This window comes from Streptomyces sp. NPDC019890, from assembly GCF_044903445.1.
In the GTDB taxonomy this organism is placed as follows: domain Bacteria; phylum Actinomycetota; class Actinomycetes; order Streptomycetales; family Streptomycetaceae; genus Streptomyces.
This window is the reverse complement of the sequence record NZ_JBJDQK010000003.1, coordinates 597,789-654,135: the sequence shown is the minus strand read 5'-3', so window position 1 is coordinate 654,135 and position 56,347 is coordinate 597,789. Positions and strand designations below refer to the sequence as shown.

Below are 56,347 nucleotides of genomic sequence, written 5' to 3'. Positions count from 1 at the left end.
GGCGACGGTGCCGAGGACGAGGGAGACCGGCCCGTAGAGGGTTGCAGGGCTGTCGGTCGCTCCGGTGGCCATGTCGGTTCCTTGCTGTTGGGCGTCGGCGTCGTCCGACGCGCAGGTAAGGGCAGCCTGGACAACTCATCATGGCACTTTCTGCGCATGCCGCGGATGTTCACGGAGCGTACGGACGTCTCTGAGATCAACCTCACGCGCGGGCGTGGTGCTGGAGATGGGCACATCCAGGACGTCCGGAACTCAGTTGAGCATCGCCCGCGCTGCCCGCGCCCTCTCCTTGATGACGTCCGCCGTCGCCGGGTCCACCGCGGCCACCACCTCCGCGTACGCGTCGAGCTCTGCCGCACCCGTCAGGAACTCCCCGCGCTGTACGAGCAGCTGTGCCCGCTCGTACCGCAGCCGCGCGGGATGCGAGGGCAGCAGCAACGACAGGTCGAGCGCCCACAGCGCGACCTCCGACTGTTCCGGCCGGGCCGCCGCCCATGCGCGGATGTTGTTCAGAATGCGCAGTACGAGGTCGAGCGGATCCGCCGGGGTCAGCATCGACGGGTCCAGCGGCGCCCCCGTCGCCCCCGCGACCAGTAGGTCCGCGTCGGAGCCCGTCAGCAGTCGGCCGCCGTCGAAGGGGTCGACGAGGACCTGCTCGTCCGGAGTGGCCGGGTCGCCGAAGCCGACCACGAAATGGCCGGGCAGGGCGACTCCGTACACGGGTGCGCCCGCCCGGCGCGCCACCTCGATCCACACCACCGAGAGCAGGATGGGCAGGCCACGGCGGCGCCGCAGCACCTCGTGCAGCAGCGACGACTCAAGACGCTGATAGTCGCCCGGGCTGCCCCTGAAGTCGCAACGACCGCCGAGCAGGTCGGCCAGGGCCGTGGCCCAGGCGCGGGGTCCCGTCAGGCCGAAGGGGAGCATGCCCGCGAGGCGGTCCAGTTCGATCTGGGCCGCGTCCAGGCCGGCGTCGTCCAGCGCCGGATCCGCCACCGTGCCCACCAGCAGGCACAGCAGCGAGAGGTCGGGCCGCTCGCAGCGGGCCTCCTCGGCGAACTGCCGCCGCCGGTCGACAGGCATGTCGGGGGGTTCGTCGTACATACGCGATTTGTACCCGCCTACGCAGCTCGGAAGTGGTGATAGCGGTGGTGGGCCGCGAAGCCCATCCCCTCGTACAGCGCCCGCGCCCCTTCATTGTCGGACTCCACCTGGAGCCACGCCGCCGATGCGCCCTCCTCCAGCGCGCGCCGCGCGAGCGCGGTCATCACCGTGGTCGCGATGCCCTGGCGCCGCAGCGCCGGGTCCACCTCCACCGCCATGAAGCCCGCCCAGCGTCCGTCGACCACACACCGCCCGATCGCCGCAGGGACACCACCCTCGCCGGGCACCGAGGCGAACCACACCGAAGGGCCGCTGCTCAGTACCTTCAGCACATGTGGGCCGGGCACACCGAACCGCTGGTAGCGCTGGAGCCACGCCTCGTCGAAGGAGCGCGCCAGCCGCACCCGCGTCACGTCCGTGTCCAGGTCGGCGATGGCGGCGAGCGAGCCGATCCGCACCTCCGCCGAGACCTCGCGCTGCCAGCCGCGCGTCTCCAGCTCGGCGCAGAGCTCCTCCTGTGTCCCCGCCGCCCCGGTCGCGGTCTGGATGTACGCGGGCAGGCCCCGCCTCTCGTACCACGCCCGGACCTGCGCCAGGGCCCGGTCCAGCGGCAGCCCCGGGTCACCGAGCGGCAGCACGGAGTTCGCGCGCCGTGTGAACCCGGACGACGCCCGCAGCTCCCAGTCGCCGAGCCGCTCGCTCTCCACCGGCTGCCAGGCGCGCGCGGTGACCCTGGCAAGCTCTTCGAAGTCCGCCGCAGGACCCCTTCGCCGGGCCGGTGCGGCAGGCACGACCTTGCCCGCGACCAGGGTCGATTCCGGGATACGGACGCTCTCTCCGGTCCTTCGTGTGATCAGCAGCACACCCTCGTTCCAGGATGTGAGAACGCCGACCGTGTCCGTGAACTTCTCGGGCCCCCCGCCGGTGTCGCTCAGACGCCTCACTGATACACGTTTTCCCACGTCAGCGGGTGTAATACGGACTTCGAGCCGTCCGCCGCCAGTGAATTCCACAGCTCTGCGAGCCCCTCCTGTTCGGATCGTCCCCAAGAACGGAGATACTAGGGGCGGGCATCGACGACGCCGCGCTCCCGCGCAATGCCAGCCCTACCGAGGAGGAACGACAGCGTGACCTACGTCATCGCGCAGCCTTGTGTCGACGTCAAGGACAAGGCGTGCATCGAGGAGTGCCCCGTCGACTGCATCTACGAGGGCTCCAGGTCCTTGTACATCCACCCGGACGAATGCGTCGACTGTGGTGCTTGTGAGCCGGTCTGCCCGGTCGAGGCGATCTTCTACGAGGACGACACCCCGGAGGAGTGGAAGGACTACTACAAGGCGAATGTCGAGTTCTTCGACGAGCTCGGTTCGCCCGGTGGTGCTTCCAAGCTCGGCCTGATCGAGCGCGACCACCCCTTCATCGCTGCACTGCCGCCGCAGAACCAGTAAGCCGGCAAGTGCTTCGCCCCCGGTCCCGTACGGTTCGTCGTCCGTACGGGACCGAGGCGTTTGCCGCCGCCACCGCTCCACGTACGAGAAAGAGAAACCTGTGTCCGCAGTCTCTTCGCGCCTTCCCGTCTTCCCCTGGGACAAGCTCGAGCCGTACAAGGCGACGGCCGCGGCCCACCCCGACGGCATCGTGGACCTCTCCGTCGGCACGCCCGTCGACCCCGTCCCCGAGCTGATCCAGAAGGCTCTCGTCGAGGCCGCGGACTCGCCCGGCTATCCGACGGTGTGGGGGACGGCCGAGCTGCGGAACGCGCTCACCGGGTGGGTCGAGATGCGGCTCGGCGCGGTCGACGTCGCGCACACGAACGTCCTGCCCGTCGTCGGCTCCAAGGAGCTGGTGGCCTGGCTGCCGACGCAGCTGGGTCTCGGTCCCGGCGACAAGGTCGGCTGTCCGCGGCTCGCCTACCCGACGTACGAGGTGGGCGCCCGGCTGGCTCGCGCCGAGGCCGTCCTCTACGACGACCCCACGGACCTCGACCCGGCCGGTCTGAAGCTGCTCTGGCTCAACTCGCCCTCCAACCCCACCGGCCGGGTGCTGGCCAAGGAGGAGCTGATCCGGATCGTCGCGTGGGCGCGCGAGCACGGCGTGCTGGTCTTCAGCGACGAGTGCTACCTGGAGCTCGGCTGGGAGGCGGAGCCGGTCTCCGTCCTGCACCCGGACGTCTGCGGCGGTACGTACGAGGGCGTCGTCGCCGTCCACTCCCTGTCCAAGCGCTCCAACCTGGCGGGCTACCGCGCCGCGTTCATCGCCGGTGACGAGGCCGTGCTGGGCGAGCTGCTCCAGATCCGTAAGCACGGCGGGATGATGACCCCCGCGCCGGTGCAGGCCGCCACCGTCGCGGCGCTCGGCGACGACGCGCATGTCACGGAGCAGCGGGCGCGGTACGCGGCCCGGCGCGCCGCCCTGCGCACCGCGCTGGAGGGGCACGGCTTCCGGATCGAGCACAGCGAGGCCAGCCTGTATCTGTGGGCGACGCGCGACGAGCCGTGCTGGGACACGGTGGCGCACCTGGCGGAGCTCGGCATTCTGGTGGCGCCCGGCGACTTCTACGGAACGGCAGGTGAGCGTTTCGTACGGGTGGCGTTCACCGCGACCGACGAGCGTGTCGAGGCAGCGGTCAAGCGCCTGGGCTGAGCATGACGAAAAGGCCCCAGGAGCACACGCTCCCGGGGCCTTTCCTGTGGGGGACTACTTCATGGGCGGGGACTGGGGGACCAGGCCCCTGTCCGGACCTAGCCGAGCGGCAGCGACTGCACGGGCAGCTGGTCGGTGGCGGGGAGGCCGCCACCGGCGAGCCCGTCGGTCGGCAGGCCGCCGCCGAGCGACCCGGTCGGCAGGCCACCGCCGCCGAGCGACTCGGTCGCGGTGCCGGCGGTCTCGCCGACGACCTTGCCCGCGCTGCCGGCCGTGTCACCGGCGGCCTTCTGCGCGGCGGGGGTCGCGGTCCTGCCCGCCTTGCCGACGGTCTTGGCCGCGGCCGGGAGGGTCTGCTTGACCGCCTCGCCGCCGGTGTTGCCCGCCATGTCGGAGGTCTTCTGGGTGGCACCGTCGACCGTGCCGCTGAGGCCGTCGGCGTCGAGCGCGGTGAGGCCGCCGAGCGGGGCCTGCGGGACGTCGACGGCGCTTGCGGAGCCGGCCGCACCGACCACGGGGGCTGCGCCCGCCGCGATGAGCAGCGCGGCACGGGCGATCCGACGGGTCAGGGGGAGGGACATGATGCTCCTTGAGACGAGAAGGACGTTGGAATGGTGCCTGTCCGGTGCCGGTCCCTGAGTGGTCTCCGGTGTCCGGACGCAGTGACAACCGCTCGGAGGGCGGGGGAAGTTGCGGTGCACCGAGGTAAAGAGTTCGTAATGCATCGCATTATCGGCTTCGGATAAAAACGGGCAAACATTGCATTGCGCAACGACCTGCTGAACCGTCACTTCCCTTTGTTTTCAAGGGGATTGGGCGATCAGTGGCTATCGCTCCAAACAGTCGCGGGAGTTCTCGCCGAAAGCTGGGTGGCGTGGCTCGTTCGGGGGAGCGCCCGGATCAGCGTGCGAGTCGAATTCGTACGTTGTCGGCAGCGGAATCGACGCCGGTGCCGGAATCCGAGCCGACGCCGGAATCGGACTCGGTGCCGGATTCGGTGCCGGAGCCGTCGTTCGCAGCAGCGGATTCGGTGCCGGTGCCGGAGTCTTCGTCCACAGCGGAGTCGGAGTCGGTGCGGCCGTCCGCGCCGGAATCGGTGCCCGGAACGTTGCCGGAAGGGGTGCCGGAATCGGGGTCCGCGCCGGAGTCGGTGCCGGTACCGGAATCTGCGTCCGCAGCGGAATCGGTGCCCGCGGCGGAGTCGGGGCCTGTGGTGCGCCAGCCCTGCTCGGACTTCTTCGCGCTCCACACCCGGCCTCCGTACGAGACCTCCTCGATGCGCAGCCCGTCCGCCCGCGCCACCGCCCAGTGCGCCAGCTCCCAGCCGCGTTGGGACGCCCCGCCGCCGTCCGTCCCGACCGTCGACGGCACCGGTACGGACACCTCGCGCGCCCCGGGTGCCGCCGCCCGGCCCGACGTGGTCGCCTTCGGCAGCACCTCGGGCCCGAACGCGCGGACCAGTTCCTGACGCACCTTCGCCGGGTCGCCCGCCTCGCCGCTCCTGCCGGGCTCACAGGTCAGAGCCCCGGTCGCGCGCCCGGTGAGAGCGGCCGCCAGCAGCGTCGCGTCCGGCTCGTGCTTCGCGTACGCCTGCGGGAAGCCGCTGCGCTGGACGCGCTGCGCGGCGACGGTCAGCGGGAGACGCGAGTAGCCCGGGACCTCCGCGAGATGCTCGTAGAACTTCCCGGCGGCGTAGACGGGGTCGAGGATCTGCTGCCGCGTGCCCCACCCCTTGGAGGGGCGCTGCTGGAAGAGTCCGAGCGAGTCGCGGTCGCCGTGGTGAATGTTGCGCAGGCCCGACTCCTGGAGGGCGGTCGCGAGGGCGATCGTGACCGCGCGCTCCGGCATGCCGCGGGTGGTGCCGACGGCGGAGATGGTCGCGGCGTTCGCTGCCTGCTCGGCGCTGAGCTCGTAGGTGGGGCCGCCCGCGCCCTCTGCCGCACGGACCGTGCAGCGCGGAGCGCCGCCGCCGGTGACGTACTGCACGACGACGTAGCCGATGAGTGCCAGGAGCACGGCGAACGCGGCCGCGATACGCAGAAGGCGGCCGCGCCGGAGGGGGGAGGCGGTCTCGGACACGGTGCCCACCGTACTGGAGCCCGCGTTAGGGTCGGAGCCATGCCTGACACCGTGCTTGACCTTACTCTGGACGCCCCGGCGCTCACCGCTGCACTCATCGACTTCCCGTCGGTCAGCGGCACGGAGAAGCCCCTCGCCGACGCGATCGAGCAGGCGCTGCGCGCCGTCCCGCACCTCACCGTCGACCGGCACGGCAACAACGTCGTGGCCCGTACGTACCTCGGGCGCAGCGAGCGGGTCATCCTGGCCGGGCACATCGACACGGTCCCGATCGCCGACAACGTGCCGTCCCGGCTGGACGAGAAGGGCGTGCTGTGGGGTTGCGGCACGAGCGACATGAAGTCGGGTGTCGCGCTGCAGCTGCGGATCGCCGCGACCGTCCCCGAGCCCAACCGCGACCTCACCTTCGTCTTCTACGACAACGAGGAGGTCGCCGCACACCTCAACGGTCTTCGTCATGTGGCCGAAGCCCATCCGGATTGGCTGGAGGGCGACTTCGCGATCCTGCTGGAGCCGTCGGACGCGCAGGTCGAGGGCGGCTGCCAGGGCACGCTGCGGGTCCATCTCCGTACGACGGGGGAGCGGGCACACTCCGCGCGCAGCTGGATGGGGTCCAACGCCATTCACGCCGCGGCGCCGATCCTGGCGCGGCTGGCCGCGTACGAGCCGCGACGGCCGGTGATCGACGGGCTCGAGTACCGCGAGGGGCTCAACGCCGTGGCGATGGAGGCGGGCGTCGCCAACAACGTCATCCCCGACGAGTGCACCGTGGTGGTCAACTACCGCTACGCACCCGACCTGAGCGAGGCGGAGGCGCTGGCGCACGTCCACGAGGTCTTCGCGGACTGCGGGGTCGCCGAATTCGTCGTGGACGACCACGCGGGGGGCGCCCTGCCGGGGCTCTCGCACCCGGCGGCGGCCGCGTTCATGAAGGCGGTCGGCGGCACCGCGCAGCCCAAGTTCGGCTGGACGGACGTCGCCCGGTTCAGCGCGCTGGGCGTGCCCGCGGTCAACTACGGACCCGGTGACCCCATCTACGCACACAAGCGGGACGAGCATGTCGCGGTGGACAAGATCACGCACTGCGAGGCGCGGCTGCGCGACTGGCTCACTGCCTGACCGCTGGGATTTCACATCTTGTAACGTTCGCCGACCTACCCTGACCCAAAGCAACGATGTTCTGCAGTGCACGGCATTGCGTGGCAGAGTGCGGCAGAGTTCGGCGGAGGGAGCAGGTCATGGGCAACCCCGAAGGATCCGAGGGTTTGCGGGCGCTGGAGGAGCAGCGACTGGGACCGGTACTGCGCCGAAGGGAACAGGTGCAGTCCGGCACCACCGACCAGCGGCTGCTGGACACCGAGGGCGACTCCCAGTGGGTGCACACAGACCCGTGGCGGGTCATGCGCATCCAGTCGGAGTTCGTGGAGGGCTTCGGCGCGCTCGCCGAACTTCCCAGCGCGATCAGTGTCTTCGGCTCCGCCCGCACGGCGCCGGGAACCCCCGAGTACGACACGGGTGTCCGCATCGGCAGGGCCCTGGTCGAGGCGGGCTTCGCGGTGATCACGGGCGGCGGCCCGGGGGTCATGGAGGCGGCGAACCGGGGCGCGCGCGAAGCGAAGGGCATCTCGGTCGGCCTGGGCATCGAGCTCCCCTTCGAACAGGGTCTCAACGCCCACGTCGACATCGGGGTGAACTTCCGCTACTTCTTCGTCCGCAAGACGATGTTCGTGAAGTACGCACAGGGTTTTGTGGTGCTCCCCGGCGGCCTCGGCACGCTGGACGAACTGTTCGAGGCGCTGACCCTGGTCCAGACCCGCAAGGTGACACGCTTCCCGATCGTGCTGTTCGGCACGGAGTACTGGAGCGGCCTGGTGGACTGGCTGCGCAACACGGTGGTGGCGCAGGGGAAGGCGTCGGCGAAGGATCTGCTGCTCTTCCACGTGACGGACGAGGTGGATGAGGCGGTGGCGATGGTGACGAAGGAGACGGGCCACTAGGGCTTGACTCGGGGCTCCGCCCCCGGCCCCGCGCCTCAATCGCCGGCGGGGCTGAAATTTCCCGAAGGGCGTACGGGGTCTGGGGGCTTGCCCCCAGTCACCCCTTACGCCAGCCCCCGCCGCGCCACCGCCGGCCCCCGTCGCCCCGCAATCGTCGCCACCATGTCCAGCACCTGCTTCGTCTCCGCCACCTCATGCACCCGGTACACCTGCGCCCCCAGCCACGCCGACACCGCCGTCGTCGCCAATGTCCCGATCAACCGTTCCTTCACCGGCTTGTCCAGCGTCTCCCCGACGAAGTCCTTGTTCGACAACGAGACGAGCACCGGCCACCCCGTCTCCACCAGCTCGCCCAGCCGTCGCGTCGCCTCCAGCGAGTGCCGAGTGTTCTTCCCGAAATCATGGCCCGGGTCGATCATGATCCCGTCGCGCCGGACGCCCAGCTCCACCGCGCGTTCCGCCAGGGAGACCGTCACCCGCAGAATGTCGGCCACCACGTCGTCGTAGGCGATCCGGTGCGGCCGCGTCCGCGGCTCCGCGCCGCCCGCGTGCGTGCACACCAGCCCCGCCCCGTACCGCGCGGCGACCTCCGCCAGGCGTGGGTCGACGCCGCCCCACGCGTCGTTCAGCAGATCCGCGCCCGCCTCGCAGACCGCCTCGCCCACATCGTGCCGCCAGGTGTCGACGCTGATCACCACGTCGGGGTGCCTTCTGCGGACCTCGGCCACGAAGCCGACCGTGCGCCGGGCCTCCTCCTCGGCCGTGACCTCCTCCCCGGGACCGGCCTTCACCCCACCGATGTCGATGATGGCGGCGCCCTCCGACACCGCCTGCTCGACGCGGGCGAGCGCGGGCTCGTCGCGGAACGTCGCGCCCCGGTCGTAGAAGGAGTCAGGCGTACGGTTCACGATCGCCATGATCACCGGCTCGTGCGCGTCGAATTCGCGCCGTCCCAGCCGCAGCATCAGCGGTTTCCTCCTCAGGTGGTTCGCCTGCGACCCTAACTGTCAGAGGGTCGTGGCACGATCAGCACCGGACAGTTTCCGTTCGGGGAGAGGGTCGCTCGTGTTCTTGTTCTTGCTGATCGCGATGGTCGTGGTGGTCGCCGCGGTCACGCTCGCCGTCGTCGGCGGCGGCGACAGCGCGGCCCTTCCGGAGGTCGCGCCCGAGCAGCTCGTCGACCCGCTGCCGGGCACCCGCCCCGTCGGCCGTGCCGATGTCGAGGCGCTGCGCCTGCCCGTCGCCCCGCGCGGCTACCGGATGGCGGACGTCGACGACGTGCTCGGCCGCCTCGGCGCCGAGCTGGCCGAGCGGGACGCCCGCATCGCCGAACTGCAGACGGCTCTGGCCGGCGCGCAGGCCACCGCGGCGGGCAGGGGCCACCTGTTCACCAAGCCCGGCAAGGAGCCCGAGCAGTGAGCGGCGGCGCCGTGGCCGGTCCCGACGGGAAGCTGCGCTGCCCCTGGGGCCTGTCCACCGACGACTATGCGACCTATCACGACGAGGAGTGGGGCCGCCCGGTCCACGGCGACGACGCGCTGTTCGAGCGCCTCTGCCTGGAGGCCTTCCAGTCCGGTCTGTCCTGGATCACCATTCTCCGCCGCCGCGAAGGTTTCCGTACCGCCTTCGACGACTTCAAGATCGCAGCGGTGGCGGAGTACACCGACGCCGACCGGGACCGCCTCCTCGCCGACGAGGGGATCATCCGCAACCGCGCCAAGATCGAGGCGACCCTCGCCAACGCACGCGTGCTCGCCGGCTGGTCCGACGGCGAGCTGGACAAGCTGATCTGGTCGTACGCCCCTGACGCGGCGACGCGGCCGGCTCCGCGCACGCTCGCAGACGTACCCCCGGTGAGCGACGAGTCCACTGCGCTGGCGAAGGCCCTCAAGAAGCGCGGACTGCGCTTCATCGGGCCCACCACGGCGTATGCGCTGATGCAGGCCTGCGGCCTCGTGGACGACCATCTGAGCGACTGCATAGCCCGCGGGAAGGGCCGCTAGCGGCCCAGGTACTTCGGCTTCTCCTTGCCGACGAACGCCTGGACCGCGATCGCGTGGTCCGCAGAAGCACCCGCCCTCGCCTGCAGCTCGTCCTCCTTCTCAAGGGTCTCGCCGAGCGTGTGACCCGCGCCGTAGGCCAGGGACTCCTTGATCGCCGCGTAGGCCACGGTCGGCCCCTCGGCCAGGGCGCGGGCGACCGCGGCGGCCTCGGCGGCCAGCTCGTCGGCGGGGACCAGCTTGTTCGCGATGCCCAGCTCGTACGCCTCCTGCGCGGAGAACGAGCGCGGGAAGAGCAGCAGGTCCGCGGCCCGGCTCTGGCCGATCAGCCGGGGCAGCGTCCATGACACCCCGGAGTCCGCGGTCAGCGCGACGCCCGCGAAGGACGTCGTGAACTTGGCGGTGTCGGCGACGACCCGGTAGTCCGCGGCGAGGGCGAAGCCGAGGCCCGCGCCCGCGGCGACGCCGTTGACCCCGGCCACGACGGGCTTCGGCATCTCGGTCAGGGCCCGCACGATGGGGTTGTAGTGCTCCCGCACGGTGTTCATGGTGTCGCCGCTGCCGGACTCGCGGGCGGCGGCGAGGATGCCGATGTGCTCCTTGAGGTCCTGGCCCACACAGAAGGCGCGCCCGGACGCGGTGAGCAGTACGGCTCGTACGGAGGGGTCGGCGGCGGCCGCCCGTGCCGAGTCCCGGAGGGCGACCTTGGCCTCGGTGTTCATCGCGTTCATGGCCTCGGGCCGGTTGATCGTGATCGTCGCGAGTCCGTCGCTCACCTCGTACAGCACGGAGTCGGCCATGTCAGGGTCCCCTTTGCGGCTCAGGCGGTGGTGTGCAGGCCCAGCATGTCGGAGATCGACGAGGGCGAACATGTGACCTGCGTCAAACAATATTCGCCGCCGCTCCGGTGAGCGGCGGCGAAGTATCGCAGGCGGATCGCCGAATTGAGTGGTTTTGCGAGAGCGCGTTGCGCAAGCGATGCCGACTGATGTTGGTCATCGGGTCCCGCCATGCGGGATAATGACCTGGAAGCAATGTGTTCGATGCCGGGACGCGTGCCTATCCATGGGCCGTCGGCTGACGATGAGCTGGTTTCAGGAAGGGGAACGAGCATGGCGGCCATGAAGCCGCGGACGGGCGACGGCCCGCTCGAGGTGACCAAGGAGGGGCGGGGCATCGTCATGCGCGTTCCGCTCGAAGGCGGCGGTCGGCTTGTCGTCGAGCTGACTCCGGACGAAGCCGATGCCCTCGGCGACGCCCTGAAGAAGGTCGTCGGCTGACGCGGAAGCGCCCTGATTTCTCATTGCCCCGGTACCGAGACGTGCCGGGGCGATGTGTTTTTTGGGAGACCCGCGGCGGTGAGGCCCCGGCCCAGCCGGATGCCGGATGCCGGACGCCGTCCGCCTTCCGCCGAGCGCGGCAGCGTCAGCCGCGGCGGACCGCGCAGAGGAGGCCGTCGCCCACCGGGAGCAGGGAGGGGAGCAGCTCCTGGCTCTCCCGGACCGCGCGCAGCAGTTCACGCAGGCGCAGCACCTCCGCCGGCTGGGCCGCCGAGTCGACCGTGCGGCCGTCCGCGAAAACGCCCTCGAAGCAGACCAGGCCCCCAGGTCGCAGTAGGCGCAACGATTCAGCGAGATAGTCCAGCGACTCCATCCGGTCGCCGTCGCAGAAGACCAGGTCGTACCCGCCGTCCGCCAGCCGCGGCAGTACGTCGAGGGCGCGGCCGGGGATGAACCGCGCCCGGTTCGCCGCGAAGCCCGCCGCCCGGAAGGCCTCCTTCGCGAACTGCTGCCTCTCCGGCTCCGGGTCCACCGTGGTCAGTACGCCGTCGGGCCGCATGCCGTGCAGCAGATAGATCCCGGAGACACCCGTACCCGTACCGATTTCGGCCACTGCTTTCGCGTCAGCCGTGGCGGCCAGCAGTCGCAGCGCGGCGCCCGTGCCTGGTGACACCGAGGGGAGCCCTGACTCCCGGGCCCGGTCCCGGGCCCAGCGCAGCGCATCGTCCTCGGCGACAAAGGCGTCGGCGAACGCCCAGCTCGTCTGCCGGTTGGCTGTAATGGCCCTCTCCTGTCCCCCTGGGTTGCCGAGGCTGACTGTATCCGCTGCCCCCGGGAACCCGCCGATGGGACCAGGCGTTATGGAAGGACAGGGGGAAGCGCATGGATCAAGACCGGAAGCAGCACCCAAATTCGCGTAAAGATTCTTATCCGGAGCTAACGGGCGAGGTGGCTATGGTAGGGGCTCCGCTGGACACCACCAGAGCCGACAGGGGAGGTGCGGCTGCACCTGCGGATCGGAGAGGAGTGCTGAAGCGCTTCCTCAGGTCGGTGGGTGAGCCGAGATCCGTGACCTACATTGCTGACCAGTCCCTCTCCCACAGCCCCAAGGGCGTGGGAGGTGCCTCCTACGACGACTCGGCAGCTACCGCGACCTTCGCATCGGATGCGGATTCGCCGGCGTGGACGCCTCCCACCTGGGAGGAGATCGTCAGCACGCACAGCGGCCGGGTCTACCGTCTCGCCTATCGACTGACGGGCAATCAGCACGACGCCGAGGACCTCACCCAGGAAGTCTTCGTGCGCGTCTTCCGCTCCCTGTCGACATACACGCCCGGCACCTTCGAGGGCTGGCTGCACCGCATCACCACGAACCTCTTCCTGGACATGGTCCGGCGCAAGCAGCGCATCCGCTTCGACGCCCTCGGCGACGACGCGGCCGAGCGGCTGCCCAGCCGTGAGCCGTCTCCCCAGCAGGTCTTCAACGACACCCACTTCGACGCCGATGTGCAGCAGGCGCTGGACACCCTCGCGCCCGAGTTCCGTGCCGCCGTGGTGCTCTGCGACATCGAGGGCCTTTCGTACGAGGAGATCGCCGCCACCCTGGGCGTCAAGCTCGGCACCGTCCGCAGCCGCATCCACCGCGGCCGGTCCCACCTGCGCAAGGCCCTGCAGCACCGTTCCCCGGAGGCCCGCGCCGAGCAGCGCACACTGACGGGTGCGGTCGGCCTGGCACTGGAGGGCGGACCGGCGTGAGCAGCTCAGGTCCGACCCCTGCGGAGCAGCACTTGGGGGACCGGCTCGCTGCGCTTATCGACGGCGAGCTCAAACACGATGCCCGGGACCGGGTGCTGGCCCATCTGGCGACCTGTCCCAAGTGCAAGGCCGAGGCCGACGCCCAGCGCCGGGTGAAGAGCGTCTTCGCGCAGACCGCGCCGCCGCCCCCGTCCGAGGGGCTGCTCGCGCGGCTCCAGGGGCTGCCCGCGGGACCCGGAGGTGACGACGACGGCAGGAGTGGACCTTTCGGCGGGGGGCGAATCGCCGACGGCGTCTTCGGAGCGCTGAGCCCGTCCGAGGGACGAGACCGCGACCCCCGCACGGGGACCTTCGGGTACGTACCGGTGGGCGCGCACGCGGGAGTGCTTCCCGGCGGTCCGAGCAGTGGCTTCCGGATCAATGACGTGGGGCGTGCGGAAGCGGAGCGCTCCCCCTGGCGCGGGCGAAGGTTCGCCTTCGCCGCGGCCAGCGCGGTCTCCTTCGCCGCGATTGCCCTCGGCGCACTGCCGCTGGACACGTCGGTCCAGGCCGGCCCCAGAAGCGAGGGGCCGCGGAACAGCGTCACGCCGCTGCGCGCGGCCGCCCCGGCGACGGGTGTCAGCGGCTCCAACTCAGGATCGGGCAAGGGCGCGACGGGCTTGCGCAGCGCGGACGTCGAGCGCCGACGCAACGGTGGGAACGGCCTGGCCAGGTCGGACAACCGCCCAGCGATCGCCGGGGCACCCGGACTGCTGGCTCCGGCGGTGCCGCCGAACCACCCCTTCGTCGCTCCGCTGCTGACCAATGCCTCCTTCTCTCCGCCGCTGATACGTCCCACGGGCGCGGCGTTCCAGCTCGCCACTGCCCCCGTGGCCGCCCCTGCCGCCACTCCGGTCCCCTCATATCTCGCTGCCCCGGCCAAGCCTGGTGCGTCCCGCTCGCCCCAGCGCTGAAGAGGGACCCTGCACGGAGATTCGGGGACCTGGTTGAATCCTCTGAGGGGTGCCCCGCGGGGGTACGCAGTGGTCGGCAGTTTGCGGGGAGAGCATGGACGACGGGAAGCCCACCGGACCGAAGGCGAAGTGGTGGAGCCGGCCCAGTGCGGGACGTGCCACCCACTCCGAGCCGGAGGTGCAGGAGCCGGTGGCGGCCGCTGTGGCCGAACCTTCGTCGGAGCCTGCGCCGGTGCCCGTTCCGGCGCAGGCGGAGCCCGAGGAGTCCGCGGAGTCCGAGGTGACTGCGGAGTTGCCGCCCGTGCCTGCCTCCACGTCTGCGCCGGCCACGTCAGCCTTGACCGCGGCGGCCACGTCTGCGGCGGCCACCTCTGCGCCGGTCGCGTCTGAGGCGGCCAGGCCGCAGCCGTTGCACGAGCCGGACGAGTACAGCACCCCGCCGTACGGCGGACCGGGGCCATGGGCGCCCGCGCCGCCCGTACAGCGCCCGATGGCGACCCCGGCGCACGGCACTGCCGTACCGCCGCAGTACCCGGCGCCCCACGGCACGGCGCCGGGTGCGGATGCCACCGGCGGCGTTTACGCCCCGCCGCCCCAGCCCCAGCCTCCGGTCCAGCCCCAGCCCGTCGCCGCGGCTCCGGTACAGCCCGCGGCTCCGCTCCAGCCGCAGTCCTCGCTCTGGATGCAGTACGACCCCTGGAGCACACCCGGCCAGGTACTGACCCACCCCGGCGAGCCTGCCAAGAAGCCGCGCCGGCGCGGCTCGCTGCTGGTCGGAGCGGTCCTGCTGGCCCTCGTGGCGGGCGGCGTCGGCGGCGGCATAGGCGCGTACATCGAACGCAACGGCGGCATCACCCAGGTCGAACTCCCCCAGGCATCCAAGGACAACGGCAATCGGGCGCCCGACAGCGTTGCCGGCATCGCCGCCAGCGCGCTGCCGAGCGTCGTCACCCTCCATGTCAGCGGCAGCGGCGAACAGGGCACCGGCACCGGCTTCGTCCTGGACCAGCAGGGCCACATCCTGACCAACAACCATGTCGTCGACCCCGCAGGTTCCTCCGGCGACATCTCGGTCACCTTCAGCGGCGGCGAGACCGCCAAGGCGACGCTCGTCGGCAAGGACAGTGGCTACGACCTCGCCGTGGTCAAGGTCTCCGGCGTCTCGGGCCTCAAGCCGCTGCCGCTCGGCAATTCCGACAGCGTCCAGGTGGGCGACCCGGTGGTGGCCATCGGCGCACCCTTCGACCTCCAGAACACCGTGACCTCCGGCATCATCAGCGCCAAGGAGCGCCCCATCACCGCGGGCGGTGAGAAGGGTGACGGCAGCGATGTCAGCTATGTCGACGCGCTGCAGACCGACGCACCGATAAACCCCGGCAATTCGGGCGGCCCGCTGGTGGACACCAAAGCCCGCGTCATCGGCATCAACAGCGCGATCCGCGCCGCGGACACCGGCTCGGGCACCGAGGGTGGCCAGGCCGGTTCCATCGGGCTCGGCTTCGCCATCCCCATCAACCAGGGCAAGCGCGTTGCCGAAGAGCTGATCAACACCGGCAAGGCCACCCACCCGGTGATCGGCGTCAGCCTCGACATGAAGTACACGGGCGACGGCGCCCGCGTGGGCGACAAGGGCAAGGACGGCGCGCCGTCCGTCACCAGGGGCGGCCCCGGCGCGAAGGCCGGGATCAAGCCGGGCGACATCATCACCAAGGTCGACGGCCAGCGAGTGCACAGCGGCGAGGAGCTCATCGTCAAGATCCGCTCGCACCGCCCCGGCGACCGTCTCGAGCTGACCCTGGTCCGCGGCGGCAAGGAGCGGAAGATGTCGCTCACGCTCGGTTCCGCGAACGGCACATGACGCGCAAGCGGCACCTGGCGCAGGTCCCGGCCCCCGGGCGGGGGAAGGTACCGCACGGACAGTGTCGGCGGGTACCGTGGATCGGGCCCCGACCCCATCCGACCGCGGGCCGCAGAGAACACGAGGAGCAGCAGGGTGTTCAATGACATAGGCGCACTGGAGCTGGTGGCGCTCGTGGTGCTCGCCGTGCTCATCTTCGGCCCGGAAAAACTGCCGAAGCTCATCCAGGACGTCACCCGCACGATCCGGAAGATCCGCGAGTTCTCCGAGAGCGCGAAGCAGGACATCCGCAGCGAACTGGGGCCGGAGTTCAAGGATTTCGAGTTCGAGGACCTCAATCCCAAGGCGTTCATCCGCAAGCAGCTGAACGAGAACGACGACCTCAAGGAACTCAAGGACCTGCGCAGCAGCTTCGACCTCAAGAAGGAGATCAACGAGGTCGCGGACGCGGTGCACAGCAGGGAATCGGACACGTCGGTGCCCGCCGCCGTGAACGGCTCGCCGGGCACCCCCGACCTGCTCAAGAAGCGCGAAAAGCTCGATCAGGACGAGCGCCCGCCCTTCGACGCAGACGCCACCTGATTACCGTCAATCCCTGCGAGCCGGGACAGGGTGGCTATTCTCTCCATCTGTCAGGACGCGAGGACGCCCGAGGGGGGCGGGTCCGCTCCGGACCTCGGACACAGAGGAGGCGGCCGGGTAGATGGAGACGAGAAGTCGACTAGCGGCTCAGAGCACGGTCAGCGATTCCCCCGCGCCCGGCGGGCAGCGCACGATCGCAGCGGCACGGACGGGGACGGCGGCCCAGCGCGCGCTCGAGGGATATCTGCGTGCGAGTTTCCCCTGGTACGGCCTTGACGAGGCCTTCACGGGGCCGCGCTGGCTGATGCAGGTCGGCGCCGCGGCCGACGGCACGGTGCAGCACGGCGCGATGGGCCACGGCGAAGAGCCGTCGATACGGTCGGAAGCCGGCGGAGCGGACAAGGAGCGCTTCGCGGCGGTCATCACCGTGGCGTCCGGCCCGGTGCGCAGCAGCGGCGACGGCACAGGCGTCCTGGACGCCATCACGGTCTCCTCCGCGGCCTGGCTGGCCGGCTCGGGGCTGCTGGCCCACACCTGGCCCGCCCAGTTGGACCACTCGCTGCGTGATCACTGGCTGAACCAGCAGACGGAGACCGCGTTCGAGCTCGCCGACGATCTGGCCGGGCCGGCCTGGTCGACGCTCTCGCTGCCGGTCGACGGGGTGCCGACGTCGTTCCACTACCGCGAGTCGGAGTTCGGCTGGGTGCTGGCGGGGTCGACGCGTGGCGGGCTGCACATTGGCGCGTACGGGCGTGGGATGAGCGCGTACGGTCTCGGCTTCTCGGTGGTGGAGGACCTCGGCGCGTACGCCTGAGGCCCCTGCCCGGAGCCCCGCGCCCCTTCGCGGACCGAGACTTCGCCCCAGACCCCGTACGCCCGCCGGGCGTCCCCCACGCGGGGAGGGTCTGGGGCTGAGCCCAGTCAGAACCTATTGCGCGTCACTGAGTGGGCGTCAGAACTTATTGCGCGGGGTGATCCCCAGGGACATGCCCGACAGACCGCGCTGGCGGCCGCCGAGCTTGCCCGCGATCGCCCGCAGCGCCGCGCCCGCCGGTGAGTCCGGGTCGGTCAGCACGACCGGCTTGCCCTCGTCGCCGCCTTCCCGCAGCCGTACGTCGATCGGGATGGAGCCCAGCACCGGCACATTGGCGCCGGTGGTCTTCGTCAGCCCTTCGGCGACCCGCTGGCCGCCACCCGAGCCGAAGACATCGACCATCTCGTCGCAGTGCGGGCACGGCAGGCCCGACATGTTCTCGACGACGCCCACGATCTTCTGGTGGGTCTGTACGGCGATGGCGCCGGCTCGTTCGGCGACCTCGGCGGCGGCCTGCTGCGGGGTCGTGACCACCAGGATCTCCGCGTTCGGCACGAGCTGCGCCACCGAGATCGCGATGTCGCCGGTCCCCGGCGGCAGGTCGAGCAGCAGCACGTCCAGGTCGCCCCAGTACACATCGGCGAGGAACTGCTGGAGCGCGCGGTGCAGCATCGGCCCGCGCCACACCACCGGGGCATTGCCCGGGGTGAACATCCCGATCGAGATGACCTTCACGCCGTGCGCCGACGGCGGCATGATCATGTTCTCGACCTGGGTCGGCCGGCCGTCCGCACCGAGCATGCGCGGCACGCTGTGCCCGTAGATGTCCGCGTCGACGACGCCGACCTTCAGGCCGTCGGCCGCCATCGCCGCCGCCAGGTTCACCGTGACAGAGGACTTGCCGACGCCGCCCTTGCCCGAGGCCACCGCGTACACCCTGGTCAGCGACCCGGGCTTGGCGAACGGCACCTCGCGCTCGGCGGTCCCGCCGCGCAGTGAGGCCGCCAGCTCGCGCCGCTGCTCGTCGCCCATCACGTCCAAAGTGACGTCCACGCGCGTGACGCCGTCGACGCGCGCGACCGCGTCCGTCACATTCTTGGTGATCGTCTCGCGCATCGGGCAGCCGGAGACGGTGAGATACACCGTGACGGCGACCGCACCATCCGCCCCGATCTCGACCGATTTGACCATGCCGAGGTCGGTGATCGGTCGGTTGATCTCGGGGTCGTTCACCGTCGCCAGTGCTTCAAGCACCGCGTCTTCCGTAGCCATACGCCGATGGTACGGCGCTGCATCCCACCCCCGGTAAGCCCGTCAGCGGTCGCCTTCGTCACTTCCGTACGGATGCCCGTTCGGGAATACGGTGCGCTGCTCCTCCATCTCCCTGACCAGGTCCTGGAGCTCCGAGCGGATCCAGTCGCGGGTGGCGACCTCGCCGAGGCGCATCCGCAGTGCCGCGATCTCCCGGGTCAGGTACTCGGTGTCGGCGATGGAACGCTCGTTCTGCTTGCGGTCCTGTTCGAGATTGACCCGGTCCCGGTCGGCCTGGCGGTTCTGCGCCAGCAGGATCAGCGGGGCCGCGTACGAGGCCTGCAGCGACAGCATCAGGGTGAGAAAGATGAACGGGTACTGGTCGAAGCGCAGCTTCTCGGGGGCGGAGACGTTCCAGACGATCCACATGATGACGACGATCGTCATCCAGACGATGAACCGCCCGGTGCCCAGGAAGCGGGCGATCCGTTCGGACAGCCGCCCGAAGGCCTCGGGGTCGTACTCCGGCAGCAGCCTCGGCCGCGGCGCGCGCGGCTGGTCGAGACGGGTCCGCGGAGCGGGACGTTCCACCGTGCGGTCAATGGCCATGGCGGGCGGTCTCCTCGTGGAACTCCGTCTCGCGCCAGTCCGGCGGCAGCAGATGGTCGAGTACGTCGTCGACGGTCACCGCCCCCAGCAGCGAACCGCTCTCGTCGACGACGGGCGCCGCGACCATGTTGTAAGCCGCCAGATAGCTGGTGACCGCGGGCAGCGCGGTGCCCGGGGCGAGCGGCGGCAGATCGCTGTCCACGATCGAGCTGCACAGCGTGTACGGCGGGTCCCGCAGCAGCCGCTGGAAGTGCACCGTGCCCAGATACTTGCCCGTCGGCGTCTCGTCCGGCGGCCGGCACACATACACCTGCGCGGCGAGCGCGGGGGAGAGGTCCTGCTGGCGTACGCGCGCCAGCGCGTCGGCGACCGTGGCGTCCGGGCGCAGCACGATCGGCTCGGTGGTCATCATGCCGCCCGCCGTGTTGTCCTCGTACGCCAACAGCCGTCGCACGTCCGCGGCGTCGTCCGGGCGCATCAGCGCGAGCAGCCTTTCCTTGTCGGCCTCGGGCAGCTCGGACAGCAGGTCGGCCGCGTCGTCCGGGTCCATGGCCTCCAGGACGTCCGCCGCGCGCTCCTCCTTGAGCTTGCCGAGGATCTCGATCTGGTCGTCGTCCGGCAGCTCCTCCAGTACGTCGGCGAGCCGGTCGTCGTCGAGAGCCGCGGCGACCTCGGCGCGGCGCTTGGGGGAGAGGTGGTGCAGCACATTGGCGAGATCGGCGGGGCGCAGCTGCTCGAAGGTGGCAAGCAGGCTCTCGGCGCCCTGCCCGTGCTCCTCCAGCGAGAAGCCGGTCACCGCGGACCACTCGACGGTCAGGGTCTCACCCTTGCGACGCAGCGCCCCCGGCTTGCCCTTGCGTACGAAGACCTTGTCGATCTCCCATTCGCGGCGCGCGGGCAGCTGCTGGATCGAGACGTCGAGAACGGCGACCTCCTCGCCGCTCTCCACCAGGCGTACCCGCCGGTCCAGCAGCTCGCCGAGGACGAGCCGTTCGGTCGGGCGCTGCTCGAAGCGGCGCATATTGACCACGCCGGTGGTGATGACCTGGCCGGACTCGACGCCCGTGATCCGGGTCATGGGCAGGAAGATCCGGCGGCGGCTGACCACCTCGACGACCATGCCGAGCAGCCGGGGCGGACGGCGGCCGACCCGGAGCATCGCGACGAGGTCGCGGACCCGGCCGACCTGGTCGCCGTTCGGGTCGAAGACGGGGATGCCGGCGAGGTGCGAGACAAAGATTCGGGGGGCGCCTGCAACCATGCTCCGCACCTCCTCTTCGCCGGGAAATTTGACAGGAAATACCGCCGTTTGACGGCTTCAGGCTAGCCCGTACCCTTCCGGCCCGCCCCTGGCTGGCGTCCGTACGGCTCCCTGCAGATCGTTGCGCTCCACACGGGTACGCTGCGGTCTGCCACCCGATCACGCAGACGAGAGGCAGTGCGCTTGTGACTCCCCTCCCCCCGGCTTCCCGCGCCCGCAGGGCCGCGCTCTCCATGGCGCTGTGCGCCGGGCTGACCGTGGCGCTCACGGCTTGCGGTGAGGACCCGGATGCGGGGACCAACGGCGTCGGCAAGCTCTCCGCCGTCGAGATCGAAACGAAGGCGCGCGCGGCGGCCGACGCGGCCTCCTCGGTAAGGCTCTCCGGGACGCTGGTCAGCAAGCGCGGTACGTACAAGCTGAACATGCGGCTCAAGCACGACGGCGGCACCGGCTCCGTCACCTCGAAGGACAACACCTTCGAGCTGCTGCGGGTCGGGAAGGCGCTCTATCTGAAGGCCGACGCGGGCTTCTGGAGTCATGCGGACGGCAAGGGCGAGGAGAAGCCGAGCAAGACGGACGCGGACGTGGCGGGCAAGCTCGCCGCCAAGTATGTGAAGGTGCCGGAGGGGGACCCGGCGTACAAGCAGTTCCTGGGCTTCACGGACATGGATGTGCTGCTGGACGGCCTGCTGGGCATGCAGGGCGAGCTGAGCAAGGGCGACCGCACGCAGGTGGGCGGCGTCCGCACGATCAAGGTCAGGGCGGGCGAGGGGGCGGGCGGCACGCTGGACGTCTCGCTGGAGGGCAAGCCGTTTCCGCTGCAGTTCGCCCGTGCGGGGGGCGCGGGGGTGCTGACGCTGGGGGACTGGGACGAGGACTTCGCGCTGGCGGCGCCGTCGAAGGAGGAGACGGTGGATTATGGCCGTGCGCTTCCGAAGACCAGCGACGACGACTGAGGGGCCGGGGCGTCCGGCGGCCGGGTCTTCTGTCCTCAAACGCCGGACGGGCTGGATTGTGTCCCCGGAAGGATGGATGGTGCGGGCCGGCTGGCCCCTATTTGCGGGCGCGCTTCTTCTTGCGTGCGAGGAGAAGCCGCGGCAGCGCCGCCGGTACCGCGTGGCGCGTTGTTGCCGGGGTCGGCAGCGGCGGGGCCGCCAGTGACCCGTCCGGCAGGGACCTGATCGCCTCCTTCGGCTCGAGGCGCAGCACCCGGCACTCGCGCGCCCACCGCTCCGTCATCTGCTCCGCGTCCGGCGCGTTCAGGCGCTTGCCCTTCAGTTCGGCGACCACCGACTCCCACGCCTCGGAGTGCGGCTCCAGCTCGCTCACCGCCGCCGTCCAGCTGATCAGCCGGCCGCCCTTGTCCTTGCTGCGCACGGTGACTTCCGCCGTACCGCCGCTCACCAGCTGCGGCAGCGGCTGCTCGCCGGGACAGTCGCCGACGACATGCGCCGCCCCCTCGTGCCACACGTGCCACAACGGTCGCGAGGGACCGTCCCCGCGCACCCAGATGAGGCCGGACTTCTTCGTGGCCTCCTCGATGAGCGCCTGCGCGAGCACCTGATCTGTCATGTGCGCAGCCTATCGCCCGCCCGGCTACAGCCAGCCGTTGCGCTTGAGTGAGCGATGGATCACGAGGCAGACGCCGATGATGCTGGTGAGCACCAGGGGATAGCCGTACTGCCAGTGCAGCTCCGGCATGTACGTGAAGTTCATGCCGTACACCCCGCAGACCGCCGTCGGCACCGCGATGATCGCCGCCCAGGACGTGATCTTGCGCATGTCCTCGTTCTGCGCGACCGTCGCCTGCGCCAGATTGGCCTGGAGGATGGAGTTCAGCAGCTCGTCGAAGCCGATGACCTGCTCATGCACTCGCGCAAGATGGTCGGCGACATCCCGGAAGTACTTCTGGATGTCCGGGTCGACCAGCCGCATCGGCCGCTCGCTGAGCAGCTGCATCGGCCGCAGCAGCGGGGACACGGCGCGCTTGAACTCCAGCACCTCGCGCTTGAGCTGGTAGATCCGGCCCGCGTCACTGCCGCGCGGGCTGCCCTTCGCCGGTGCGGAGAAGACGTCGATCTCGACTTCGTCGATGTCGTCCTGCACCGCCGCGGCCACCGCGATGTACCCGTCGACCACATGGTCGGCGATGGCGTGCAGCACCGACGAGGGCCCTTTGGCGAGCAACTCCGCGTCCTTCTGCAGGCTGTGCCGCAGCGCCCGAAGTGAACCCTTGCCGCCGTGCCGGACCGTGATGACGAAGTCCCGTCCGGTGAAGCACATCACCTCGCCGGTCTCGACGACTTCACTGGTGGCGGTGAGTTCCGTGTGCTCGACGTAGTGGATCGTCTTGAAGACGGTGAACAGGGTGTCGTCGTACCGCTCCAGCTTGGGCCGCTGGTGGGCGTGGACCGCGTCCTCCACGGCCAGCGGGTGCAGCCCGAACTCCGCCGCGATACCCGCGAACTCCGCCTCCGTCGGCTCATGCAGCCCGATCCACGCGAAGCCGCCGCCCTCGCGTACCCGCAGCATGGCCTCGTGCGGCGTCTGGCAGGACTCGCTCTCCACCCGCTGCCCGTCGCGGTAGACCGCGCAGTCGACGACGGCGCTGGAGGCGGACGGGTCTCGGGTGGTGTCGTACGTGCTGTACGGGGCGTTGCTCTTGCGCAGGGCGGGACGGACCGCTGCGCGCAGGTCACGGATCATCGACATGGCTGGCTCCTTCACGGAGAGGCCGTCGGCGAGTGGCGTGGCACAGCCCGGAATGAGGACGTGATGCATACGTCCGCAAAGCGGGCGGCACCGCGGGATCGCGGTGACGGGGTTCGCTACAGACAGGCAAAAACGAAGTGCTCTTCCGTAGTGCGAAAAGCCGTGGGCCCCGTGCGGGAAGGCCTCAGACGCCTCGGGTCACAGAGGAAAGGTGCCGTGCGGAAGAGCGGTTGGTACTGCACGGTCGACTTCGATCCACCGCAGCCCCACCTCCTCCGGCCGGTCCCCCGTGGGGGATGACGTGTCGTCGGGACTGGAGAGCAACTCCCCCAGAGCTCCGCCTGGGGATACCCCCACCTGCGTGCCCGTCCCGACCAGCGGCCAAGACTATCAGCCGACAGAGGGTCAATCCCTTGTTTTGCCCGTTCCATACGCGCTTTATGCTCGCGACATGGAAGATGTTCTTGCTCTGGTCGAAGCCCGGTTGCGTACGGCGTTCGGCGAACCGGACGCGCGCGCCGCGGTGACCTTCCTCGGCACGGACCGTATCGAGGTGCTCCGGTTCCTCGACCGGGGCGGCGACGGTGACATCGTCCGCTACGCCACTCTGGGCATGTCCGCACAGCCGATGACGGACCCCAACGCGGCTCTCGCCGACCCGGTCAAAGGGCCGCGCGCCGAGCTGATCCTGTCCGTACGGGCCGGGCTCGCCGACACCGACAAAGTGCTGCGCCCGCTGGCCGTACTCGCCGCGTCCCCGCAGGTCGAGGGCGTTGTCGTGGCGCCCGGCGCCTCGCTGGACGTGGGCGATCCGCTCTGGCCCGGCGCCCCGTTCAGCTCCGTCCTCGTCGCCGAGCCGGGCGGTCTTGTCGAAGACCTGGAGCTGGACGAACCGATGGACCCGGTGCGCTTTCTGCCGCTGCTGCCGATGACGTCGAACGAGGCGGCCTGGAAACGGGTGCACGGGGCGCAGGAGCTTCAGGAGCGCTGGCTGACGCACGGCACGGACCTGCGCGATGCGCTGCGCAGGTCCGTAACTCTGGACTGAAGCAGGTCAGTTGGCGAACACCGAGACGCCCTCCTGGGGGGCGTGCGCGGGCTGATGCTCCGTTGCTTCGTGGCTCAGCGAGGCGCGCCCCGCCCGGGCGATGCCCTCGCCGATCGCCGGCAATGATTTGGACAGCCTGATGAATGTAAGTTGCATCTAGTTTTGGGTGGTGAGGGCACACGCCGGAAGGGTGATCGTCCTTGACGCGACGACGGCCGGGGAGGACCGTTGGGCGCTATGAGGGGCGAACCCAGTTGCCCGAAGTGCGGTGGCCGGGTCAGGGCGCCCGGTCTCTTTGCCGACTCCTGGCAGTGCGACGTGCACGGCGCCGTGCACCCGCTGCAGCCGGTGATCCCGCCCAGCGTTGAGGCCCTCAGTGTGGTTGTGCACCGCGCGCAAGTCCCTGTCTGGATGCCCTGGCCACTGCCTGTCGGCTGGCTCTTCACCGGTGTCGCGTACGCGGGGGACGACCGCAGCGGCGGCCGCGCGACCGCCGTCGCCTGCTCGGGACCGGGGCCACTCGGCGGCATAGGCGAACTGCTGCTGGTCGCCGAGGAGTTGGGGGTCGGCCTCGGAGCGCGCTACGCGGGAATCGACGGGCCCGATCCGGGCCCGCACATCTGCGTCGACAAGCCGCCGCAGGCAAAGGTGCTCGCCGCCGGCCGGCCGACCCCGCTGTGGCATGTGGCCGACGCCCCCGACGACCGCGCGGTGTTCGCGGGGGAGGCGAGGGGATTGTGGCTGTGGGCGATCGTCTGGCCCGAGCAGTCCGGGCTGCTGCTGTACGACGAGTTGGTGCTGACGGATCTGCGGGACGCGGGCGCGGAGGTCGAACTGGTGCCGTGCGGGGCGCTGTCGCCGCGGCTGCTGTCGTGAGCGGAGCGACCGGGCCGGCGCTGCGCCCGAACTGAGCCGAGGCCGAACCGGGAAGCGGGCCGTGGCGGCGCCCGCGCTGGACCGGGGCAGGGCCGTGGCGGCGCCCGCGCTGGACCGGGGCAGGGCCGTGGCCGCGCCCGCCGGAGCGGAGCCGGGCCGCGGCGGCGCCCGCGCTGGACCGGGGCTGTTCGAATCCCCGATACACTTGACCGTCCCCTGTCCGTCCCTCGTCCCTGGAGCAACGCGTCGTGCGCATCGATCTGCACACCCACTCCACGGCCTCGGACGGTACGGACACCCCGGCCGAGCTGGTGCGCAACGCCGCCGCGGCCGGACTCGACGTCGTGGCGCTCACCGACCACGACACCACCCGCGGCCACGCCGAGGCGATCGCCGCGCTCCCCGAGTCCCTCACCCTCGTCACGGGCGCCGAGCTCTCCTGCCGTCTCGACGGGGTGAGCCTCCATCTGCTGGCGTACCTCTTCGACCCGGACGAGCCCGAGCTGCTGCGCGAGCGCGAACTCGTGCGGGACGACCGGGTGCCGCGCGCCCAGGCGATGGTGGTCAAGCTCCAGGAGCTGGGCGTTCCCATCGAGTGGGACCAGGTCGCCCGGATCGCCGGGGACGGCTCGGTCGGCCGCCCGCACATCGCGTCCGCGCTCGTCGAGCTCGGCGTCGTGCCGACCGTCTCCGACGCCTTCACGCCGGAGTGGATCGCCGACGGCGGCCGTGCCCACATCGTCAAGCACGAGCTCGACCCCTTCACCGCGCTCCGGCTGGTCAAGGCGGCCGGCGGGGTGACCGTCTTCGCGCATCCGCTCGCCGTCCAGCGCGGTCGCACAGTGCCCGAGACCGCGATTGCCGAGCTCGCAGCCGCGGGCCTCGACGGCATCGAGGTCGACCACATGGACCACGACGAGCCGACGCGGGCCCGGCTGCGCGGCCTCGCCGCCGATCTCGGGCTGCTGGCCACCGGTTCCAGCGACTATCACGGCAGCCGCAAGACCTGTCGGCTCGGCGAGTACACCACCGACCCGGAGATCTACGGCGAGATCACGCGACGCGCGGCCGGCGCGTTCCCGGTGCCGGGCGCGGGCGGACGCCGCCCGTAACCCCTCGCCCGTCCGCCCGACCCTTCCTCCCGCTAGGCCCTCACTGTGTTTGACGCTGCCGTTTTCGGCTCTCTGTTTCTGACCCTTTTTGTCATCATGGATCCCCCCGGGATCACTCCGATCTTCCTTGCCCTCACCTCCGGGCGGCCCGCCAAGGTGCAGCGCCGGATGGCCTGGCAGGCGGTGGCCGTCGCCTTCGGTGTGATCACCGTCTTCGGCATTCTCGGGCAGCAGATCCTGGACTATCTGCACATCTCCGTGCCCGCGCTGATGATCGCGGGCGGTCTGCTCCTGCTGCTCATCGCGCTCGACCTGCTGACCGGCAAGACGGACGAGCCGCAGCAGACGAAGGACGTCAATGTCGCGCTCGTACCGCTGGGCATGCCGCTGCTCGCCGGGCCCGGAGCGATCGTTTCGGTCATCCTCGCCGTGCAGCACGCGGACAGTGTCACGGAGCAGGTCTCGGTGTGGGCCGCGATCGTGGCCATGCATCTGGTGCTCTGGCTGACCATGCGCAACTCGCTGCTGATCATCCGGCTGATCAAGGACGGCGGTGTGGTGCTGGTGACCAGGCTCGCGGGCATGATGCTCTCGGCGATCGCCGTGCAGCAGATCATCAACGGCGTCACCCAGGTGATCAAGGGCTCCTGAGCGGGTGCCCGGCTGTTCTCCTGCCGGAGCGACGCCCGACGCACCGCGCCCCCGTACGGATCGTCCATACGGGGGCGCGGTGCGTGACAAGCGGCGTAAAGCTTTACGAGGCGGTCGTTTCGGCCGGTCGGATCAAGATGCGCTGGCCGATCGAAGCGGCCTGCTGCACGATCCGGTTGACGGAGGCGGCGTCTACGACGGTGCTGTCCACGGCGGTGCCGTCGACGTCGTCGAGTCGCATGATTTCGAAGCGCAAGGCTTCTCCCTTCGTCTGATCCTCCTGCTGGAGAACTGGTGGCGACGGATGTCCGTCAGTGTTCTGCGTTCTATAGCTGTTCAACAGGACGCACCCTGCAAACATTCCCTACGCTAAGGAAATTTTTTGGATGCCTAACTACTGGCAGGTGGCGGCGGGTCCGCGGAGAATGAGCACCGTATGAACGATGCAGAGATCAACGAGATCGGCGCCCGCCTGGAGCGCACCAACGAGCTGCTCCATCGCATGCTCGCCGAGGTGGCCAAGACCCCTTCTACCCATGCCATCTTCGTCGACGCGGGTTACGTCTATGCTGCGGCCGGGTTGCTTGTGGCGGGCACCGAGGACCGGCGCTCCTTCGATCTGGACGCGGAGGGGCTGATCGAGGCCTTCATCGACAAGGCCCGGACGATCTTCGCGGACAGCAGACTGCTGCGGGTGTACTGGTACGACGGCGCCCGGCGCCGTATCCACACCCCCGAGCAGCAGTCCATCGCCGAGCTGCCGGACGTCAAGGTGCGGCTCGGCAACCTCAACGCGAACAACCAGCAGAAGGGCGTCGACTCACTGATCCGTACGGATCTGGAGTCGCTCGCCCGGCATCGCGCGATCAGCGACGCGGCGCTGGTGGGCGGCGACGAGGACCTGGTCTCGGCGGTCGAGGCGGCACAGGGGTACGGGGCCCGGGTCCATCTGTGGGGCATAGAGGCGGCGGACGGGCGCAACCAGGCGGAGCCACTGCTCTGGGAGGTCGACAGCCAGCGGACCTTCGACCTCGACTTCTGCCGCCCGTACATCACACGCCGCCCGGTCACGACGTACGAGAACGAGGGCGCGCCTCCGCCGTCGCGGGACGAGGTGCGCTTTGTGGGGGCGCAGATCGCGGCGACCTGGCTGGCGGAGCGGGGCCGGGACGCGATGGCCGAGCTGCTGCCCGGCCATCCGTATCTGCCCGGTCCGGTGGACCAGGACCTGTTGATCGAGGCGGAGCGGGTGCTGCAGCGTTCGCTGCGTGGGCACGCGGTGCTCCGGCGGGCGCTGCGGGACGGCTTCTGGCAGCACCTGCAGTCTCAGTACTGACCCTGCGGGTACTGGCCCTGCCGGTCCCAGAAGACCGCGACCGCTGCCGCCGTCTCGGCAGGGCGGTCGGTGTTGGGGGAGTGCTCGGCTCCGGCGATCACGGTCCGGTCGGCGCCGAGCCGCTGCGCCATCGCGTCGAGGAGCGGCACCGGCCAGGTGTCGTCGCGCTCGCCGGAGATCACATGCTTGGGCAGCGGCTGTACGGCGGCGAGTTCGTCGACCCGGTCGGGCTCGACGGTCAACTGGCGGCCGGTGGCGATCAGCTGGGCGGGATTGTGGCGCAGCCAGCGGCGGCGGAGGTCCTCGCCGTCGTCCTTGGGCGCGTCGGCGTCCTCGGGCGGATCGAGCGCCCTCATGGCTTCCCAGACCTGGTCCATGCTCATCGTCGCGAGTACGTCGCTGAGCAGTTCGACCTTCCGCTGCTGGGCGGGGGTGATCTGGGCGGGCCCGGAGGACATGAGGGTGAGCGTGCGGAAGGGGGCGGGGTCGAGGAGCACGGCGGCGCGGGCGATCTGTCCGCCGAGGGAGTGCCCGAGGAGGTGCACGGGGCCCTGGATCGCCTTGGCCTGGGCGAGCACGTCCTGGGCCAACTCGGCCTGGGCGTAAGCCTGTTGGTCGTCGGGGCCCTCGGTCTCATACTGCCCGCGCCCGTCGACGGCGACCGCGCGGTAGCCGGCGGCGGCGAGGGGCTCGAGCAGCGCGATGAAGTCCTCCTTGCTCCCGGTGTACCCGGGGAGGAGGAGCGCGGTGCCCTTGGGAGCGCGGCCGTTGTCGGTGGGCCGCGCGTCGAGCACGGCGAAGTCGCCGCGGGCGGTGGGGAGGGTGCGGGCGCGGGCGGACGGGGGCGGCGTGAAGGTGGGCGGGCGACTCATGCGACGAGGCTAACGGGGGTGGGGCCGCGCCGGGACTGCGCCCCGGGCCACGAAAGGCCGATGGCCCGGTCCCCATCCCGCGGGGGCCGGGCCATCTGGTCGGGCGTCAGCTTTCCGGCTGGACTGCCTTACGCGTGCGCGTGCGGCGGCGGGGCTTGGTCTCGGCCGTTTCCGTGGCGACGGCCTCGACAAGCTCGACCGTCTCGACCGGTGCGGCGGCCTTGACCGTGCGTGTGCGGCGGCGGGGCTTGGTCTCGGCCGTTTCCGTGGCGACGGCCTCGACAACCTCGACCGTCTCGACCGGTGCGGCGGCCTTGACCGTGCGTGTGCGGCGGCGGGGCTTCGTTTCGGCCGTTTCCGTGGCGACCGCCTCGACAACCTCGACCGTCTCCACGGCCTTCACCGCACGGGTGCGGCGGCGCGGCTTCGGCTCGGCTTCGGGAGCCGACACCTCGAGAACAGCCTCGGCCGCCTCGATCACCGCGACCGCCTCAGCCGTCGATGCTCCCGCTCCCGCTCCCGCACGAGTGCGGCGGCGGCGCCGCGGGGTGCGCGGCTCCGACTGCTCAGTCGACTCCGTCGACTCCGACTCCACCGGAGCGTCCGCGTCCGGCGTCAGGAGGGACGAGCCGGCGCGGGTGCGGCGGCGCTGGCGCGGGGTCCGGGTGCGCGGGGCGCGCTCCTCGGTCGGCGCGGCGGACTTGCGACCGCGGCCGCCCGTCTCGCCGAGGTCCTCCACCTCCTCCGCCGCCAGACCGGCGCGGGTGCGCTCGGCGCGGGGCAGAACGCCCTTCGTGCCCGCCGGGATGCTCAGCTCCTCGAACAGGTGCGGCGACGTGGAGTACGTCTCGACCGGGTCGCCGAAGCCGAGGTCCAGCGCCTTGTTGATCAGCTGCCAGCGCGGGATGTCGTCCCAGTCCACCAGCGTCACGGCGGTGCCGGACGCGCCCGCACGGCCGGTACGGCCGACGCGGTGGAGGTAGGTCTTCTCGTCCTCGGGCGACTGGTAGTTGATGACATGCGTCACGCCCTCGACGTCGATGCCGCGCGCCGCGACATCGGTGCAGACGAGGACGTCCACCTTGCCGTTGCGGAAGGCCCGAAGGGCCTGCTCGCGGGCGCCCTGGCCCAGGTCGCCGTGGACCGCGCCGGAGGCGAAGCCGCGCGTGGCCAGCTGCTCGGCGATGTCCGCCGCCGTCCGCTTCGTACGGCAGAAGATCATCGCGAGCCCGCGGCCGTCGGCCTGCAGGATGCGGGAGACCAGCTCCGGCTTGTCCATGGAGTGCGCGCGGTACACGCGCTGCGTGATGTTCGCAACGGTCGCGCCCTCGTCGTCCGGCGCGGTCGCGCGGATGTGTGTGGGCTGCGACATGTAGCGGCGGGCGAGGCCGATGACCGCACCCGGCATGGTCGCCGAGAAAAGCATGGTCTGGCGCTTGGCCGGAAGCATGTTGATGATCTTCTCGACGTCGGGCAGGAAGCCCAGGTCGAGCATCTCGTCGGCCTCGTCGAGAACGAGCGCGCGCACATGCGACAGGTCCAGCTTGCGCTGGCCGGCCAGGTCGAGCAGCCGGCCCGGGGTGCCGACGATCACGTCGACGCCCTTCCTGAGCGCCTCGACCTGCGGCTCGTACGCACGGCCGCCGTAGATCGCCAGCACGCGGACATTGCGCACCTTGCCGGCGGTCAGCAGGTCGTTGGTGACCTGCGTGCAGAGCTCACGGGTGGGAACGACCACAAGCGCCTGCGGGGCGTCGGTCAGCTGCTCGGGCTTCGCCCGGCCGGCCTCGACGTCCGCGGGGACGGTGACGCGCTCCAGCAGCGGCAGACCGAAACCGAGTGTCTTGCCGGTGCCGGTCTTGGCCTGGCCGATGACATCGGTGCCGGAGAGCGCGACGGGGAGCGTCATCTCCTGGATGGGGAACGGGGACAGAATGCCGACGGCTTCGAGGGCCTCGGCGGTCTCGGGAAGGATCCCAAGATCACGGAAAGTCGTAGGCTGCGTAGTCAGGGTGTTGCCTCTTCTGTGAGACGCGGCGCGAGGCGAACGATGGGGGGTCGTACCGCGCCTGGGTACTGGGCCGGCCGTGGGTTGGCCGGATGGCGCGGGACCACTGCCGTCGCTCGAGCGCTCGTGCCGCTGAGGGGCCCCTCATCTGCGGTTGTACGCAACTGAAGCGCACGGGCCCGCGTGGAGGGCGGTCGGTTTGGAGCCGATCGTGCCACCGACCGGGCATCCTCATGGGGGGTCTGAGGAAGCAAATCCCTCAGTCAAACACTGCGATCGCCCGCCGAGTAACCAAAACGCTCGACAGGCGCATTACCACTGTACCCCGGATTCGTGCATGTGTGTTGGGCGAATCCGTAGGAGCGGCGGTTCGGGCGTGGCTGACCAGGCCCTTCCGCCCTGCGAGGAGCGGGCTATTGTGCGCTTCATGGAGACGCCTGACAACGCCACTGAACACACCGGAATCGCCGCCCAGGACTGGGCCACGGCATCCGCCGACCCCCAGTACCGCGCCGCCGTCGTGGATCTGCTGGGCGCGCTCGCGTACGGCGAGCTGGCGGCCTTCGAGCGGCTCGCCGAGGACGCCAAGCTCGCGCCGACGCTGGCCGACAAGGCGGAGCTGGCGAAGATGGCCTCTGCGGAGTTCCACCACTTCGAGCAGCTGCGTGACCGGCTGACCGCCATCGATGCCGAGCCGACCGCCGCGATGGAGCCGTTCGCCCAGGCGCTGGACGACTTCCACCGCCAGACCGCGCCGTCCGACTGGCTGGAAGGCCTGGTCAAGGCATATGTGGGCGACTCGATCGCCAGTGACTTCTACCGCGAGGTCGCGGCCCGGCTGGACACCGACACCCGCGCGCTGGTGCTCGCGGTGCTCGACGACACGGGCCACGGCAATTTCGCCGTCGAGAAGGTACGTGCCGCGATCGAGGCCGAACCGCGCGTCGGCGGACGGCTCGCGCTGTGGGCGCGGCGACTGATGGGCGAGGCGCTTTCCCAGGCGCAGCGCGTGGTGGCGGAGCGCGACGCGCTCTCCACGATGCTCGTGGGCGGTGTGGCGGACGGTTTCGACCTGGCCGAGGTGGGCCGGATGTTCTCCCGGATCACCGAGGCGCACACCAAGCGGATGGCGGCGCTCGGCCTCGCGGCATAGGGCGTGGGGTGACCGGCAGTCCTGGGGTGCTGGACGGGCCGGATCCGTCCGGCGCCCCGCGCGCCGGTGCTCAGAGGGGGAATGCGCGGCGCAGGCGGCGCGCTGACGGCCGGATCAGCAGCGAGAGCACTACGGCTCCGATCGCCACAGCGCCCACCAGCACCGCCAGGATGTGTCCCGGACCGAGCGCCGCATGCGTCACATATGCGCCGAAGAGCGCGCCGACCGGGCCTGTGGTGAACACCACTCGGCGGGACGGCAGACGGTCGGGCAGATGACGGGCGGCGGCCCAGGCGAGGGCGAGTCCGAGCAGGACTGAACCGAGCGCTTCCAGCAGCACTGCTGATCACCTCACGACGCCGGTGCGGGCAAATCGGTCGTAGCCCGTACTACCCGGCGGGCGCGGAATACAACCCTCCCCGAGAGCAGCGGAAGAGGGCCCGGCGGGAAATCCCGCCGGGCCCTCTTCACATGCGCCCTCAGGGGGCTCGCGTCGCTCTACAGCGCGCCGAAGCCCACGCGCCGGGTGGCCGGCTCGCCGATCTCGATGTACGCGATCCGGTCGGCCGGTACCAGGACCTTGCGGCCCTTGTCGTCCGTGAGGCTGAGCAGCTGTGCCTTGCCGGCCAGCGCGTCGGCCACCGCGCGCTCGACCTCCTCGGCGGACTGCCCGCTCTCCAGAACGATCTCCCGGGGCGCGTGCTGCACGCCGATCTTGACCTCCACGGCTATGTCCCTCCGAACGGTCAGTGCGTTGCGCGGTCAGCCGCGCCGTACGCAGCACACATTAGCCCGGCGGGCGGGCACGGCAGACGTCCGTCAAGAACGCCAGGAGCGAACACCGGGCGCGGCAGCGGCCCCTCGCGTGTCAGTGCTGCTCGCTGCCGTGCAGCGGGAAGCCCGCGATACCCCGCCACGCCAGCGACGTCAGCAGCTGAACCGCCTTGTCGCGCGGGATGCCGGAGCCGCTGGAGAGCCAGTACCTGGCCACCACCTGGGAGACCCCGCCGAGGCCCACGGCCAGCAGCATGGACTCTTCCTTGGACAGGCCGGTGTCCTCGGCGATCACGTCGGAGATGGCCTCGGCGCACTGCAGCGAGACCCGGTCGACGCGCTCGCGCACCGCGGGTTCGTTCGTCAGGTCCGACTCGAAGACCAGCCGGAAAGCCCCGCCCTCGTCCTCGACGTACGCGAAATAGGCGTCCATCGTGGCGGCGACGCGCAGCTTGTTGTCGGTCGTCGACGCGAGGGCCGTACGGACGGCCAGCAGCAGCGACTCGCAGTGCTGGTCGAGCAGAGCGAGATAGAGCTCGAGTTTGCCCGGGAAGTGCTGGTAGAGCACGGGCTTGCTGACGCCTGCCCGCTCGGCGATGTCGTCCATGGCGGCCGAGTGATAGCCCTGGGCCACGAAAACTTCCTGGGCAGCGCCCAGAAGCTGGTTCCTGCGGGCTCGGCGTGGCAGGCGCGTGCCCCGCGGGCGCGCTGCCTCTGTCTGCTCGATGGCTGTCACGCCGCCTCCCAAAAAATCGTTCTGTGCGCGCTGTGCGCCGCGCCGCCATCGTACTTTTGGGTAACCCGGCTGTGCGTGCTGCGGACGCAGAATTTCACGGACCGGACAGTCGCGGTAGCTCCCGATTCAGGGGCAAAGAGGGGCAGGTCATCGGTAGTCGTCCTCGTCGAGGGCGACGACACGGGCCTGTTCCACGGCATCCGCCTCGTTCGCCGCGTCCGGATAGACGCGGGTCAGAGGCTCATCGTGCTCCGGCCGTACGACTGTGTGCTGTTCCGCCGCGTCGGCCTCGGGGACCTCCTCGTCGAGCTCGGAAGCCTGATCGTCGTCTTCCTCTGCAAATTCTTCAAAGGTGTCGGGGTCGCTGGGATCGACAGGCATGAGGCACCGCTTTCCATGGAGAGCGCCTTTCCTACGAGCGTAGGAGCTCCTGATTCACAGCGCTATGCGATGTGTGATGCCGAACACACGAACCACGGTGTGATCGTCTCGTAACATTGCCGCATGTCTTCGACAGAGCTGCCTGGAGTCCGCGCTGTCACCGCCGCCGCGGCCCCCAAGGTCGCGGCCGTGCGGGTCGCGGAGGGTGAGGAACTGCGCTCCGTGGAGCTGCCAGGACTGACCCTCACGGTCAGATCCCGGCCCCCGGCGCGGGCCGGACTGCCGCCCGCGCTGTACGTCCACGGGCTCGGCGGCTCCTCGCTCAACTGGTCCTCGCTGATGCAGCTGCTCCAGGACGTCGTGGACGGTGAGGCGATCGACCTGCCCGGCTTCGGGGACTCCCCGCCGCCGGACGACGGCAACTACTCGGTCACCGCCCACGCACGGGCGGTGATCCGTCATCTCGACGCCGCCGGGCGCGGGCCCGTGCATCTGCTCGGGAACTCGCTGGGCGGCGCGGTCTCCACCCGGGTCGCGGCCGTCCGGCCCGATCTGGTGCGCACGCTCACCCTTGTCTCGCCCGCGCTGCCCGAGCTGCGCGTCCAGCGCTCCGCCGTGCCGACGGCACTGCTCGCGGTGCCCGGCGTGACCTCGCTCTTCACCAGACTCACCAAGGACTGGTCGGCCGAGCAGCGCACCAGAGGAGCGCTGGCGCTCTGTTACGGAGACCCCGCGCGCGTCAGCGACGAGGCGCTGCGCAATGCTGTGCAGGAGATGGAGCGGCGCACACAACTCCCGTACTTCTGGGACGCGATGGCCCGCTCGGCCAGGGGAATCGTCGATGCGTACACCCTGGGCGGCCAGCACGGACTGTGGCGGCAGGCGGAGCGGGTGCTCGCGCCGACGCTGCTCGTCTACGGAGGGCGGGACCAGCTCGTGTCGTACCGTATGGCGCGCAAGGCGGCGGCGGCCTTCAGGGACTCCCGGCTGCTGACGCTCCCGGACGCGGGGCATGTCGCCATGATGGAGTACCCGGAGACGGTCGCCCTGGCCTTCCGGGAGCTGCTCGTCGACCGTAGGAGCTGATCCGGGGCGTGGGACGACACAGTCGCAAAGGCCCCGCACCCAAGGGCTCGGATTCGGACAGCACGTCCGGCATAGGGACCACGGACTCCGGCGGTGGACGGCGCAGACGCGCCGCACCGGGATCCGAACAGCACGCCCCCGCCGACTACGGCACACCGCAGGCCAGGGGCGGACACCCCGAGCTGCGTGAGCAGGGCGGCGGCTGGGGCGTACCGCGGCAGTACCAGAACTGGCAGGGTGCCCCGGGCGGTCAGCGGGCGCAGGCGCCTCCCGCGCCGCGGACGGTCGCCACCGGGGCGCGGATACCGGGCCCGCGACGGGAGTTCGTCGAGGCCTTCGACCAGCCGCAGTCCCGGCCGCAGCCTCCGTCGCAGTCCCGGCAGGACAGAGCGCCGGACTCCGATCCGTACGCCTCCGTTTCCTGGACCGATGGGCCGGGCGGGACCGACGCGCTCGACGACCAGGACGGCGCGCAGCAGGAGCGGCCCGCCAAGGCCGGCAAGGGGCGCACCTTCACCGGGATCGCCGCCGCCGCGGTGACAACCGTTCTCGCCGTCGTCGTGGCCGGCCAGGTGGCCGCCGACGATCCCGGCCACCCCACCGCCCAGTCCGCGGGCGACGACCGGGGCGCGGCCGAGAGCCCGGCGTCCCGGTCCGAGGACCGGAAGGCGCCGCCGAAGGACCGGCAGGCCGCCGCGCCGGGAGCCTCGTACCAGCAGCTGATGGCGACTCAGTTCCCCGTCGACGCCAAGCTGAAGGCGAGCGGGAAATTCCAGGCGGTCCCCGGCTTCGACAAGGCGCCGGGCAAGGGCCGCAAGATCCGCTACCGGGTGGATATCGAGCAGGGCCTCGGACTGGACGGCGCCCTCTTCGCCAAAGCGGTCCAGGAAACGCTCAATGACGACCGCAGCTGGGCGCACGGCGGTGAGATGACCTTCGAGCGGATCTCGTCCGGTGAACCGGAATTCGTCATTACGCTGGCGTCTCCCGGGACCACGGCGGACTGGTGCGCCAAATCCGGCCTGGACACCACGGTCGACAATGTCAGCTGCGACTCCGCGTCGACCGACCGCGTGATGATCAACGCGTACCGCTGGGCGCAGGGCTCACCGACCTACGGCGACAAGGCGATGGTCAGCTATCGCCAGATGCTCATCAACCACGAGGTCGGTCACCGGCTCGGGCACGGCCATGTGAGCTGCCGCACGCCCGGGGCGCTCGCGCCGGTGATGCAGCAGCAGACCAAGTCGCTGGACATCGACGGGATCAAGTGCAAGCCCAACCCCTGGGTGTATCCCAGTAGTTGAGTCCAGAGTGCGGGACGGGTGTCTCACGCCCGATTCCCGGCGAGGAGCTGGCCGCAGCCTGACGCTCCGTAATGAAGTGACACCTTAGCGCGACGGAACGCCACCGGCGCGCGAAAGTTACGTGCATTCACCCCTTCCGGTGGTGCGATGGACAACCGTCCGTCGCACCACCGGTACACCGGCTTAACGTCGTCCCGCTGTGAGCCGCCGGATCAACGGCGGCCGCCCACAAGGGAGATCGGGGGTGCGCTCGTGCGGATCGGACTGCTTACGGACGGTGGTTATCCGTATGCGACAGGTGAGTCCAGGCTGTGGTGCGACCGGCTTGTGCGTGGACTGGCGCAGCACGAGTTCGACATCTATGCGCTGAGCCGGAGCGCGCAGCAGGAGGACCACGGCTGGATACTGCTCCCGCCGCAGGTGCAGCGCGTGCGCACCGCCCCGCTGTGGGCGCCCGAGGACGACGGACGCACCTATGGACGCCGCGAACGGCGGCGCTTCGTCGGCCACTTCAAGGAGCTCGCCGCAGCGCTGTGCGGGGAGACCGGCGACTTCGCCGAAGGTCTGTACGGCCTCGCCGAACTCGGCCGGGAACGCGGCGGCCTCTACGCCGCCCTCCGCTCCGAACTCGCGGTACGCGTCCTCGAATCCGCCTGCCGCGCCCCCGGCACACGCCGCACACTGCACGCCGCCACCGTCCTCGACTACCTCGCCTTCGCGGACCGTCTCGAGCGCGCACTTCGCCCGCTCTCGCTCGACTGGTACCGCGATGACGGCCTCGGTGCCGTCGACCTCTGCCATGCGGCGTCCGGCGGATCCGCGGCCCTGGCCGGCCTGTTGGCCAAACGCTTCTTCGGGGTTCCGCTGCTGGTCACGGAGTACGGCGTTCAGCTGCGCGCGCACTATCTGGCGGCCGACGACCGCGAGCTGACCGCGCCGGTACGGGCCCTGCTCGCCGCCTTCCAGGGCAGGCTCGCCACCGAGGTGTACGCGCAGGCCGCCATCATCACGCCCGGCAACACGCACGCACGGCGCTGGCAGGAGAAGTGCGGTGCCGACCGGGCCAAACTGCGGACCGTCTACCCCGGCATGGAGTCGGACCGTTTCGCCGCGGTGGGCGAGAGCGACGACAGCGGCGACGAGCACACCCTCGTCTGGGTGGGCAGGATCGAGCCCGCCAAGGACCTCATCGCGCTGCTGCACGCGTTCGCGGAGGTGCGCAAGGAGGAGCCGGGGGCGCGGCTGAGGCTGTTCGGGGCGCCGGTGCACGGGCCGGAGGCCGCGACCTATCTCGCCCACTGCAAGGCGCTGGCCGCCCAGCTCTTCCCCGACGAGGCGGCCGACGCGCACGCCGTCGGCGACAACCCCGTCTCCTTCGAGGAGATCGGCGGACCCGAGGCCCCCGAGCTCGCCGACGCATACGCCGCAGGCGCCGTGGTCGTGCTGTCCAGCGTCATCGAGGGCTTCCCGATCAGCCTGGTGGAGGCGATGTTCTGCGGCCGCGCGACCGTCTCCACGGACGCCGGCGCGGTCGTCGAAGTCATCGGCGGCACGGGCCTGGTCGTGCCCCCGCGCAATCCGCGGGCGCTCGCGGACGCGTGCCTCGCTCTGCTGCGCGACCCCGAGCGCAGGGAACGGCTGGGCGCCGCCGCACGCGCCCGGGCGCTCGAACTGTTCACGATCGAGCAGAACCTGACGGCATTTCGCGCCCTGTACCTAGAGCTGATCTCGCACTCCCCGGTCCGGCGCGAGGCCGAGTCCATCGGCGCCGACGGCGAGCCGCTGCCCTTCGCCCACCCGGCCGAGGCGTATGTGCCCGGGAACTGGACGGGTGGCGGCACCGCTTCGGGCGGCCGCATCCCGCGCTGGGCGAACGGGCCGGGGCCGTTGCGCGGCCTGATCGGCGCGGCCGCGACCCGGAAGGAGGCACGCGCATGAGTACGTCGCGCATCACGGAGAGCGCGGCTGGAGAAGAACCGGCGGGCATGCGCTCCATCGACAGCCTGGCCGGCATTCCGGTCGAGGCCCCGGTCGACATCCGTGTCGACATCCAGGTCGACATTCCCGGTGCGCCCAGCAGCCCGGGTGGCTGGGACACCTGCTCGGACGCGCTGCTCGCCGACTCCCTCGCGACTGTCGACAAGGAGGCGGACAAGGAGGTCGACAAGGCGGCCGACAAGCGGCCCTACACAGCGGGCGGCAAGACGCCCGACCAGGCGTCCGGCAGGACGACCGGGCGCAAGCCCCCCGCCCCGCGCCGCGGCCCCGCCGACCCCGTCAGGGCGCTGATGCACCGCCACCGGGAGCTGTGCGAGCGGGCCGTCGACCCCTTGGAGATCGCCGCGGGCCTCGAAGCCCACGGCGTCACCGACCGGACCGCCGCACGCTTCCGCCACCGGGACGTCTTCTCCCTCGCCGAGGAGCTCTACGCGCGCGTGCCACGAGGAGCCGAGTCGTCGGCGGCCGCCGACCGCCCGGTGGGCGTCGCACCGACGCAGACACGTCCGGGCGCGGGGCGCACGCTCCTCGTGCTGCTGCCGGGCGCCGTCTGCGCGCTCGCCGTCGCCGGCCTGGAGGCCATGGAAGGCGCTGCCCGGATCGCCGCCGGAGCCGTCGGCGCCCTCTTGGCGGCCGGCGTGCTCACCCTCTGTCTGCGGCACGGCCCACTGCGCGCGCAGCGGCGCACCCTCCCCGCCGTACGCCTGTGGACGCTCTGGCTGCTGGCGTACGCGGCGTACGGCGAAGGACTCCTCGACCAGATCGGCGGCGGGCCCGATGGACCCCTGCCGATGACGCCGGCCCCGCTTGTCGCCCTCGCCGCCGCCGTCGCCCCCGCGGCCTGCTGTGCCTGGCTCTTCTCCGTGCAGGCGCGGCGCAGGCTCGACGGCAGCCGCGGCCTCGAGGAGTTCGCATCCGGCGTGCGCCCCCTGCTGCTCGGAGTTGTCGCGCTGTACGTCTGCGCACTCACGGCGCTCGTCCTGCTGGTCGGCCTCGCCCTCCCGCACACGTCCGCCGTCCCCGCCGTCGCTCTCGGCGCCCTGCTCTTCCTGGCCCGGCTGCTCATCGTCCACGGCTTCCCCGAGTCGGCGGCCGCCGGACTCGCCGCCGCCTGCGCGGCCGAAGCCACCGCGCCCGCGCTGCTGCTGGCCGGACGCCTGCCCGGCTGCGGCTTTCTGGCCGGCCCGGTCGAAGCGGCCGTCGGCGCGTGGGGCGCCGGATCCGTGCCGGCCATCGCCTGCGGGACCGCCGCACTCGGCCTGTTGGCCCACGCCACAGCGGCCCTGTCGCGGGCCTCGGCGCACACCGTCTGACCTCCCGCGGAGCCGACACCGCGGGCGTCCCCCGGCACCCGTACCGGCACCAGTTCCGGCACCGAAAGCACCATCCCTAAGGAGAAAGCGACATGACCCCTCAACCCCCAGCTCCGGCCCATTGGCACCGAGGGGCCGCGCGATGAGGGTGCTGCTGCTCGGTGCCAATGGATTCCTCGGCCGCTTCGTCGCCGACCGGCTGCTCGCCGACCCGGCCGTGCACCTCACTGCCCTCGGTCGCGGCGACGACGCCGACGTACGCTTCGACCTCGCCGGAGGCAGCCCCGGAGCCCTCACCCGCTTCCTGGGCGCCGTCCACCCCGGCGTCGTCATCAACTGCGCCGGTGCCACCCGCGGCGGCGCCCGCGATCTGACCCGGCACAACACCGTCGCCGTTGCCACCGTCTGCGAGGCCCTGCGCCGCAGCGGCTGTGGCGCCCGGCTCGTCCAGCTCGGCTGCGCCTCCGAGTACGGTCCCTCCCAGCAGGGCTCGTCGACCGCGGAGGACGCGATCCCGCGCCCCGGCGGCCCGTACGGCGTGAGCAAGCTCGCCGCCACCGAGCTGGTGCTCGGCGCGGGCCTGGACGCCGTGGTGCTGCGGGTCTTCTCGCCCGTCGGGCCCGGCACCCCGGCCGGCTCCCCGCTCGGCCGCCTCGCCGAGGCGATGCGCCGCGCGATGCAGTCCGGCGACGGCGAGCTGAAGCTCAGCGGCCTGGGCGTACAGCGCGACTTCGTCGACGTACGGGACGTGGCGCGCGCCGTCCACGCCGCCTCGCTCTCCGCGGCCCAGGGCATCGTCAACATCGGTACGGGGCGTGCCGTACGACTGCGGGACGCGGCCGCCGTCCTCGCCAGAGTCGCGGGGTACGCGGGCGCGCTGCACGAGCTGGACACCCCGTCCGGCCGCCCGCCCCTCGGCGGCCCGCGCTCCGAGTCCGTCCTGGAGCAGCTGTCCGCGACCCCGGTGCCCTACCCCGACGGCTGCGGCAGCTGGCAGCAGGCCGACGTCCGCACCGCCCGCGACCGGCTCGGCTGGCGCCCCCGTATCAACCTCGAAGAGTCCCTTGCCGACATCTGGATGGAGGCGGCATGCCGCATCTGACCACCACCGGCACCCAGCTGTCCGCGACCGGCGCGGAGAGACTCGGCTTCGGCGTGCCCGGCTATGCCCACCCGTTGCTCGCACCCGTCGAATGGGCGGAACTGACCCGGCCGGGGACGCCCCTGCACTGGGTCGTCCTCAATGTCGACGACGGCCCGGGCGCCCGCCCCGACCCGCACTGCCTGGAAGCCGTGGGCAAACTGAGCAACGCGGGCGTACGCGTCCTCGGCCATCTCGACATGGCACACGGCTCGCGCTCCTTCGGCGATCTCGTCGCCGACGCGCACCACTACCTCGAGTGGTACCGCGTGGCGGGCTTCCTGCTCGACCGATGTCCCACGGACCGCGCCGACCTGAAGGAAGTGCGGCGTACGACGGCCACGCTGGAGGCGGTCCTCGACGGCGGCCATCTGGTGCTGGGGCACGGCTCGCACCCGTATCCCGGATATGCGGAGGCCGCCGACCAGCTGGTCACCTTCTCCGGGCCGTGGACCGACTACCGCTGGTCGCAGGTGGCGGAGTGGACGGCGGACTACCCGCCGGAGCGCTTTGTGCACCTCGTGCATGGGGTGCCGCGTACGCATCTGGAGGAGGCCACCCGCATCGCGCGCTGGCAGGGCGCGGGGACGATCTTCTTCACCGACCGCACCGATGGGACAGGGTCTGGCGGTCAAAAAGGGCAGATCAACCCATTCGAGACACTGCCCGGTTACTGGGACGAAATCGTCTCGCAGATCGGACGGGGTGTCTCGGAATGAGGAGGGCCGTGGCAGTGTTACGGAGAGAACAACCGTACTGACATACCGATCAACGGAGTCCCCGTGTCGCTGCCACCCCTGGTCGAGCCAGCTGCTGAGCTCACCGTCGACGAGGTCCGCAGGTACTCCCGCCACCTGATCATCCCCGACGTCGGGATGGACGGGCAGAAGCGGCTGAAGAACGCCAAGGTGCTGTGTGTGGGCGCCGGCGGTCTGGGCTCGCCGGCCCTGATGTACCTCGCCGCGGCCGGTGTAGGCACGCTCGGCATCGTGGAGTTCGACGAGGTCGACGAGTCGAACCTGCAGCGCCAGATCATCCACAGCCAGGCCGACATCGGCCGCTCCAAGGCCGAGTCCGCGAAGGACTCGGTGCTCGGCATCAACCCGTACGTGAACGTGGTCCTGCACGAAGAGCGGCTCGAGGCCGAGAACGTGATGGACATCTTCAGCCAGTACGACCTGATCGTCGACGGGACGGACAACTTCGCGACCCGCTACCTGGTCAACGACGCGTGCGTGCTGCTGAACAAGCCGTACGTCTGGGGCTCGATCTACCGCTTCGACGGCCAGGCCTCCGTCTTCTGGTCCGAGCACGGTCCCTGCTACCGCTGCCTCTACCCCGAGCCCCCGCCGCCGGGCATGGTCCCGAGCTGCGCCGAGGGCGGCGTGCTGGGCGTGCTGTGCGCGTCCATCGGCTCCATCCAGGTCAACGAGGCCATCAAGCTGCTGGCCGGCATCGGTGAGCCGCTGGTCGGCCGGCTGATGATCTACGACGCCCTGGAGATGCAGTACCGCCAGGTCAAGGTCCGCAAGGACCCGGACTGCGCCGTGTGCGGTGAGAACCCCACCGTCACCGAGCTCATCGACTACGAGGCCTTCTGCGGCGTCGTGTCCGAGGAGGCCCAGGAGGCGGCGGCCGGTTCGACGATCACTCCCAAGCAGCTCAAGGAGTGGATCGACGACGGTGAGAACATCGACATCATCGACGTCCGTGAGATCAACGAGTACGAGATCGTCTCGATCCCGGGCGCGCGGCTGATCCCGAAGAACGAGTTCCTGATGGGCACCGCCCTTGAGGCGCTGCCGCAGGACAAGAAGATCGTCCTGCACTGCAAGACCGGTGTCCGCAGTGCGGAAGTCCTCGCGGTGCTCAAGTCCGCGGGCTTCGCCGACGCGGTGCACGTCGGCGGCGGCGTGATCGGCTGGGTCCACCAGATCGAGCCGGACAAGCCGATCTACTGACGCAAGTCCTGTGCGCGGGGCCCCGGACCGGAGTACCGGTCGGGGCCCTTCGCGCTGCTGCGGGGTGCTGCTGCGGGGTGCTGCTCCGGGGTGCCGCCGCGAGCCGCTGCTATGTGCACGTCGTACCGTTCGCCGGGACCTTGCCGTCCAGCAGATACGCGTTCACGGCCTGCTGTACGCACTTGTTGCCGCTGTCGTACGCGCCATGACCCTGGCCCTTGTACGTGAGCTCCACGCCGACGCCCTTGCCGAGGGCGTTGACCATTGCCCTCGCGCCTTCGTACGGGGTCGCCGGGTCGCCGGTGTTGCCGATGACGACGATGGGCGGCGCACCGGGAGCCGAGACGTCGGGAGTGGACCAGGCCCCGGGCACCGGCCATTCGGTGCAGCCCATCAGGGACCAGCCCAGGTAGTCGCCGAAGACCGGCGAGGCCGCCCGGAATTCAGGCAGCTTCGCCTTTGTCTGCTCCAGGGAGTAACGGTCCTTGAAGTCCACGCAGTTGATGGCCGCGTTGGCCGCCTGGATATTGCTGTAGTCACCGTCCTCGCTGCGCCCGTTCATGGCGTCCGCGAGCGCGAGCAGCAGCCCGCCGTTGCCGCCGTCGGCCTCGTCGAGCCCCTGTTCCAGATACTTCCAGTACTCCTTGGAGTACAGAGCCTGCGCGATGCCGCCGGTGGCCAGGGACTGGGTCAGCATCCGGTCGCCGCTGCCGGGGATCGGCTTCTTGTCGAGCTGCTGGAGGAGCGCGATGATCCAGTCCTGGATCTCCTGCGGTGTGGAGCCGGGCAGCAGGCACTTGTCGCCGCGGTTCACGCAGTCCTGGGCGAAGTTGGTGAGCGCGAGCTGGAAGCCCTTCGTCTGGCCAAGGGCGCCCTGCTCGGAGTTCTTCATCGGGTCGACGACGGCGTCGAAGACGGCCCGGCCGACGTTCGACGGATACAAGTGGGCGTAGACGCCGCCCAGTTCGGTGCCGTACGAGATGCCGAAGTAGTAGAGCTTCTTGTCGCCCAGGACCTGGCGCATCAGGTCCATGTCGCGGGCGGCGTTGGTGGTTCCGACGTACGGGAGTTCGTCTCCGGAGTGCTTCTTGCAGGCCTCGGCGAAGGACTTCAGGCTCTTCGTGAAGGTCTTCTCCTCGGCGGCGTCGTCGGGCGTCGCGTCCTGTTCGTAGTACGCGTCGAGCTGCTTGTCGTCCTCGCACTCCACGCCCGCGCTGCGGCCGACCCCGCGCGGGTCGAAGCTCACGAGGTCGTAGCGGGTGTGCAGGGCGGTGTAGTCGGGAGCGGCGGCGGGCAGATTGGCGACCCCGGAGCCGCCGGGCCCGCCGAAGTTGAAGATGAGGGAGCCGATCCGCTTGTTCGGGTCACGGGCCTTGGCGCGGATCAGGGCCAGTTCGATGGTGTCGCCGTTCGGCTTGTCGTAGTCGAGCGGGGCCTCCATGAAGGAGCATTCCCAGGCGATGCCGCCGGGTAGCGGCGACGGCGGTGTCCCGCCACCCTCCGCCTCCGAGGGTGCGGGGCACGTCTGCCACTTCAGCGTCTGGGTGGCGAAGTCCTTGGCCCGGTCCTGGTCCGTGCCGCCCTTGTCGCCGCTGTCGGAGCAGCCGGCGGCGGCCAGCAGCACGGAGACCGAGGCGACGAGGGCGACGGCACGGGCGCCTGCGGAAGCGGCGCGCACCGCCGAGGAGGAGGTCGGCATGCAGCCATCGTGCGCCGCGGGGGAGGGCGGCGCCCGCGACGACGGTCCATGCGGGTGGTCCGTCTCGCGTCCTCAATCGCCGGACGGGCTCACTTCCGCCCCGCCCGGCGACAATCAAGCCCGTCGCGCGGAATTCAAGCCCGTCGGGCGTTTGAGGACGGCCGGTCGGCGGGACCGCCCGGGCAATTCAAGCCCGTCGGGCGTTTGAGGACGGCCGGTCGGCGGGACCGCCCGGGCTTTTCAAGCCCGTCCGGCGATTGAGGACAAAGCGGCCGCCGGACGACCCCGGCACTACAGCGCGCCCTTGCGCGTCAGGTGGTTGAACGCGAACCACCCCGGCAGCACCGGCAGCCACAGCGTCATCATCCGATACAGCAGCACCGCCGGCGCCGCGACCTCCTTGGGCACCCCGGCCACGATCAGGCCGAAGGTGAGCGCACCCTCGACCGCGCCCACACCGCCCGGCGTCGGCGCCGCCGAGCCCAGCGCGTTGCCCGCCAGGAACACCACGGCGATGCTCGCGTAGCTGAGCGGCTGGTTGCCGTTGTCGAAGGCCCGGATCGACGCGTCCAGACACATCACGAACACACCGGTCAGCAGCAGCATCCCGCCGATGCCGGTGAGCAGCTTCATCGGCCGCTGCAGTACGTCGAGCATGCGCGGCACGACCCCGGCGAACAGCGAACGCAGCCGCGTCGAGACGAACTTGCGCAGGAAGGGGATCGCGGTCACCACCAGCACCAGCACGGCGACCGTCAGCAGCCCCGCGATCACCGTCCTCGACGGGGTGAGCGAGGCGGTCTTCTCCGTACCGGTCAGATAGCCGAAGGAGAGCAGCAGCAGGATGTGCGCGCCGAGTCCGAAGAGCTGGGAGGCGCCGACACTGGCCACGGCGAGCCCGGGCCGTACGCCCGAGCGCTGCAGGAAGCGGGTGTTCAGCGCCACGCCGCCGACCGCCGCCGGGGCGACGATCTTGACGAAGGAACCCGCGACCTGCGCGACGACGGTCCGCAGGAAGGCCACCCGCTCCGGCACGAAGCCCAGCAGGCTCATCGCCGCCGCGAAGTAGCTGAGCGCGGAGAAGGCGACCGCGGCGGCCACCCAGCCCCAGTGGGCCCTGCCGAACACGGTGCCGAAGTCGATGCCGGCGAGCTGCGAGAGCAGGAAGTACGCGGCGACCGCGCCCGCGATGAAGCTGACGAGCGTACGCGGCCTGATCCGTTCGAGACGGACCGGCTCGACCGGCGCCTGCGGCCTGATCAGCAGCATCTGGCGACGGATCTGGGAGAGCAGATCCTCCTCGCGCGCCTCGTCCATGGCCTCGTCCATGGCCCTTTTGTCGGCCTGCTTCTCCGCGCGCTCCGTCTTGCGCGCGGACTTGGGGTCGGCCTCGGCACCTTCCGTACGGGCCTGTTTGGCGGCCTCGGACGCCGCGAGCACCGCCTCCCGCTCCCGCTGGGACCGCTCGCGGGCGAGCTTGCGCAGCGTCGCCCGGGTCGAGCGGCTGAGCGCGATCGGCTGCAGCAGGGGCAGGCAGTCGGCGACCTGGTCGGGACCGAGCACCTCGACCGCGGTGGCGACCGCGCGCTCCGCGCCCACCCGCAGGCCGATCGTGGTGAGCAGCTGCGCGATGTCCATGCGCAGCACCACGTCGCCCGCCGCGATCTCGCCGCCGCGCAGGTCCGTGAGGATCACCTTGCCGGAACGATCCACCAGAATCGCGTCGCCGGTCAGCCGCCGGTGGGCGATACGTCTCGACTGGAGCGCCTTCACCTGCCGCCAGGCCCCGCGCACCAAGTCATCGGTGACCTCGTCGTCCGCCAGGGAGTCCAGGGAACGGCCGCCCAGGTGCTCGTACACCAGCATCACGGCGTCCGGACCGAGCTCGGAGGTGGCGATCAGCTTGGGGGCGTTGGCCCCGGCGGCGATCGCCGCGTAGGCCAGCAGCGCCTCCTGCTCCAGGGCCTGGCGCAGCGACTGGATGGAGCGGCGGGTGGTGATGGAGCGCAGCGTCAGCCTGCGCCACACCCGGTAGAAGAAGCCCTGCGCCTGCTGCTCGCGGTCGACGACCGTGACATCGAGGGGCGAGCCCTCCTCCAGCGTGACCAGATAGCGGCGGCCGCGGTCGCCCTGCTCGGCAGAGTCGGGGACGTCCTCGGCGCGCATGGCGGTGACCGGGCGGAAGCCGACATGGCGCAGACCGGCCAGCAGGGTCTGGCCGGTGGGCCGCACGTTCGGCGAGCCGACGGTGTACAGCGTGCCGTATGCCACGGTCCAGCCCAGCAGCACGGTGAGGATGATCGAGAACGGAGTGGTGTACCCGGCGACCAGCATCGCGAAGGCGTCGAGCAGCAGCACCACCCACAGGACCACGCGCCATCTCGGTCTGCGGGCCATTCCGACGGCCGTCATATAGGCGATGACGGGGGCGAGATAGCCGTGCACCGGATCGGTGAGGCCGCCGCCCGTCTGGGTCTGGGTCAGCGCGTCCTGGAGGGTGTCGGGCGCGGCCCGGGCGACCCAGAGGTCGGTGGCGAGGGTGACACCGTGTGCGAGCACGGCGGCGAGGACGCCGTCCGCGATGCGCAGACCGTCCCGTTTGATCAGCCGCTCGATCGCGAAGGCGACCGGGACGAGCAGCACGGCGATGCTGGAGACCAGACCGGCGATCTTGACCAGCAGGTCGGGCGCCTGGCCGGTGCCCTTGTTGATGTCCTGTTCGAGGCCGGATGTGGTGCCGTGGGCGAAGGCGGCGACGCCGAGCACCACCGCGATCGCGAGGACGCCGATGAGCAGCCGCAGCAGATCGGGGGGGCGGTGGACACGGGCGGCGAGCAGCGGCTCGTCCCCCGAGACCCGGTCGACGCTGCCCACGTCGGTTTCCTCTGCTGGCTTGGGCTGGTGCTCGTGCTGCCTTCCCTCCGAGGCTACGGGGGAGGGCGCGTCCGGGTGCGGCTCGGCCTCAGGGGTGCTTGCCGCCTGCTGAGGCTGCACGCCCTGCTCCTTCGCCGTCTCGGTCTCTTCTTGATCTCGTATCACCAGTCACCGCCCGCATGATGGTGGCACGACCGGACGACAGAGGGGTGCATCAGGGTGCATCGAGGGGGCGCAAGGTGCGCAAGATACGCCCCTTTGCTTCCTGCGGTCCACTGTGTGCGCCGGGTCCGCAGGCCGGGGCGTTGTCGGTGACGTGCGGCAGGATGGGCCGGATGGAAGAGCTGCCGGAGTACGCGGAGCGGGTGCTCGAGGTCACCGAGCTGATCCCGCCTGGCCGAGTGATGACGTACGGGGACGTCGCCGAGTGGCTGGACGAGGGAGGCCCGCGCCAGGTCGGCCGCGTGATGGCGCTGTACGGCGGCGGGGTGCCCTGGTGGCGCGTCGTGCGCGCGGACGGCACGCTGCTGCCCGGCCATGAGCTGAGCGCCCTCGCGCAGTACCGCGCGGAGGGGACGCCCCTGCGCCCGGCCGCGCGCAGCTCCGAAGGCCATGTGCCGCGCATCGACATGAAGCACGCGCGATGGGACGGCGGCGAGGGTGCGGTCGAGGGCAATGGTCCCGGGGACGACAGCGCTCACATATGACAGCTTCCGCCAAACGACGGCGGCGCGGGTGCTCCGGGGACCGTACGGATTACCAGGAGCACGCGGAGTGCGCGACAGACTCACTGCGTCCCTGCCGGGCGCTGGCGTAGCGTCTCCAGCGCGCGGCACGAACCGCTCCATCACCACCAGCACACCCACCAGGACCGGCGATCCACGTGAGCTCCTCCTCCACCTCCGGGCGTACGCCGTACCAGCAGCAGGTACGGCAGGGGGTCCCGTCACGCCCGCAGGGGCGTAGGGGGAGGACCCCCGGCGCGTACCGACTGGTGCGTACCCCGCCGGGACCGGTGGATCCCCCTCTCCTGGACGCAACTCAGCGCGCGGTGGTTGACCACGATCATGGGCCGCTGCTCGTTCTGGCAGGTCCGGGCACCGGGAAGACCACCACGCTGGTGGAGGCGGTGGCCGCGCGGGTGGCCAAGGGGGCGGATCCGGAGCGGATCCTGGTGCTCACCTTCAGCCGCAAGGCGGCGGTGGAACTGCGCGACCGGATGGCGCTGCGGCTGGGCGGGGCGCGGGGCCCGCAGGCGACGACCTTTCACTCTTTCTGCTACGCGCTGGTGCGCGCTCACCAGGACGCCGACCTGTTCTCGGAGCCGCTGCGGCTGCTGTCGGGTCCCGAGCAGGACGTCGCCGTGCGCGAGCTGCTGGCGGGTCAGCTCGACCTGGAGTCGGAGGGACTGGCGCGCAACCAGTGGCCGGACGAGCTGCGGGCGTGCCTGACGACACGTGGCTTCGCCGACGAGGTACGGGCGGTGCTCGCCCGGAGCCGCGAGCTGGGCCTGGGCCCGGACTCCCTGGCCCGCTTCGCGGCCCGCACCGGTCGTCCCGACTGGGGGGCGGCCGCGACGTTCCTCGCGGAGTATCTGGACGTCCTGGACATGCAGGGGGTGCTGGACTACGCGGAGCTGGTGCACCGGGCGGTGCTGCTGGCGGAGCGTCTGCCGTACGGCTTCCCCTACGACGCGGTGTTCGTGGACGAGTACCAGGACACCGACCCGGCGCAGGTGCGGCTGCTCCAGGCCCTGGCCGGGAGGGGCCGGACACTGGTCGCCTTCGGCGACCCGGATCAGTCGATCTACGCCTTCCGCGGCGCGGACGTGAACGGGATCCTCGACTTCCCCGACGCCTTCCGGCACGGGGACGGAAGCCCCGCGGGGGTGGCGGTCCTGACGACTTCCCGCCGCAGCGGATCGGACCTGCTGGCCGCGACGCGTCTGCTGACCCGCAGGATGCCGCTGCCCCGCCTTCCCGCGGAGAAGGCCCGGGCCCACCGGGAACTGTCCGCGGTCCGGGAAGGCGGCAGGGTCGAGACGTACACCTATCCGACCGCCTCCACGGAACTCGACAACATCGCGGACATCCTGCGCCGGGCCCACCTGGAGGAGGGCGTCCCCTGGCACGACATGGCCGTCCTGGCCCGCGCCGGCGGCCGCACCATCCCCACCGTCCGGCGCGCCCTCACCTCGGCAGGCGTCCCTCTGGCGATCGACGGCGACGACGTGCCTCTGCGCCACGAACCGGCGGTGACCCCGCTGCTGACGGCACTCCGAGCGGTGGCGGAGGCGGCGACGGAAGGGGGTACGGCGGCACGACCCGAGGCGGCCGAGGAGGTGCCGTCGGGCGACGCAGTCTCCGAAGACCACGAGCCCGCACCTCAGGTGGAGGGGGGAAACACCCGGCTCAGCACCGAGACCGCCCTCACCCTCCTCACCTCCCCCCTCGGCGGCATGGACGCCGCCGACCTCCGCCGCCTCGGCCGCGCCCTCCGCGACGAGGAGCGCGCCGGCGGCAACCGCGTCCCCGCGCCCTCCGACCAACTGCTCGCCCGCGCCCTCGCCGAGCCCGAACGGCTCGTCGCGCACGACCCCGCGTACGCCCGCGGCGCGCAGCGGCTCGGCGCGCTTCTGCGCAAGGCGCGCGAGCTCCTCGAAGGCGGCGGCACGGCCGAAGAGGCCCTGTGGCAGCTCTGGGACGGCACCCCCTGGCCGCAGCGCCTCGAGCGCGCCGCCCTCCGCGGCGGCGCGGCCGGCCGCAACGCGGACCGCGACCTCGACGCCGTATGCGCCCTCTTCGACACCGCCGCCCGCGCAGAAGAACGAACCGGAGGCCGCGGCGCCCTCAACTTCATCGAGGAGATCGAGGCCCAGGACATCGCCGCCGACACCCTCTCCAAGAGAGCCGTCCGCCCCGACGCGGTACGCCTGATGACCGCCCACCGCTCCAAGGGCCTCGAATGGCGCCTCGTCGTCGTCGCCGGCGTACAGGAGGGCGTCTGGCCCGACCTGCGCCGCCGCGGCTCCCTCCTGGAGGCCGACCGCATCGGCCGCGACGGCCTCGCCGAACCGCTCACCCCCGGCGCCCTCCTCGCCGAGGAGCGCCGGCTCTTCTACGTCGCGGCGACCCGAGCCCGAGCCCGCCTGGTCGTCACCGCCGTCAAGGCTCCGGCCGACGACGGCGATCAGCCCTCCCGCTTCCTCACCGAACTCGGCGTCGAGCCCAAGGACGTCACCGGTCGCCCCCGCCGCCCCCTCGCCGTCGCCGCGCTCGTCGCCGAACTGCGCGCCACCACCGTGGACCCGCAGGCGACACCCGAGCTGCGCGACGCCGCCGCCCGCCGCCTCGCCCGGCTCGCCGCGCTCACCGACGACGACGGCCAGCCGCTCGTGCCCGCCGCACACCCCTACCGCTGGTGGGGCCTTTACGAGCCGACCCACAGCCGGCTGCCCCTGCGGGACCGGAACCAGCCCGTCACCCTCTCCGGCAGCGCACTGGACCAGCTCGCCAACACCTGTGCCCTCCAGTGGTTCCTGGGGCGCGAAGTGAAGGCGGACGCCCCTGCCACCGCCGCCCAGGGCTTCGGCAACGTCGTCCATGTGCTCGCGGACGAGGTCGCTTCCGGACAGACCCCCGCCGACCTGGCCGTACTCATGGAACGCCTGGACTCCGTCTGGGACGCACTCGTCTTCGACGCCCCATGGAAGTCGCAGCAGGAGAAGGCGCACGCGCGCGTGGCGCTCGAACGCTTCCTGCGGTGGCACGTCATGGACCGTGGCGGCCGCGTCCCCGCCGCGACCGAGCACGACTTCGACGTGACGCTGGAGGCGGGTGAGTACGAGGTACGCATCCGCGGCTCCATGGACCGCGTCGAGCAGGACGCCGAAGGCCGTGCGTATGTCGTCGACTTCAAGACCGGCAAGCAGACCCCGACCCGCGACGAGGTCGCCCGCCACCCTCAACTCGCCGTCTACCAGCTCGCCGTCCGCGAGGGCGCGCTCGACGAGGCCTTCGACGGCCGCCGTCCCGAGCCCGGCGGCGCCGAACTCGTACAGCTGCGCCAGGCCGCCGCCAAGAAGGAGGGCGGCGAGGCGCTCCCCAAGATCCAGGCGCAGGAGCCGCTCGCGGGGGAGTGGGTCGGCGAACTGCTCGCCACCGCCGCCGGCCGCGTACTCGACGAACGCTTCACCCCGACATCTGGAGCGCACTGCACCCACTGCGCCTTCCGTGCTTCGTGCAGCGCACAGCCCGAAGGCCGCCAGATAGTGGAATAGGCGGCGCTGTGAGGCAGATCACGAGGGCCGTTCGGCAAAGCACGTGATCCACGAGGAGAGACACATGGCGGCCAAGCGGAAGTTCCTGGTCACGGCCGCGGTCTGGGCAGCCACGGTCGCCGGCCTTGCAGGCTGCTCCACCGGCGGTGAACTCAAGGCCGAGGGCAGCGTCGGGAAGAAGGACGCGGTGGCCGCCGCGACGACGAAGGCATCGGATGACCCGTTCGGCGGCCTGGGCGCCGACCAGATCGCCGACAAGGCGGTCGCGGCCACCAAGGAGGCCGCATCCATCAGGATGGCGGGCCGGGTCGTGAGCGACGGCGAACCCCTCACCTTCGACTTCGCCGTGGACACCAAGGGCGCCTGTACCGGCAAGCTCGGGATGAAGGGCGGCAGGGCCGAGCTCCTCCAGGTCAACAAGGTGCTCTACATGAAGGGCGACGCGAAGTTCTGGGATGCCTCGCTCGGCGCCGAGGCCAAGGGACTCACCTCCCTGCTGAAAGGCCGCTGGCTGAAGGTGCCGGCGGGCACTGCGGGTGACATGGACGGAGTCTGCAACCTCAGAGCCATGCTCGACGGCATGGACAAGGACAAGTCGGATCGCCGGGGCATGACCAGGGGCCCCGACGCCGAGGTCGACGGCAGGCCCGCGGTGACCCTGGTGAAGAAGAAGGCCGGCGGCCGGTCGACGACCATGTTCGTGGCCAAGGAGGGCGAGCCCTATCTGCTCAAGGTCGTGAAGACCGGCGGGGACGAGCCCGGCACGATCGTCTTCTCCGAGTACAACAAGCCGGTCAAGGCAGTCGCTCCGCCGGCCGACGAGATCGTCGACCTCCAGGACCTGAGCACGGACGCGGCGGCGGTCGCGGCCCTGGACCTGGACCTGGGCAAAGCGTTCGGCGGCACCAGCGCCTGACTCGGCCTAGTACTCGGCCTGGCCGCCAGGCCCGGCTGACCGGCTGGGGTCCCGCCCGCTCGGCTGAGGCCGGTGGGGGTCCTCGCTGTCAGTGGTCCCCACTAGCCTCACTGAGGTGACCCCACGCATCACCGATCCCGAGCAGCTCAAGGAGCTTCTCGGGATCCCCTTCACCCCGGAGCAGACGGCCTGCATCACCGCGCCGCCCGCCCCGCAGGTCATCGTGGCCGGAGCCGGGTCGGGGAAGACGACGGTGATGGCCGCGCGTGTGGTGTGGCTCGTCGGGACCGGCCAGGTCGCACCCGAGCAGGTCCTCGGCCTCACCTTCACCAACAAGGCGGCCGGCGAGCTCGCCGAGCGCGTCCGCACAGCGCTCGTACGGGCCGGGGTGACGGACCCCGACGTCATCGACCCGGACAACCCCCCGGGCGAGCCGCGCATCTCGACGTACCACGCCTTCGCCGGACAGCTCCTCACCGACCACGGCCTTCGGATAGGCCTGGAGCCGACCGCGCGCCTGCTCGCCGACGCCACCCGCTATCAGCTCGCCGCGCGCGTGCTGCGCGAGGCGCCGGGCCCGTATCCCTCGCTCACCAGATCCTTTCCGTCCCTGGTCAGCGATCTGCTGGCGCTCGACGCGGAGCTCGCGGAACATCTCGTACGCCCCCAGCAGCTCGCTGCGCACGACGCGGAGCTGCTGCGCACCCTGGAGAACGTCCGGCTCAGCAACGCCGAGCTGCGCAAGGTTCCCGAGGCGGCCGCGGCCCGCCGCGAACTGCTCGATCTCACCGTCCGTTACCGCGAGGCGAAGCGCGCCCGCGACCTCCTCGACTTCGGCGACCAGATCGCGCTCTCGGCCGAGCTCGCGCTCACCAGGCCCGAGGTCGGATCGATCCTGCGGGACGAGTTCCGGGTGGTCCTGCTCGACGAGTACCAGGACACGTCAGTGGCCCAACGGCTGCTTCTGTCCGGCCTGTTCGGGCAGGGCACCGGCCATGCCGTGACCGCGGTCGGCGACCCCTGCCAGGCCATCTACGGCTGGCGAGGGGCCTCCGTCGCCAATCTCGACGACTTCCCGGCCCACTTCCCGTACTCCGACGGTCGCCCCGCCACCCGCTTCTCGCTGAGCGAGAACCGCCGCAGCGGTGGCCGGCTGCTGCACCTCGCCAACGGCCTGGCGGCGCCGCTGCGGGCCATGCACGAGGGCGTCGAGGCGCTGCGCCCCGCCCCCGGCGCCGAGCGCGACGGCATCGTCCGCATCGCCCTCCTGCCCACCCACGCCGAGGAGATCGAGTGGCTCGCCGACTCGATCGCCCATCTGGTGCGTACGGGCAAGGAACCCGGCGAGATCGCGGTCCTGTGCCGTACGGCCGGCGACTTCCCCGAGATCCAGGGCGCGCTGGTCGCCAGGGACATCCCCGTCGAGGTCGTCGGCCTCTCCGGACTGCTCCATCTCCCCGAGGTCGCCGACCTGGTCGCGATGTGCGAGGTCCTCCAGGACCCGGGGGCCAACGCCTGCCTCGTACGTCTGCTCACCGGGCCGCGCTGGCGGATCGGCCCGCGCGACCTGGCGCTGCTGGGCCGCCGGGCCCGGCTGCTCGTCCACCGCGACGCGTCCGACGGGACGGACCCGGACGAGCGACTGGCCGCGGCGGTCGAAGGCATCGACCCGGCGGAGGTCATCTCGCTCGCCGACGCGCTGGACACGTTCCTGGAGTCGGCGGGCGGCGATGACGACGACCTGCCCTTCTCCGCGGAGGCCCGGGTCCGCTTCGCCCGCCTCGCCGCGGAACTGCGCGACCTGCGCCGCTCACTGGCCGACCCCCTGATGGACGTCCTGCACCGAGTCCTGGCCACCACCGGCCTCGAGGTCGAACTCTCCGCGTCCCCGCAGGCGCTGGCCGCCCGCCGCCGCGAGACCCTCGCCAACTTCCTGGACACAGCGGCCGGTTTCGCGGCGCTCGACGGGGAAGCCACGCTGCTCGCGTTCCTCGGCTTCCTGCGTACGGCCGCGCAGTACGAGAAGGGCCTCGACAACGCCCTGCCGGGCGGAGAGAACACGGTCAAGGTCCTGACGGCGCACAAGTCCAAGGGCCTGGAGTGGGACGTCGTGGCGGTCCCCGGACTGGTCGCCAAGCACTTCCCGAACGACCAGGCACGCGAGGCCTGGACCTCCCAGTCCAAGGTCCTGCCGCACGCGCTGCGGGGCGACGCGGGCACGCTTCCCGACGTGCCGTCCTGGGACGCGAAGGGGCTGAAGTCCTTCAAGGACGCCATGAAGGCCCACCAGCACACGGAGGAACTGCGCCTCGGCTACGTCACCTTCACCCGCCCCCGCTCCCTGCTCCTTGGCTCGGCCCACTGGTGGGGCCCGACCCAGAAGCGTCGCCGGGGCCCTTCGGAGTTCCTCCAGGCGCTGTACGACCACTGCACGGAGGGCTTCGGCGAGATCGAATTCTGGGCCACGGAACCGGACGAGGACGCGGAGAACCCGTCCCTTCACGAGACGACCGGCGAGCAGGCCTGGCCGCTCCCACTGGACCCCACATCACTCTCACGCCGACGCGAGGCGGCAAACACGGTGCTGTCCTACCTGGAGGCGCTTTCGCAGAGCCCGGACGGCGTGGAGGAACCGGAGGACCTGGAGGACATCGGGGCCCCGGGCGAACTGGAGGACCCGGGCGAACTGGACGACCTGGGCGAGCCGGAGCACCTGGGCGAGCCGGAGCACCTGAGAGAGCCGGAGGATCTTGAGGACCTCGACTGGACGCCGTGGGACGACGACGAGCCGGTCGACCTCCCGCACCAGCGCCGCGAGTCTCCAGCGGTCCGGGGCGAAGCCCCGGTCTCGGGAACCGGCAGGTCGGGGGAACAACCCCCCACCCCCGAAGACGCCCGCACCATCGCCTCCTGGGACCGCGACCTCACCGCCCTCACGCGCGAGCTCCACCGCACCCGCGCCTCCGTCCGCGACGTCCCCCTTCCCCCTTCCCTCTCCGCCTCCCAGCTCATGCGCCTCGCCGCCGACCCCGACGGCTTCGCCCAGGAGCTGGCCCGCCCCATGCCCCGCCCCCCGCACCCCGCCGCCCGCCGGGGCACCCGGTTCCACGCCTGGGTGGAGTCGCGGTTCGAAGAGCTGCCGCTTCCGATGCTCGGCCCGGACGAGCTCCCGGGCGGCGACGAGGACGACCCCGAGATCGCCGACGAGCGCGACCTGGCCGCGCTCAAGGAGGCGTTCGAGCGCACCCCGTACGCCCGCCGAACCCCTTTCCGCGTGGAGTCCCCGTTCCAGATCACCCTCGCGGGCCGAGTGATCCGGGGCCGCATCGACGCGGTCTACCTGACCGACCCCTCGGAGGGCGCCCCGTACACGTACGAAATCGTCGACTGGAAGACCAGCCGCACCCTCACCGCCGACCCCCTCCAGCTCGCCATCTACCGTCTCGCGTGGGCCGAGCAGCACGACCTCCCCCTCGAAGCCGTCAACGCCGCGTTCGTCTACGTACGCAGTGGAGAGATCGTGCGCCCCGACGCTCTCCCGGGGCGCGCCGAGCTCGAGCGCATCCTGCTGGGCGAGACGGCCGACGAGACACCCACCGGCGCCCGTTAGGCTCAAGTGCATGAGCGACACCCCGGACAGCGCCGTCCGTACGTACATAGAGCAGCACCGCGCCGCCTTCCTCGACGACCTCACCGACTGGCTGCGCATTCCGTCCGTATCGGCACAGCCCGGCCACGCGGCGGACGTACGGCGCAGCGCCGACTGGCTCGCGGCCAAGCTCAAGGAGACCGGCTTCCCGGTCATCGAGGTCTGGCCCACGCCCGGCGCCCCCGCGGTCTTCGCCGAGTGGCACTCCGGCGACCCGGCCGCACCCACCGTTCTGGTCTACGGCCATCACGACGTCCAGCCCGCCGCCCGCGAGGACGG

The 56,347-nt window shown here is 71.0% G+C and carries 53 protein-coding genes and 1 pseudogene (2 of these 54 only partly in view); 31 read left to right on the top strand and 23 right to left on the bottom strand.

The genetic code is table 11. From position 1 onward, the window contains the following. The 3 genes from ACI2LP_RS11370 to ACI2LP_RS11360 form a co-directional block, all read right to left on the bottom strand. On the bottom strand, positions 1 to 72 hold the beginning of the coding sequence (locus ACI2LP_RS11370; RefSeq protein WP_404724259.1) for a hypothetical protein. Its footprint begins 189 nt before the window's first position; the window shows 72 of its 261 coding nt (coding positions 1-72); the start codon lies at positions 70 to 72; its stop codon lies beyond the left edge, outside the window. A gap of 180 nt (positions 73 to 252) precedes the next feature. Next, positions 253 to 1,104 (bottom strand): transglutaminase-like domain-containing protein, encoded by an 852-nt coding sequence (locus ACI2LP_RS11365; protein WP_404724258.1) that lies wholly within the window; start codon positions 1,102 to 1,104, stop codon positions 253 to 255. Between the two features lie 17 nt (positions 1,105 to 1,121). Then, positions 1,122 to 2,117, bottom strand: a complete 996-nt coding sequence (locus ACI2LP_RS11360; RefSeq protein ID WP_404724257.1) for a GNAT family N-acetyltransferase — start codon at positions 2,115 to 2,117, stop codon at positions 1,122 to 1,124. Between the two features lie 114 nt (positions 2,118 to 2,231). Between ACI2LP_RS11360 and fdxA the strand changes: the two genes are divergently transcribed. Both fdxA and ACI2LP_RS11350 read left to right on the top strand, forming a co-directional pair. Further along, the gene (gene fdxA, locus ACI2LP_RS11355; protein WP_018089397.1) at positions 2,232 to 2,552 is read left to right on the top strand and encodes a ferredoxin; all 321 of its coding nucleotides are present in this window, start codon (positions 2,232 to 2,234) and stop codon (positions 2,550 to 2,552) included. Between the two features lie 100 nt (positions 2,553 to 2,652). Next, a complete protein-coding gene (locus tag ACI2LP_RS11350; RefSeq protein ID WP_404724256.1) occupies positions 2,653 to 3,747 on the top strand; it encodes a bifunctional succinyldiaminopimelate transaminase/glutamate-prephenate aminotransferase in 1,095 nt (364 codons plus the stop codon). A gap of 98 nt (positions 3,748 to 3,845) precedes the next feature. Here ACI2LP_RS11350 and ACI2LP_RS11345 read toward each other — a convergent pair whose 3' ends face one another. Then, positions 3,846 to 4,328 carry an ATP-binding protein gene (locus ACI2LP_RS11345; RefSeq protein WP_404724255.1) on the bottom strand — a complete coding sequence of 161 codons (483 nt, stop codon included), beginning with the start codon at positions 4,326 to 4,328 and terminating at the stop codon, positions 3,846 to 3,848. Positions 4,329 to 4,938: 610 nt separating this feature from the next. Beyond that, positions 4,939 to 5,835 (bottom strand): annotated as a pseudogene (locus tag ACI2LP_RS11340) (hypothetical protein); the annotation flags it as partial. Between the two features lie 30 nt (positions 5,836 to 5,865). Here ACI2LP_RS11340 and dapE point away from each other — a divergent pair. Together dapE and ACI2LP_RS11330 are read left to right on the top strand one after the other, a co-directional pair. Beyond that, complete coding sequence (gene dapE, locus ACI2LP_RS11335) at positions 5,866 to 6,945, top strand: succinyl-diaminopimelate desuccinylase (RefSeq protein ID WP_404724254.1); 1,080 nt, start codon at positions 5,866 to 5,868, stop codon at positions 6,943 to 6,945. 119 nt (positions 6,946 to 7,064) lie between these two features. Beyond that, positions 7,065 to 7,823, top strand: coding sequence for a TIGR00730 family Rossman fold protein (locus ACI2LP_RS11330; RefSeq protein ID WP_360873660.1), 759 nt, complete (start codon positions 7,065 to 7,067; stop codon positions 7,821 to 7,823). A 104-nt stretch (positions 7,824 to 7,927) separates the two neighbouring features. Here ACI2LP_RS11330 and folP read toward each other — a convergent pair whose 3' ends face one another. Continuing rightward, the gene (folP, locus tag ACI2LP_RS11325) at positions 7,928 to 8,788 is read right to left on the bottom strand and encodes a dihydropteroate synthase (RefSeq protein ID WP_404724253.1); all 861 of its coding nucleotides are present in this window, start codon (positions 8,786 to 8,788) and stop codon (positions 7,928 to 7,930) included. Positions 8,789 to 8,888: 100 nt separating this feature from the next. Here folP and ACI2LP_RS11320 point away from each other — a divergent pair, with 100 nt between their 5' ends. Beyond that, positions 8,889 to 9,242 carry a DivIVA domain-containing protein gene (locus ACI2LP_RS11320; protein ID WP_404724252.1) on the top strand — a complete coding sequence of 118 codons (354 nt, stop codon included), beginning with the start codon at positions 8,889 to 8,891 and terminating at the stop codon, positions 9,240 to 9,242. Then, a complete protein-coding gene (locus tag ACI2LP_RS11315; RefSeq protein WP_404724251.1) occupies positions 9,239 to 9,826 on the top strand; it encodes a DNA-3-methyladenine glycosylase I in 588 nt (195 codons plus the stop codon). Before ACI2LP_RS11320 ends, ACI2LP_RS11315 begins: the two co-directional genes overlap by 4 nt. Here the strand turns inward: ACI2LP_RS11315 and ACI2LP_RS11310 are convergent. Then, positions 9,823 to 10,623, bottom strand: coding sequence for an enoyl-CoA hydratase/isomerase family protein (locus tag ACI2LP_RS11310; protein ID WP_404724250.1), 801 nt, complete (start codon positions 10,621 to 10,623; stop codon positions 9,823 to 9,825). The two genes, ACI2LP_RS11315 and ACI2LP_RS11310, sit on opposite strands and share 4 nt — an antisense overlap. A gap of 312 nt (positions 10,624 to 10,935) precedes the next feature. Here ACI2LP_RS11310 and ACI2LP_RS11305 point away from each other — a divergent pair, with 312 nt between their 5' ends. Then, positions 10,936 to 11,103 carry a DUF3117 domain-containing protein gene (locus ACI2LP_RS11305; RefSeq protein WP_003966491.1) on the top strand — a complete coding sequence of 56 codons (168 nt, stop codon included), beginning with the start codon at positions 10,936 to 10,938 and terminating at the stop codon, positions 11,101 to 11,103. A gap of 145 nt (positions 11,104 to 11,248) precedes the next feature. Here the strand turns inward: ACI2LP_RS11305 and ACI2LP_RS11300 are convergent, their stop codons facing one another. Next, complete coding sequence (locus ACI2LP_RS11300) at positions 11,249 to 11,950, bottom strand: O-methyltransferase (protein ID WP_404724448.1); 702 nt, start codon at positions 11,948 to 11,950, stop codon at positions 11,249 to 11,251. Positions 11,951 to 12,057: 107 nt separating this feature from the next. Between ACI2LP_RS11300 and sigE the strand changes: the two genes are divergently transcribed. The 5 genes from sigE (at position 12,058) to ACI2LP_RS11275 (ending at position 17,065) form a co-directional block, all read left to right on the top strand. After that, positions 12,058 to 12,858 (top strand): RNA polymerase sigma factor SigE, encoded by an 801-nt coding sequence (gene sigE, locus ACI2LP_RS11295; RefSeq protein WP_404724249.1) that lies wholly within the window; start codon positions 12,058 to 12,060, stop codon positions 12,856 to 12,858. After that, positions 12,855 to 13,811: an anti-sigma factor family protein gene (locus ACI2LP_RS11290; protein WP_404724248.1), complete on the top strand. Its 957-nt coding sequence runs from the start codon at positions 12,855 to 12,857 to the stop codon at positions 13,809 to 13,811. Before sigE ends, ACI2LP_RS11290 begins: the two co-directional genes overlap by 4 nt. Before the next feature lie 94 nt (positions 13,812 to 13,905). Beyond that, a complete protein-coding gene (locus ACI2LP_RS11285) occupies positions 13,906 to 15,669 on the top strand; it encodes a trypsin-like peptidase domain-containing protein (RefSeq protein WP_404724247.1) in 1,764 nt (587 codons plus the stop codon). A 135-nt stretch (positions 15,670 to 15,804) separates the two neighbouring features. Then, entirely contained in the window at positions 15,805 to 16,251 is a 447-nt protein-coding gene (locus ACI2LP_RS11280) for a sec-independent translocase (protein ID WP_404724246.1), read from the top strand. A 121-nt stretch (positions 16,252 to 16,372) separates the two neighbouring features. Beyond that, positions 16,373 to 17,065: a hypothetical protein gene (locus ACI2LP_RS11275; protein WP_404724245.1), complete on the top strand. Its 693-nt coding sequence runs from the start codon at positions 16,373 to 16,375 to the stop codon at positions 17,063 to 17,065. Positions 17,066 to 17,203: 138 nt separating this feature from the next. Here ACI2LP_RS11275 and ACI2LP_RS11270 read toward each other — a convergent pair whose 3' ends face one another. From ACI2LP_RS11270 to ACI2LP_RS11260, 3 genes are read right to left on the bottom strand one after another with little or no spacing between them, the layout of a single operon-like run. Next, entirely contained in the window at positions 17,204 to 18,337 is a 1,134-nt protein-coding gene (locus ACI2LP_RS11270) for an Mrp/NBP35 family ATP-binding protein (protein ID WP_404724244.1), read from the bottom strand. Between the two features lie 42 nt (positions 18,338 to 18,379). After that, positions 18,380 to 18,925 carry a DUF1003 domain-containing protein gene (locus tag ACI2LP_RS11265; protein WP_404724243.1) on the bottom strand — a complete coding sequence of 182 codons (546 nt, stop codon included), beginning with the start codon at positions 18,923 to 18,925 and terminating at the stop codon, positions 18,380 to 18,382. Then, positions 18,915 to 20,186, bottom strand: coding sequence for a magnesium transporter MgtE N-terminal domain-containing protein (locus ACI2LP_RS11260; protein ID WP_404724242.1), 1,272 nt, complete (start codon positions 20,184 to 20,186; stop codon positions 18,915 to 18,917). The genes ACI2LP_RS11265 and ACI2LP_RS11260 overlap by 11 nt, the downstream gene beginning before the upstream one ends. A gap of 185 nt (positions 20,187 to 20,371) precedes the next feature. Between ACI2LP_RS11260 and ACI2LP_RS11255 the strand changes: the two genes are divergently transcribed. Further along, on the top strand, positions 20,372 to 21,142 hold the full coding sequence (locus ACI2LP_RS11255) for a hypothetical protein (protein ID WP_404724241.1): 771 nt from the start codon (positions 20,372 to 20,374) through the stop codon (positions 21,140 to 21,142). A 97-nt stretch (positions 21,143 to 21,239) separates the two neighbouring features. Here ACI2LP_RS11255 and ACI2LP_RS11250 read toward each other — a convergent pair whose 3' ends face one another. Then, complete coding sequence (locus ACI2LP_RS11250) at positions 21,240 to 21,758, bottom strand: hypothetical protein (protein ID WP_404724240.1); 519 nt, start codon at positions 21,756 to 21,758, stop codon at positions 21,240 to 21,242. Positions 21,759 to 21,782: 24 nt separating this feature from the next. Beyond that, positions 21,783 to 22,898, bottom strand: a complete 1,116-nt coding sequence (locus tag ACI2LP_RS11245) for a magnesium and cobalt transport protein CorA (RefSeq protein WP_404724239.1) — start codon at positions 22,896 to 22,898, stop codon at positions 21,783 to 21,785. Between the two features lie 451 nt (positions 22,899 to 23,349). Here ACI2LP_RS11245 and ACI2LP_RS11240 point away from each other — a divergent pair, with 451 nt between their 5' ends. Then, entirely contained in the window at positions 23,350 to 23,946 is a 597-nt protein-coding gene (locus ACI2LP_RS11240; RefSeq protein WP_404724238.1) for a suppressor of fused domain protein, read from the top strand. A gap of 6 nt (positions 23,947 to 23,952) precedes the next feature. On the opposite strand, the gene ACI2LP_RS11235 is transcribed toward ACI2LP_RS11240, so the two are convergent. Beyond that, positions 23,953 to 24,102, bottom strand: a complete 150-nt coding sequence (locus tag ACI2LP_RS11235; RefSeq protein WP_404724237.1) for a hypothetical protein — start codon at positions 24,100 to 24,102, stop codon at positions 23,953 to 23,955. Between the two features lie 81 nt (positions 24,103 to 24,183). Here ACI2LP_RS11235 and ACI2LP_RS11230 point away from each other — a divergent pair, with 81 nt between their 5' ends. The 3 genes from ACI2LP_RS11230 (at position 24,184) to ACI2LP_RS11220 (ending at position 26,585) form a co-directional block, all read left to right on the top strand. Continuing rightward, a complete protein-coding gene (locus ACI2LP_RS11230) occupies positions 24,184 to 24,822 on the top strand; it encodes a DUF6758 family protein (protein ID WP_404724236.1) in 639 nt (212 codons plus the stop codon). 248 nt (positions 24,823 to 25,070) lie between these two features. Further along, positions 25,071 to 25,934 (top strand): PHP domain-containing protein, encoded by an 864-nt coding sequence (locus ACI2LP_RS11225; RefSeq protein ID WP_404724235.1) that lies wholly within the window; start codon positions 25,071 to 25,073, stop codon positions 25,932 to 25,934. 45 nt (positions 25,935 to 25,979) lie between these two features. Beyond that, a complete protein-coding gene (locus tag ACI2LP_RS11220; RefSeq protein ID WP_404724234.1) occupies positions 25,980 to 26,585 on the top strand; it encodes a MarC family protein in 606 nt (201 codons plus the stop codon). Positions 26,586 to 26,688: 103 nt separating this feature from the next. Here the strand turns inward: ACI2LP_RS11220 and ACI2LP_RS11215 are convergent, their stop codons facing one another. Continuing rightward, positions 26,689 to 26,841 (bottom strand): hypothetical protein, encoded by a 153-nt coding sequence (locus ACI2LP_RS11215; RefSeq protein WP_360873596.1) that lies wholly within the window; start codon positions 26,839 to 26,841, stop codon positions 26,689 to 26,691. A 180-nt stretch (positions 26,842 to 27,021) separates the two neighbouring features. Between ACI2LP_RS11215 and ACI2LP_RS11210 the strand changes: the two genes are divergently transcribed. Further along, positions 27,022 to 27,921, top strand: a complete 900-nt coding sequence (locus ACI2LP_RS11210) for an NYN domain-containing protein (protein WP_360873593.1) — start codon at positions 27,022 to 27,024, stop codon at positions 27,919 to 27,921. On the opposite strand, the gene ACI2LP_RS11205 is transcribed toward ACI2LP_RS11210, so the two are convergent. Further along, on the bottom strand, positions 27,912 to 28,793 hold the full coding sequence (locus tag ACI2LP_RS11205) for an alpha/beta fold hydrolase (protein ID WP_404724233.1): 882 nt from the start codon (positions 28,791 to 28,793) through the stop codon (positions 27,912 to 27,914). The genes ACI2LP_RS11210 and ACI2LP_RS11205 overlap by 10 nt on opposite strands. A 106-nt stretch (positions 28,794 to 28,899) precedes the next feature. Beyond that, complete coding sequence (locus ACI2LP_RS11200) at positions 28,900 to 30,702, bottom strand: DEAD/DEAH box helicase (protein WP_404724232.1); 1,803 nt, start codon at positions 30,700 to 30,702, stop codon at positions 28,900 to 28,902. A gap of 526 nt (positions 30,703 to 31,228) precedes the next feature. Between ACI2LP_RS11200 and ACI2LP_RS11195 the strand changes: the two genes are divergently transcribed. After that, a complete protein-coding gene (locus ACI2LP_RS11195; RefSeq protein WP_404724231.1) occupies positions 31,229 to 31,954 on the top strand; it encodes a ferritin-like fold-containing protein in 726 nt (241 codons plus the stop codon). Positions 31,955 to 32,024: 70 nt separating this feature from the next. Here ACI2LP_RS11195 and ACI2LP_RS11190 read toward each other — a convergent pair whose 3' ends face one another. The 4 genes from ACI2LP_RS11190 to ACI2LP_RS11175 form a co-directional block, all read right to left on the bottom strand. Then, positions 32,025 to 32,294, bottom strand: coding sequence for a hypothetical protein (locus tag ACI2LP_RS11190; RefSeq protein ID WP_404724230.1), 270 nt, complete (start codon positions 32,292 to 32,294; stop codon positions 32,025 to 32,027). 158 nt (positions 32,295 to 32,452) lie between these two features. Next, on the bottom strand, positions 32,453 to 32,680 hold the full coding sequence (locus tag ACI2LP_RS11185) for a DUF3107 domain-containing protein (protein WP_360873579.1): 228 nt from the start codon (positions 32,678 to 32,680) through the stop codon (positions 32,453 to 32,455). Between the two features lie 142 nt (positions 32,681 to 32,822). Beyond that, positions 32,823 to 33,464 carry a TetR/AcrR family transcriptional regulator gene (locus tag ACI2LP_RS11180; RefSeq protein WP_360873576.1) on the bottom strand — a complete coding sequence of 214 codons (642 nt, stop codon included), beginning with the start codon at positions 33,462 to 33,464 and terminating at the stop codon, positions 32,823 to 32,825. Positions 33,465 to 33,611: 147 nt separating this feature from the next. Next, positions 33,612 to 33,845, bottom strand: a complete 234-nt coding sequence (locus tag ACI2LP_RS11175) for a hypothetical protein (protein WP_404724229.1) — start codon at positions 33,843 to 33,845, stop codon at positions 33,612 to 33,614. A 123-nt stretch (positions 33,846 to 33,968) separates the two neighbouring features. On the opposite strand from ACI2LP_RS11175, the gene ACI2LP_RS11170 reads away from it, so the two are divergent. From ACI2LP_RS11170 to moeZ, 7 genes are all read left to right on the top strand, one after another. Beyond that, a complete protein-coding gene (locus ACI2LP_RS11170; RefSeq protein WP_404724228.1) occupies positions 33,969 to 34,931 on the top strand; it encodes an alpha/beta fold hydrolase in 963 nt (320 codons plus the stop codon). A gap of 8 nt (positions 34,932 to 34,939) precedes the next feature. Continuing rightward, the gene (locus tag ACI2LP_RS11165) at positions 34,940 to 36,238 is read left to right on the top strand and encodes a DUF3152 domain-containing protein (protein ID WP_404724227.1); all 1,299 of its coding nucleotides are present in this window, start codon (positions 34,940 to 34,942) and stop codon (positions 36,236 to 36,238) included. A gap of 252 nt (positions 36,239 to 36,490) precedes the next feature. Next, positions 36,491 to 38,176: a DUF3492 domain-containing protein gene (locus ACI2LP_RS11160; protein ID WP_404724226.1), complete on the top strand. Its 1,686-nt coding sequence runs from the start codon at positions 36,491 to 36,493 to the stop codon at positions 38,174 to 38,176. Next, entirely contained in the window at positions 38,173 to 39,549 is a 1,377-nt protein-coding gene (locus tag ACI2LP_RS11155; protein ID WP_404724225.1) for a hypothetical protein, read from the top strand. The genes ACI2LP_RS11160 and ACI2LP_RS11155 overlap by 4 nt, the downstream gene beginning before the upstream one ends. A 142-nt stretch (positions 39,550 to 39,691) precedes the next feature. Then, positions 39,692 to 40,651, top strand: a complete 960-nt coding sequence (locus tag ACI2LP_RS11150; protein WP_404724224.1) for an NAD-dependent epimerase/dehydratase family protein — start codon at positions 39,692 to 39,694, stop codon at positions 40,649 to 40,651. After that, a complete protein-coding gene (locus ACI2LP_RS11145) occupies positions 40,639 to 41,409 on the top strand; it encodes a spherulation-specific family 4 protein (protein ID WP_404724223.1) in 771 nt (256 codons plus the stop codon). Before ACI2LP_RS11150 ends, ACI2LP_RS11145 begins: the two co-directional genes overlap by 13 nt. A gap of 63 nt (positions 41,410 to 41,472) precedes the next feature. Continuing rightward, entirely contained in the window at positions 41,473 to 42,651 is a 1,179-nt protein-coding gene (moeZ, locus tag ACI2LP_RS11140; protein ID WP_404724222.1) for an adenylyltransferase/sulfurtransferase MoeZ, read from the top strand. A gap of 109 nt (positions 42,652 to 42,760) precedes the next feature. On the opposite strand, the gene ACI2LP_RS11135 is transcribed toward moeZ, so the two are convergent. Together ACI2LP_RS11135 and ACI2LP_RS11130 are read right to left on the bottom strand one after the other, a co-directional pair. Further along, a complete protein-coding gene (locus tag ACI2LP_RS11135) occupies positions 42,761 to 44,350 on the bottom strand; it encodes an alpha/beta hydrolase (protein WP_404724221.1) in 1,590 nt (529 codons plus the stop codon). A gap of 291 nt (positions 44,351 to 44,641) precedes the next feature. Continuing rightward, complete coding sequence (locus ACI2LP_RS11130) at positions 44,642 to 47,344, bottom strand: lysylphosphatidylglycerol synthase domain-containing protein (protein ID WP_404724220.1); 2,703 nt, start codon at positions 47,342 to 47,344, stop codon at positions 44,642 to 44,644. A 206-nt stretch (positions 47,345 to 47,550) separates the two neighbouring features. Between ACI2LP_RS11130 and ACI2LP_RS11125 the strand changes: the two genes are divergently transcribed. The 5 genes from ACI2LP_RS11125 to ACI2LP_RS11105 form a co-directional block, all read left to right on the top strand. Beyond that, positions 47,551 to 47,931, top strand: a complete 381-nt coding sequence (locus ACI2LP_RS11125) for an MGMT family protein (RefSeq protein WP_404724447.1) — start codon at positions 47,551 to 47,553, stop codon at positions 47,929 to 47,931. 176 nt (positions 47,932 to 48,107) lie between these two features. Further along, positions 48,108 to 51,503 (top strand): ATP-dependent helicase, encoded by a 3,396-nt coding sequence (locus tag ACI2LP_RS11120; protein ID WP_404724219.1) that lies wholly within the window; start codon positions 48,108 to 48,110, stop codon positions 51,501 to 51,503. 64 nt (positions 51,504 to 51,567) lie between these two features. Then, on the top strand, positions 51,568 to 52,419 hold the full coding sequence (locus ACI2LP_RS11115) for a hypothetical protein (protein ID WP_404724218.1): 852 nt from the start codon (positions 51,568 to 51,570) through the stop codon (positions 52,417 to 52,419). 115 nt (positions 52,420 to 52,534) lie between these two features. Next, positions 52,535 to 56,029, top strand: a complete 3,495-nt coding sequence (locus ACI2LP_RS11110; protein WP_404724217.1) for a UvrD-helicase domain-containing protein — start codon at positions 52,535 to 52,537, stop codon at positions 56,027 to 56,029. Between the two features lie 10 nt (positions 56,030 to 56,039). Next, a protein-coding gene (locus ACI2LP_RS11105; RefSeq protein WP_404724216.1) for a dipeptidase crosses the window boundary here: on the top strand, positions 56,040 to 56,347 show its 5' portion. It continues 1,105 nt past the right edge of the window; 308 of the gene's 1,413 nt are visible here — the first part of the coding sequence; it begins with the start codon at positions 56,040 to 56,042; the stop codon falls past the right edge of the window.

Excerpts from the sequence above, each read along its gene's own strand:
- ACI2LP_RS11365 (WP_404724258.1), bottom strand. The coding sequence starts at position 1,104 with ATGTACGACGAACCCCCCGACATGCCTGTCGACCGGCGGCGGCAGTTC.
- ACI2LP_RS11345 (WP_404724255.1), bottom strand. The coding sequence starts at position 4,328 with ATGTCCCTCCCCCTGACCCGTCGGATCGCCCGTGCCGCGCTGCTCATC.
- dapE (WP_404724254.1), top strand. The coding sequence starts at position 5,866 with ATGCCTGACACCGTGCTTGACCTTACTCTGGACGCCCCGGCGCTCACC.
- ACI2LP_RS11330 (WP_360873660.1), top strand. The coding sequence starts at position 7,065 with ATGGGCAACCCCGAAGGATCCGAGGGTTTGCGGGCGCTGGAGGAGCAG.
- folP (WP_404724253.1), bottom strand. The coding sequence starts at position 8,788 with ATGCTGCGGCTGGGACGGCGCGAATTCGACGCGCACGAGCCGGTGATC.
- ACI2LP_RS11310 (WP_404724250.1), bottom strand. The coding sequence starts at position 10,623 with ATGGCCGACTCCGTGCTGTACGAGGTGAGCGACGGACTCGCGACGATC.
- ACI2LP_RS11305 (WP_003966491.1), top strand. The coding sequence starts at position 10,936 with ATGGCGGCCATGAAGCCGCGGACGGGCGACGGCCCGCTCGAGGTGACC.
- sigE (WP_404724249.1), top strand. The coding sequence starts at position 12,058 with ATGGTAGGGGCTCCGCTGGACACCACCAGAGCCGACAGGGGAGGTGCG.
- ACI2LP_RS11285 (WP_404724247.1), top strand. The coding sequence starts at position 13,906 with ATGGACGACGGGAAGCCCACCGGACCGAAGGCGAAGTGGTGGAGCCGG.
- ACI2LP_RS11275 (WP_404724245.1), top strand. The coding sequence starts at position 16,373 with ATGGAGACGAGAAGTCGACTAGCGGCTCAGAGCACGGTCAGCGATTCC.
- ACI2LP_RS11270 (WP_404724244.1), bottom strand. The coding sequence starts at position 18,337 with ATGGCTACGGAAGACGCGGTGCTTGAAGCACTGGCGACGGTGAACGAC.
- ACI2LP_RS11265 (WP_404724243.1), bottom strand. The coding sequence starts at position 18,925 with ATGGCCATTGACCGCACGGTGGAACGTCCCGCTCCGCGGACCCGTCTC.
- ACI2LP_RS11260 (WP_404724242.1), bottom strand. The coding sequence starts at position 20,186 with ATGGTTGCAGGCGCCCCCCGAATCTTTGTCTCGCACCTCGCCGGCATC.
- ACI2LP_RS11250 (WP_404724240.1), bottom strand. The coding sequence starts at position 21,758 with ATGACAGATCAGGTGCTCGCGCAGGCGCTCATCGAGGAGGCCACGAAG.
- ACI2LP_RS11245 (WP_404724239.1), bottom strand. The coding sequence starts at position 22,898 with ATGTCGATGATCCGTGACCTGCGCGCAGCGGTCCGTCCCGCCCTGCGC.
- ACI2LP_RS11240 (WP_404724238.1), top strand. The coding sequence starts at position 23,350 with ATGGAAGATGTTCTTGCTCTGGTCGAAGCCCGGTTGCGTACGGCGTTC.
- ACI2LP_RS11235 (WP_404724237.1), bottom strand. The coding sequence starts at position 24,102 with ATGCAACTTACATTCATCAGGCTGTCCAAATCATTGCCGGCGATCGGC.
- ACI2LP_RS11230 (WP_404724236.1), top strand. The coding sequence starts at position 24,184 with ATGAGGGGCGAACCCAGTTGCCCGAAGTGCGGTGGCCGGGTCAGGGCG.
- ACI2LP_RS11210 (WP_360873593.1), top strand. The coding sequence starts at position 27,022 with ATGAACGATGCAGAGATCAACGAGATCGGCGCCCGCCTGGAGCGCACC.
- ACI2LP_RS11205 (WP_404724233.1), bottom strand. The coding sequence starts at position 28,793 with ATGAGTCGCCCGCCCACCTTCACGCCGCCCCCGTCCGCCCGCGCCCGC.
- ACI2LP_RS11200 (WP_404724232.1), bottom strand. The coding sequence starts at position 30,702 with ATGACGCTCCCCGTCGCGCTCTCCGGCACCGATGTCATCGGCCAGGCC.
- ACI2LP_RS11195 (WP_404724231.1), top strand. The coding sequence starts at position 31,229 with ATGGAGACGCCTGACAACGCCACTGAACACACCGGAATCGCCGCCCAG.
- ACI2LP_RS11175 (WP_404724229.1), bottom strand. The coding sequence starts at position 33,845 with ATGCCTGTCGATCCCAGCGACCCCGACACCTTTGAAGAATTTGCAGAG.
- ACI2LP_RS11170 (WP_404724228.1), top strand. The coding sequence starts at position 33,969 with ATGTCTTCGACAGAGCTGCCTGGAGTCCGCGCTGTCACCGCCGCCGCG.
- ACI2LP_RS11155 (WP_404724225.1), top strand. The coding sequence starts at position 38,173 with ATGAGTACGTCGCGCATCACGGAGAGCGCGGCTGGAGAAGAACCGGCG.
- ACI2LP_RS11150 (WP_404724224.1), top strand. The coding sequence starts at position 39,692 with ATGAGGGTGCTGCTGCTCGGTGCCAATGGATTCCTCGGCCGCTTCGTC.
- ACI2LP_RS11145 (WP_404724223.1), top strand. The coding sequence starts at position 40,639 with ATGCCGCATCTGACCACCACCGGCACCCAGCTGTCCGCGACCGGCGCG.
- ACI2LP_RS11135 (WP_404724221.1), bottom strand. The coding sequence starts at position 44,350 with ATGCCGACCTCCTCCTCGGCGGTGCGCGCCGCTTCCGCAGGCGCCCGT.
- ACI2LP_RS11125 (WP_404724447.1), top strand. The coding sequence starts at position 47,551 with ATGGGCCGGATGGAAGAGCTGCCGGAGTACGCGGAGCGGGTGCTCGAG.
- ACI2LP_RS11115 (WP_404724218.1), top strand. The coding sequence starts at position 51,568 with ATGGCGGCCAAGCGGAAGTTCCTGGTCACGGCCGCGGTCTGGGCAGCC.